Here is a 55,356-nt window from a genome sequence, read left to right as displayed (position 1 = left end):
GTGTGACCCGCATCATCTCCGGACGCGCCGGCTCCGTTCGCCTGGATGTGCCGGCGTCCGGCACGCGCCCGACGAGTGATCGTGTGCGCGAGTCGATCTTCTCCACGCTCGAGGCCGCGGATCTGGTATCGGGGGCGCGGGTTCTGGATCTGTACGCCGGCTCCGGGGCGCTGGGGCTCGAAGCGATCAGCCGCGGCGCGGCGAGCGTCGATCTGGTCGAGAAGGCACCACAGGCGGCCGCGATCATCTCCGCGAACGCGGCGCGGGTCCGCAAGGCGGTGGGATCGGGCGCCGAGATCAGGGTGCATCGACGCGCGGTGGATGCCTACCTCTCCGGGGCGCGCGACGCGTGGGACCTGGTGTTCATCGATCCGCCCTACGACCTGTCGGCGACCGACCTCGCGACCTGCCTCGATCGGGTCGGCGAACTGCTCGCCGACGGCGGTCGCGTCGTCGTCGAGCGGGCGTCGCGGTCGGATCCACCGCGTTGGCCGCACTCGCTCGCGCCCCGTCGGGAGAAGCGTTACGGAGACACCACGGTCTGGCATGCCGTTGTCGGCGAATCCGAGGATCAGCCCCGCCCGCGATCCCAGTCCTGATACGGATCCCAGCCACCGCGGCCGCGGGGCTCCTCGCCGTCGACGAGCACCCCGGGAGCCGCGCCTTGGCGGACGCGGCCGATGGCCGCGAACGACCCTGGGAGCCGGACGCCGGCGGGGAAGGTCGCGAGGAGCGCGTGGTCCTCACCTCCGGTGAGGGCCATGGGCACATCCCCTCCGAGCGCGGAGGAATCGATGTCGAGCGTCACCGCCGACGCGCGCGCCATCCGGGCGGCGTCCAGCAGCAGACCGTCCGAGACGTCCATCATGGCCGTCGCGCCCGCCTCCGCCGCGCGCCGTCCGTCAGCGATCGGCGGTCGGGGACGGAGCTGGGCGTCGAGATCCGCGCGTTCGTCACCTGTGAGATCCGCGGTACGCGGAGGGACGGGTCGTCCTTCGCCGTCGCGGAAGCGTTCGAAGAGCAGGGACAGGCCCCGCGCGGCGGGACCGAGACGGCCGCTCACGGCGAGCACATCGCCGGCGCGGGCGCCCGAGCGTGTGACGGGTTCGGTCCCCTCGAGCACACCCAGGGCGGTCACCGCGGCGGTCAGCGTGTCGGAGACGGCCAGGTCTCCGCCGTCCACCGCGCAGCCCGGCGCGAGCTCCGCGCACGCGGCCCGGAGCCCGTCGGCGATGGCGCCGACCTCCCCCAGCGTCGTCTCGGGCGGCATCGCCAGCGCGACCAGCAGGGATGTCGGACGCGCGCCCATGGCCGCGATGTCCGCGAGGTTCACGGCGGCCGCCTTCCACCCGAGCGAGAATCCGTCGGTCCAGGCCGTGCGGAAGTCGGGCCCGTGGACGAGGGTGTCGACGCTCGCCACGATCCGACCACCGGGCGCGGCGAGCACGGCGGCGTCGTCGCCGGGACCGAGCAGCGCGTCCGTCGGGCCGACCCTGTCCAGGATGTGGGCGAGGACCGTGCGCTCGTCGAGGTCGCCCACGCGGGCATCGGATCCGGTCATCCGCTCCAGGTTAGCCTGGGAGCGTGCGTGCATTCTCCCGGCTGCTGACGGCCTCCGCCCTCGTCGCGACCCTGGCCGCGTTGGCGGGGTGCGCCCCCACGATCGCGATGGAAGCGGCCCCGCAGTCCAATGATCCTGCATGCGCGGACGTGATGGTGCGCCTGCCCGATCAGGTGGACGGCGAACCGCGACGGTGGACCGACGCGCAGGCCACGGCCGCATGGGGCGAGCCGAGTGCGACGATCCTCTTCACCTGCGGGCTCGAGCCGATCGGACCGACGACGCTCCCCTGCCAGACGGTGGCGGGGGTGGACTGGGTCATCGACGAGTCCGACGCCCCGCGCTACCGGGTGACGACGTTCGGTCGGATGCCGGCGGTCGAGCTCTACCTCGACAACGAGCGCGTCTCGAGCGCGGAGGTGCTGGACCGCCTGTCCGCCCTGGTCTCCGTCCTTCCCACCGATGGATCACGCTGCCTCGAGCGCGGAGACACCCCCGACCTTGAGGGCTGATCAGGGCACGCGCTCGAGAGCCGTGTCGATGAGTTCGGAGATGAGTTCCGCGTAGCTCATCCCCGAGGCGATCCAGCACTTCGGGAACATCGAGATGGGCGTGAACCCGGGCATCGTGTTCAGCTCGTTCACCACGAGCTTCCCATCGGGTGTGGCGAAGAAGTCCACCCGCGCCAAACCCCGGCCGTCGACCGCCTCGAACGCGCGGACCCCGAGGCTCTGGACCGCATCGACCTCGGGTGCGCTCAGGTCCGCGGGGCAGACGACCTCGGCGCCGTCGCCGCCGAGGTACTTCCCCTCGAAGTCGTAGAACTCCCGTGTGGTCAGCACGATCTCGCCCGGCAGCGAAGCCCGCGGCGCTGCGCCGCCGCGTCCTTCGAGGATGGCGACCTCGACCTCACGGCCGACGATCGCGGTCTCGATCAGCACCTTGTCGTCCTCGGCGAAGGCGAGCTCGAGCGCCGCAGCCAGTTCGCCGGGTTCATGGACCTTCGACACGCCGACGCTCGACCCCGCGCGTGCCGGTTTGACGAAGACCGTGGCACCGAGGTCCGCGGCCTCCGCCCGGACGACGTCCGGCTCGCGACTCCACCGGCGACGCGTGACGGTCACCCACGGCGTCACGGGAACGCCCGCGGCCGCGAGCACGATCTTCATGAAGTGCTTGTCCATGCACAGCGCGGAGTCCAGGACGCCGCCACCGGCGTACGGCAGGCGAAGCGTGTCGAGGAATCCCTGGACCGTGCCGTCTTCGCCGTGGACGCCGTGGAGGATCGGGAGTACCACATCGACGCGTCCGAGCTCGGCCGTGGTGCCGTCGGCGTCACGCACCCGAAGGGTCTGGTCTCCCCCGCCTTCGGGCCAGAGGACGCGTGTGCCGTTGTCGATCACCTCGGGCAGCCGACCCGCACTCATGGCGAAGTGGTCCGGGTCGTCCACCTCCAGGACGAAGATCCCGTCACGGGTGATGCCCACCGGGATCACCCGATAGCGGTCACGATCGATCGCGCGCAGGACCCCGCCCGCCGTGGCGGAACTGATCGAATGCTCGCTGGAGCGACCTCCGAAGAGCACCACCACCGCCGGCCTGTCCATGCTGTGTCCTCTCCCCCTGCGGGGTGTCGTCATCGGTCGTCAGGTGCGGTGCGATGTCCCTCGGGTCCATCGTCCCGTCCAGCACCATCTTCACCTGCTCCACGATCGGCATCTGCACGCCCACTTCGCGGGCGAGCTGAAGAATCGGGGCGACCGACGCCAGGCCCTCGGCGGTCTGCTGCATCTGCTTCACCACGTCCTGGAAGGAGTAGCCCTGTCCGAGCAACCTCCCGGCCGTGTTGTTGCGGCTGAGGGGCGACTGGCACGTGGCGATGAGGTCACCGAGGCCCGCGAGGCCCTGGAGGGTGCCGGGCTGGGCGCCGTAGGCGACCGCGAAATCCGTCATCTCCACCAGTCCGCGCGTGATGATCGATGCCTTGGTGTTCTCGCCGTAGCCGACGCCGTCGACGATTCCGATGGCGACCGCGATGAGGTTCTTCAACACCCCGCCGAACTCGGTCCCGATCACGTCGGTGTTCACGAACGTCCGGAAGTACCGGTTGCGGCACCGTCGGGCGACGGCGTCGGCCGTGTCCTGGTCGGTCGAGGAGATGACGGCGGCGGTGGGCTGCTCGCGGGCGATCTCGAGAGCGAGGTTCGGACCCGAGGCGACGGCGATCCGCGCGGGATCGCAGTGCAGCTCCTGCTCGATCACCTGGCTCATCCGGAGCCCGGTCCTCTTCTCGACGCCCTTCATAAGCGAGACGACGGGCGCTTCGGTGCGGAGGAGGAGCGGGCGCAGGGCCTTCAGGTTCTGGCGAACGGCCTGGCTCGGGATCGAGAGGTACACCTGCTCGGCGCCCTCGAGCGCCTCGGAAAGATGGTGCGTCGCGGACATCTCCCGCGGCAGGTTGACCCCGGGCAGGTACTCCGTGTTGCGCTTGGCCTCTTGGATCTCCGCCGCGAGCTCCGGCCGCCGCGCCCACATCGTCACGTGTGCGCCGCCGTCGGCGAGGATCTTTCCGAACGTCGTGCCCCAGCTGCCCGCGCCGATGACGGTGACACGGGGGCGGGAGGAATCCTGTCTACGGGTCAAGGCGACCGGTCTCCTTCTGCCCATGCTGGCTGGGATCCCATCGGGCGGGTGGAGCCGTCTCGCCGCGGAGCCGCGAGAGAAGCGCGGAGATCTCCCCCATCACCTCGTCCGTGGCCGCGATCAACGTGCCCGGCTGGCTCAGTGTGGCACCGCGCGCGGCGAGGTCGATCGGATCACCGACGATCACCCGCACCCGACGGCGCGGAGGCCACATCCGGAACTTCCCGTAGCGGGGCATGACTTGCTGCACACCCCAGTGCGCCATCGGAACGACCGGGATGCCGCCGGCGAGAGCCAGCCGCGCGGCACCGGTCTTGCCGCGCATCGGCCACAGATCCGGCTCGCGCGTGAGCGTGCCTTCGGGGTACACGATCACCCCACGCCCGTGACGAACGAGGGTCTCGGCCGCCTCCAGCGTCTGACGCGCCGCCGACGCGGAGGAGGACCGCGCCACGGGCACCATGCCGGTGCTCCGGAGGATCCAGCCGAGGACGGGGACGCGGAAGAGGCTCTCCTTCGCCATGAACCGGGGGGCCCGGCCCATGCGCCACACCGCGAGGGCGACGGCGAGGGGGTCGACCTCGGAGTAGTGGTTCGGGGCGAGGACGTACGCACCGTTTCGAGGAAGCTTCTCGGCTCCCTCGATCTCGATCTTCATCAGCACGCTGATCAGCGGCACGGCGACCGCGGCGAGCGGCCAGAAGGCGCTCGGACGCGACTTCTCCGGCGACGCGCGATGCAGGGACCGAGCCATCATCAGCCGATGACGTCGTAGTCGGCGCCGAGCGCGTCCAGCTTGTCGAGGAGCTTCTCGTACCCCCGGCGCAGGATCCCGACGTTGCGCACCGTGGACTCCCCCTCGGCCGCGAGTGCGGCGATGAGATAGCTGTACCCGCCGCGGAGATCGGGGACGACCACGTCCGCACCGTGCAGCGGCGTGGGACCCGTGATGACCGCGGCCTGCTCGAGCGCGCGACGCGGGACGCGGCGATCGGGGCTCGCAAGGCCCTGGGGATGGACGACGATGTCGGCGCCCATCTGCACGAGCGCCTCGGTGAAACCGAGCCTGTTCTCGTAGACGGTCTCATGGACCACCGAAGTGCCCTCGGCCTGGGTGAGCGCGACGATCAGCGGCTGCTGCCAGTCGGTCATGAAGCCGGGGTGGACGTCGGTCTCGACCATCACGGGCTTCAAGGCCTCGTCGCGTCGGAAACGGATGCCGTCCTCGTGCACGTCGAACCACCCGCCCGCCTTGCGGAAGACGTTCAGGAACGTCAGCATCTCCTGCTGCCGCGCGCCTCCGACGAAGATGTCCCCGTCGGTGGCCAGGGCCGCGCACGCCCAGGACGCGGCCTCGTTGCGGTCGAAGATGCAGCGGTGATCGTATCCGCGGAGCTTCTCGACGCCCTCGATGAGGATCACGCGATTCGGCTCGTAGGAGATGATCGCGCCCATCTTCTGCAGGACGGCGATGAGATCCATGATCTCCGGCTCGATCGCGGCGTTGCGCAGCTCCGTCACGCCGCGGGCGCGGACGGCGGTGAGCAGGACCTGTTCCGTCGCCCCGACGCTCGGGTAGGGCAGTTCGATGTCCGCGCCGTGGAGGCCGTTGGGCGCCGTGATCCGGATGCCCTCGTAGCTCTTGTCCACGACGGCGCCGAAGGCGCGGAGCGCGTCCATGTGGAAGTTGATCGGACGGTCGCCGATGCGGCAGCCCCCGAGATCCGGGATGAGCGCCTCGCCGAGCAGGTGCAGCAGGGGTCCGCAGAAGAGGATCGGGATGCGGGATGCCCCGGCGTGCGCATCGATCTCCTCGAAGTGGGCCGAGACCGCCCCGCTCGGGTCGAGGCGGAGCGAGCCGGCCTCGTCACCGTCGCGCACGGTGACACCGTGCACTTCGAGGAGCGAGCGCACGACCTGCACGTCGCTGATGTCCGGCACATCGCGCAGGACACTGGCGGTCTCCCCGAGGAGCGCCGCCACCATCGCCTTGGTCGCGAGGTTCTTCGCGCCCTTCACCTCGACCCGACCGGTCAGCGGACGTCCGCCGCGGATCGCCAGGACTTCTCCGGCGGTCTCGCGGGGAGACAAGGTGGTCTCGGCATCGCCGACGAGTGACTTCATGCAGGGGACCTCACTATGTGTCTCGAGGATGGCTGGCCGCAGGACGCGCTTGTGGCGCGCTGTGCCCTATGGCGTGCTCTCGGCCGGAACCGGGAGCGTGCGGGGCCGCCATGCCTCGCGCCGAGCTTCGAAATCCGCGATCCGATCTGCGTTCCGCAGGGTGAGCCCGATGTCGTCGAGCCCTTCGAGAAGCCGCCACCTAGTGTAATCGTCGATGTCGAACGACACCTGGAGGGGGTCGATGCCGCGCTCCGCGTCGCCGTGGACGGTCGCGGTCCGGGCGCGGAGGTCGACCGTGACGGTCGTGCCCGGCCGGGCGTCGATCGCCGCCCAGATGGACTCGAGGTCGGCCTCGGAGACCACTCCGGTGACGAGGCCCTGCTTACCTGCGTTGCCGCGGAAGATGTCGGCGAACTTCGTGCTCAGCACGACGCGGAACCCGAAGTCCCGCAGCGCCCACACGGCGTGCTCACGGCTGGATCCCGTACCGAAGTCCGGTCCCGCGACGAGCACGGACGCACGGGCGAACTCAGGCCGATTCAGGACGAAGTCCGGATCCTGGCGCCAGTTCGCGAACAGCGCGTCGTCGAACCCGGTCTTCGTGACCCGCTTGAGGTACACAGCGGGGATGATCTGATCGGTGTCCACCGCCGAGCGGTGCAACGGGGCGGCGACACCGGTGTGCGTCTCGAAGGCATCCATGTCAGGCCTCGACCTTCTCACGTGCGGGCAGATCGGACGGGCTGGCGAGACGTCCGAGGACGGCGGTCGCGGCCGCGACCAGCGGAGACACCAGATGGGTGCGACCCCCCTTGCCCTGCCGGCCCTCGAAGTTCCGGTTGCTGGTCGACGCGCACCTCTCCCCCGGTGCCAGCTGATCGGGGTTCATCCCGAGGCACATCGAGCATCCGGCGAAGCGCCACTCCGCACCGAAGTCGAGGAACACCTTGTCGAGGCCCTCGGCCTCGGCTTCCAGTCGCACGCGGGCCGAACCGGGGACGACCATAACGCGCACGCCTTCCGCCTTGGTCCGCCCCTCGATCAGCGATGCGAACGCTCGGAGGTCCTCGATGCGGCTGTTCGTGCACGAGCCCATGAACACCGCGTCGACGGGGACGTCCTTCAGCCGGGTGCCGGGGACGAGATCCATGTACTCGAGCGCCCGCTCCGCTGCCGCGCGCTCGTTGGGATCGGCGAAGTCCTCGGGCGAGGGGACCACGTCGCTCAGCGACACGCCCTGGCCCGGGTTCGTCCCCCAGGTCACGAAAGGTTCGAGGGCGTTCGCATCGAGGAAGACCTCGGCGTCGTAGACGGCCCCCTCGTCGCTCGGGAGCGTGCGCCAGTAGGCGACCGCATCGTCCCAGTCCTGCCCGTGCGGGGCGTGAGGCTTGCCCTTGACGTAAGCGAAGGTGGTCTCATCGGGCGCGACCATTCCCGCGCGCGCACCGGCTTCGATGGACATGTTGCAGATCGTCATCCGGCCTTCCATCGACAGCGCACGGATGGCGGAGCCACGGAATTCCAGGACGTAGCCCTGACCGCCGTTGGTCCCGATCTTCGCAATCACGGCGAGGATGATGTCCTTCGCCGTCACACCGGGCTTGAGTTCGCCCTCGACCGTGATCGCCATGGTCTTGAAGGGCTTGAGGGGCAGAGTCTGGGTCGCCAGGACATGCTCGACCTCGCTGGTGCCGATGCCGAACGCCATCGCGCCGAAGGCGCCGTGAGTGGAGGTGTGGCTGTCACCGCAGACGACCGTGATGCCCGGCATCGTCAACCCCAACTGGGGCCCCACGACGTGGACGATCCCCTGCTCCTTGTCTCCGAGCGAATGGAGCCGGACGCCGAACTCCGCCGCGTTGCGTCGCAACGTCTCGATCTGGGTGCGACTGGTGAGGTCGGCGATCGGCTTGTCGATGTCCCACGTCGGCGTGTTGTGGTCCTCGGTCGCGATCGTGAGATCCAGCCGCCGCACCGGGCGCCCTTCCGCACGGAGTCCGTCGAACGCCTGCGGGCTGGTCACCTCGTGGACGAGGTGCAGGTCGATGTAGATGAGGTCGGGCTGGCCGTCCTCGCCCCTGACGACCAGGTGGTCGTCCCACACCTTCTCGGCGAGGGTGCGCGGGCGGGCGGGGATGCCGTCGGGATCGATCGTGCTCATGTCTGTGTGGTTCTCCTCGAGAGGGGGCGACGCCCCGAAGGGTCGGCCCGTGACGGACTCCGCGACGAGAAGGGCCTAGGACAAGGTCTCGTCGCGGCTGCGAAGGAGAAGACCCACGGCGCGCACCGGCCCAGGCTACCACCGCCACCCCGCCGACACCGTGCGCGCCACCGTGAGACGATTCGTCCGGGGCGGACACTCTGGTGTCGAGAGACGACGACCGCCGATGGGAGACGAGAGTGAAGGACGGCGATGGGACCGACGGACACGCGGGATGATGCGGCCCTCGTCGCCGCAGCATCCGAGGGCAGCGAACGGGCGTTCGGCGAACTGTTCCGCGCATACGCAAAACCCGTGTTCTGGATCGCGCACGGGTTGCTGGGCGATGCGGCCGACGCGGAGGACGTGACGCAGGAGACCTTCGTCGTGGCCTGGCGGAAGCTTCCGGGGCTCGAACTGGCGGGGGGATCGCTCCTCCCCTGGCTCGCGACGATCTGCCGGTTCCAGAGCGCGAACCGCATCCGCATCCAGCAGCGCGACCGCCGGCACCGTTCCGCGTTGATCGACGAGACCCTGCCGTCCACGGTCGATGTGGAGCAGCAGGTGATCACCGCGGGCCTCGCCACGCGGATCGCGGACGAGGTCGCCGGCCTGAGCGAGCTCGATCGCGAGGTGTTCCGACTGTGCGCGGCCGAGGGATACGCCTATCAGGCGGCCGCGGACGAGCTGGGGGTCGCGCACGGCGTGGTCAGGAACCGTCTCTCTCGTATCCGCACGAGACTGCGGACCGTGGTGAAGGAGAGCACGTGAACAGTTCTGAGATGGATGACGACGTCGTCCTCACCCCGATCGACGACGAGCGCCTCGCGCGCATCGAAGACGGGGTTTTCACCCGCATCGGCGAGGAGCGACGACGGGAGGGACGGCGACGAGCGCGACGCGGACGGATGTGGATGGCCGGCGGCGCGGCGGCTGCCGTCATCGCGGTGGCAGCGGTCATCGCTCCGAGCGTGGGCGATGTGGTCTCCGGCGGGAACGACGCCGCGGTGGGTCCCGCCTCCGCCGAGGTGTCCGACTCCGGGGCGGTCGCCCTCGATGCGGCGCCGCAGATGAGCACGGAGGCCGATCTGCGCGGCGGCGCGACGATGGCCGACGGTGCACAGGTCATCTCGTCTGCTTCGGCCACGCTGAGGGTGACCGATCCGGCCCCGGCCCTCGACGCGATCGGTTCCGCGGCGATCACCCGCGGCGGATACGTCGAGTCATCGCGGATCGGCGCGTGGGAACCCGTACAGCCGATCGACGTGATGCCCGGGGAATCCGGCGCCGCCGTTTACCCGGACACCTCGGGCGGGTGGATGAGCGTGCGCGTCCCGGCCGACGAGTTGCCTGCGCTGATCGAGGACCTCGCCGGGTTCGGCGAGGTGGTCGCGGCGTCGATCGATCGCACCGACGTCACGGCGCAGGTGGTCGATCTGGAGGCGCGTGTGGAAGCCGCCGAAGTGTCCGTGGAGCGCTTGACGCAGCTCCTCGCTCAGGCCGCCGACGTCACCGACCTCATCGCCGCCGAATCCGCGCTCGCCGAACGTCAGGCGACGCTGGAGTCGTACCAGCAGCAGCTCGAGATGCTCGACGATCAGGTCGCGATGGCGTCTCTGTGGGTGACCGTCGAGCCGCGCACACCCACGGTCACCGCCGATCCGGCGGGATTCACCGACGGTGTCGCAGCCGGATGGAACGGGCTGGTGGCGACCCTGAACGCGATCGTCATCGCCCTGGGCTTCCTGATGCCGTGGATCCTCGTGCTCGGCGCGGCCGGCGCGGTCGTCTGGCTCATCGTGCGGGTGCTCCGTCGACGTCGCGCGACCAGGACTGCCGTGTCGTCGGAGTCGACGACCGAGTGACGCCGCGCACGAACGAAGAAGCCCGGACCATTCGGTCCGGGCTTCTTCATGTTGGTGACCCCAGCGGGATTCGAACCCGCGTTACCGCCGTGAGAGGGCGGCGTACTAGGCCGCTATACGATGGGGCCGTTTTCGCAACCGTTCGAGTATGCCATGGCATTCGCGCGAGAGACAAATCGAGGCGGGAATCGATGCCGGGCTTGTCGTCGACGGGTCCGCCCAGTTGACTCGACGCATGCGAGTGACAAAGTTCGAACACGCCACACTGGTGCTCCGCGAGGCCGGAAAAGCCCTCGTGATCGATCCCGGATCGTTCACCTCTCCCCTGGACGATCTGGGTGATCTGGTCGGCGTCGTGATCACCCACGAGCACGCCGACCACTGGTCTGCGGAGCACCTCACGCGACTGCGCGACCGGTACCCGGATGTCCCGATCTACGGCCCGCCCGGCGTGGTCGCCGCCGCTGCGGGCTTCGACGTCGTGCCGGTGCATCCCGACGACCGGCTCGACCTCGCTCCGTTCGACCTCCGCTTCTTCGGAGGTCGCCACGCCGTCATCCACTCCTCGATCCCGGTCGTCGACAACGTCGGCGTCCTGGTCAACGAGCGCCTCTACTATCCGGGCGATTCGTACGCCGTTCCGCACGGTGTCTCCGTCGACCTGCTCGCCGCGCCGGTAGGGGCGCCCTGGCTGAAGATCGGTGAGGCGATCGACTTCGTCCTCGACGTCGCTCCCCGCCGTGCGTTCGCGACGCACGACATGACGCTGTCGGCGGCGGGCCTGGAGATGGGACGGGCGCGGTTGCGATGGGCGGTCGAGCAGGATGGCGGCTCATTCGCCGCCCTCGCCCCCGGAGACTCCCTCGACCTCTGACGCGCGGACGGCGAAAGGACGAGGACGGATGCCGCACGGCATCCGTCCTCGTCCTTTCGTGATGGTCCTACTCGGCGTCGAGGTCGGTCTCCAGCAGCGTGACGAGCTCGTCGAGCGCCTGCTCGGCACCCTCGCCCTCCGCTTTGAGGGTCACGACCGTGCCGTGAGCCGCCCCGAGTCCCATCAGCGACAGGATGCTCCCGGCGTTGAGGTCAGGGCCGCCCTCGACCGCGATGGTGACGGGAACCGGCTTGTCCTGCACGGCCTGGACGAAGAGCTTCGCCGGTCGAGCGTGCAACCCTGAGCTGCTGGCGATGGTGGCCTGGCGTTCTGCCATGATTTCTCCTTCGAGATGGGTGATGGTCGGGGGTCAGACGGCGACCGCGGCCTGCATGGGAGCCTCGGCCTGCAGGAGTTCTTTGCGGCCGACCCACTTCTTGAGGGCGACGACGACGAGGGCGGACACGACGGTACCGGCCACGAGCGCGATCAGGAAGCCCCAGAAGGGATTGATCGCGAACCAGACGAACAGACCACCATGCGGGGCCAGGGACTGGACGCCGAAGACCATGGTCAGCGCACCGGTGACCGCACCGCCGACCATGGACGCCGGGATGACCCGGAGCGGATCGGCAGCGGCGAACGGGATGGCTCCTTCGCTGATGAACGATGCTCCGAGCAGCCACGCGGCCTTGCCGTTCTCCCGTTCGACGGGGGTGAACAGGTCGCGTGCCAGCAGGGTCGACGCCAACGCCATCGCCAGCGGCGGCACCATTCCCGCGGCCATCACCGCGGCCATGATGAGGTACGGCGTGGGGTTCTCCGCGGAGCCCGCGGCGAGACCTGCCACGGCGAAGGCGTACGCGACCTTGTTGATCGGACCACCGAGGTCGAAGCACATCATGAGGCCGAGGATCACACCCACCAGAACGATGCCGGACGTGCCGGCAAGGTCGGTCAGCCACACGTTCAGCGCATCCATGAGGGTGGCGATGGGGCGCCCGAGGAAGAGGATCATGAGCCCCGACGCCACGATCGAGGCGACCAGCGGGATGATCACCACCGGCATGAGACCGCGCAACCAGCGCGGCACGTCGAGGCGCCCGATGGCGGCGGCGACGAAACCGGCGAGCAGACCGCCGATGATGCCGCCGATGAAGCCGGCGTCCATCAGGACGGCCACCGCACCGGCGACGAAACCCGGGGCGATGCCGGGGCGGTCCGCGATCGCGAAGGCGATGTAGCCCGCCAGCGCCGATACGAGGAACCCCATGGAGGTCGCGCCGATCATGAACATGACCGATCCGAGGTACTGTCCGAGCGGCCCGAACTGCGACGTGATGTCTTCCGTCGGGAGGTCCCAGAGCGAGTTCTGCGTGATGACGTTGGCGGCGTTCGCGGTGACCTCGTACCCGCCGAGGGCGAAGCCGAGCGCGATCAGCAGGCCGCCGCCGGCGACGAACGGGATCATGTAGCTCACGCCGGTGAGGAGGATCCGCTGGATGCGCGCGCCCCAGCCGATGTTCGCATCGGATGCCGACGCGGAGGTCGCGGCGGCCGCGGCGGCGTTCACCCGCGGCGCGGAGGGGTTCTTCGCGGCGGCGACGGCCTCGCCGATCAACGCGGCCGGCTGTTCGATACCGCGCTTGACCCCGGAGCGGACGACGGGCTTGCCCGCGAAGCGCTGGAGCTCGCGCACGTCCACATCGGTCGCGAAGATCACGGCGTCCGCGTCGTCGATCACGCTCTGCGGCAGCGCCTGGTAGCCGCTGGACCCCTGGGGCTCGACTGTCAGCGCCACGCCGGAGGACTTCCCCGACGCGGTGAGGGCGTCGGCTGCCATGAAGGTGTGGGCGATCCCTGTCGCACAGGAGGTCACGGCGACGATGCGGGCAGGACGACCATCGATCAGGAGGGATTCGTCCGCCGAGGGCGCGGCCTGCGAGGTCGGCGCAGCGACGGACGCGGCAGCGGCGTCGGCGGGAGCGCCCTCCTCGCCGATCGCCCGGCGGACGATCGCGACGACGTCTTCGTCGGTGGCCGCGGCCCTGAGGCCCGCGGTGAAGTCGTCCTGCATGAGGCTGCGGGCCAGCTTCGACAGGACCGCGAGGTGAGCCTCGGCGGCACCCGCGGGGGCGGCGATGAGGAACACGAGGTCTGCGGGCCCGTCGGCGGCCCCGAAATCGACGCCCGGCGCCAGCCGAGCGAAGGCCAGAGAGGCCTCCGACACGGCGGCGCTCTTGGCGTGCGGGATCGCGATTCCGCCGGGGAGGCCGGTCTCGTCCTTCTGCTCGCGCGCCCACGCGTCGGCGAAGAGGCCTTCCGCGTCGGTGGCGCGGCCCTGCGCGACGACGCGTTCGGCGAGAGCCCGGATGACGGCAGCTTTGTCGGCGCCGAGGTCGACGTCCAGGCTCACGAGGCCTGGAGTAATGGTCTGGGACACGGTGACCTCCAATGGTCGGATGTGGTGAAAGGGGTGTCAGCGAAGTGCGGTGACGAGGACATCGCCGCGCGGAAGATCCGTCGGGTGCGGCGCCTGCGTGCCGGGGAGCGCTGCCGCGGCGGCGCCGTAGAGGATCGAGGAGCGGAGCTTCTCGGCGGGCACGGCGCCGGCGTGATCCGCCAGGAGGTACCCCGCCAGGGAGCTGTCACCGGCGCCGACGGTGCTCACCACCTCGATGCGGGGCGGGCGGCCGAACCACTCACCTTCGGCGGTGACGAGGACCGCGCCTTCCCCGCCGAGGGTGATCAGCGCCGCGCCGATCTTCGCGGACGCGACGAGTCTGCGGGCCGCCTCGGCGACGCCGGCGACGAGGGTGTCGGACGGGGCCGCGGACCCGGTGAGATCCGCCAATTCCTCGTCGTTGGGCTTGATCAGATCGGGCCGGGCGCGGTCCACCACCGCGCTGAGCGCGGCCCCGGACGTGTCGACGGCGATCCGCGGCGCGCCGTCGCCGAGGGCTCGACGGACCGCCTCGATGACCCGCACGTAGAAGTCGTCCCCGGCTCCCGGAGGCAGGGACCCTGCCAGGACGAGCCACCGGGCTCCCCGTGACGCCTCCACGACCGCGGCGATGACCGCGTCCGCCTCCGACACCGACAGCGTCGCGCCGGGGAGGTTCAGCTTCGTCGTGATCCCCTCGGGATCGGTGATCGTGAGGTTCGCGCGGGCGCGGCCGGCGATCGGGACGCGCACGGCGTCGATCCCCGTGGCACGGAGGGCACCGTCGAACGGATCGTCATCGGCGAGCGGGAGCACGGCGCGCACGGCCACACCCGCCCCGGAGATCACCCGAGCGACGTTGATGCCCTTACCACCGGCATCCTCCCGCCCCGGGTGGGCCGGCTGTACCTCGCCCGGCCGAAGGGCTGCGTCCACCACGATCGTACGATCGAGGGACGGGTTCGCGGTCAGGGTGACGATCATGAGAGCCAGACCTCCACGTCGGCGGCGGCGAGGCCATCGGACAGCTCCGCGTCGAGCGGGGCATCGGTGACGAGGACATCGATGTCGGCGATGTCGGCGAAGGAGACCAGGGACTCGACCCCCATCTTGTCGGCGTCGGCGAGGACGATGACGCGGCGCGCGGCACGGACGATCGCGGCCTTGACCGCGGCCTCCGCAGGATCGGGGGTGCTCAAGCCGAATCCGGCCGTGATGCCGTTCGTGCCGACGAAGGCGAGATCGGGACGCAGCGACCGGAGGGCGTCGACCGTGGAGGGCCCGACCGCGGCGGCGGTGATGCCGCGCACCTGGCCACCCAGAACGGTCAGATCGATCCCCGGAACCGTGGACAGCGCGTGGGCGACGGGGACGGCGTGTGTCACGGCGTCGATGTGCGCCCCGGTGCCGGCGACGCGATCACCCATGAGACGGGCGACGGCGGCGGCGGTCGACCCGGCGTCGAACAGGACCGACCCGCGCCACCCACGCGTGATGACCTCGAGTGCGCGCCGCGCGATGGCCTCCTTCGCGCCGGAGTTGACGCCCGTCCGTTCCGCGATCGAAACCTCCGTGGTGCTGCCGCCCCGCGAGGGCACGGCTCCCCCGTGCACGCGCCGGAGGACGCCTTGTTCCTCCATGGCGTCGAGGTCGCGACGGATCGTCTCGGTCGTCACCCCCAGGTCGCGCGCCAGGTCGACCACGGACACGCGACCGCGATCGGTCAGGCTCCGGGTGATGTGAGCGTGTCGCTCCGTCGCGTACATGGTCCGTCCTCAGCGTCAAGGTGCCCTCACGCTACAACAGAAACCAAACCAAAACAAGAAGAAACAACAGAAACCCACACGGGCACGCCTAAGCAGAAAAGCAAGAAGCCCGGCTCTCCGCTGAGCGGATGCCGGGCTATCTGTCTTGCTGGGGTACCTGGACTCGAACCAAGAACAACTGAACCAGAATCAGCCGTGTTGCCAATTACACCATACCCCAAGGGGGTTCCGACCGAAGTCGTACCGAGGATCGAGTCTATCCCACGGCAGACCACCGGACAAACCGGCCGGCACCCGGGCGGGTCACCGGTTCACGAACTCGGTGAGGCGCCGCAGGGTCGCGTCCTTGCCGAGGAGCTCCAGCGATTCGAACAGCGGCGGAGAGATCCGTCGACCGCTGACGGCGACCCGCAACGGCCCGTACGCGATCCGCGGCTTCAATCCGAGTCCGTCGATCAGCGCCGACACGAGCACCTCCTGGATCGCGCTTGCGGAGAACTCGGACGCCGGAAGCTCCTCGAGGGCTGCCACGGAGGCGACGATCACCTCATCCGCGTTCGCGGTCAGCGAGGCGATCGCGTCGTCCTCGTACGACACGGAATCCGTGAAGAGGAAGCCGAGAAGGCCCGGGGCGTCACCCAGAAGGGGCAGCCGTTCCTGGATGAGGGGCGCGGCCGCACGCAGGAGTCGCGCCTGCTCCCCCGTCGGAGGCGCATCGACGACCCCCGCGCCCTGAAGGTACGGGATGATGCGTTCCGCGAAGACCTCGGGCGGCAGCATCCGGATATGGTCCCCGTTGATGGCCTCGGCCTTCTTCTGGTCGAAACGGGCGGGGTTCGGATTCACATCACGGATGTCGAAAGCTTCCGTGAGCTCCTCGAGGGAGAACACGTCCCGGTCCGGTGCGATGGACCACCCGAGAAGGGCGAGGTAGTTCAGCAGGCCTTCGGGGATGAAACCCCGCTCCCGTTGCAGGAAGAGATCGGCCTTCGGGTCGCGCTTGGAGAGCTTCTTGTTCCCGGTGTCGCCCAGAACGAGGGGCATATGGGCGAAGCGAGGAATGAAGGAGGTAACGCCCGCCTCGACGAGGGCTCGGTAGAGCGCGAGCTGACGCGCGGTGGACGGCATGAGATCCTCGCCGCGGATGACGTGGGTGATTCCCATCAGCGCGTCGTCGACGGGGTTGACGAAGGGATAGAGCGGGACACCGCCCGCTCGGACCAGGACGAAGTCCGGGAAGGATCCCGCCGGAAAGGTCACCTCACCGCGGATGAGATCGACGTAGGTGAGGTCTTCGTCCGGCACACGCAGGCGCCAGGCGGGCTGACGCCCCTCCGCGCGGTACGCGGCGCGCTGCTCCTCGGTCAGATCCCGGTCGACGTTGTCGTAGCCGAGCTGCTTCGCGCGGCCGTTGGCCTCGTTGCGCGCGTCGATCTCTTCCGCAGTCGAGTAGCTCTCGTACACCGCACCCGCATCCACGAGCTTCTGCAGCACCTCGCGGTAGATCTCGTGGCGCTGCGACTGACGATAGGGCGCGTGCGGCCCCCCGACCTCGACACCCTCATCCCAGTCGATGTTCAGCCAGCGCAGAGCTTCGAGGAGCTGCTGGTAGCTCTCCTCGCTGTCACGGGCGGCATCGGTGTCCTCGATCCGGAACACGAGCTTCCCACCGTGGTGGCGGGCGTAGGCCCAGTTGAAGAGCACGGTGCGGATCAGACCCACGTGCGGGAGGCCCGTCGGCGACGGGCAGAATCGCACACGGACATCGGCTCCGGTGGCGGTGGTGGTTCGGGGATCGGCTGAGGCAGACATCGCCTGCAATTCTAGGTGCCCGCTTCGGCCCGGCCCTTCACCGGTGCGACGCGGTCGGTGCGTACGAGCACCGCAAGGACCGCCGTCGCGATGACGGCCAGACCGACGACGAGCGCGAGCCCGCCGTAGCCGATCGCGGACAGGACGATCCCCGACCCGATCGCGCCGAGCGCCCCGACGAAGCTCATGGAGAAGTCGCTGATACCCTGGCGGCGCGTGCGCCGATCCTCCGTCGAGGCTTCGGTGAGGAGCGCCGCCCCGGCCACCGTCGCTGCGCTCCAGCCCAGGCCGAGCAGCACGAGGGCCACCGTCACCGCCGACGTGGACTCCGACCCGACGGAAGCGAGTACAAGCGAGGACGCGAGGATGCCCTGTCCGAGGAGGATCGTCCGCAGCCGCCCCCAACGGTCGGCCAGGATGCCGAAGAGCGGCGCCGCCGCGTACATCCCGGCGATGTGCAGACTCAGGGTCAGGCCCACGATCACGAGATCCGCGCCGTGATGGAGCAGGTGGACGGGCGTCATCGCCATGACCGAGACCATGACCACGTGCGAGGCGGCGACTGCGAAGATCGCGTATCGCGCGAGGCTCGGACGATCGGGACCCGCGATGGTGCGGCCGGACCCCCTCGTCGCGGCCGTGTCCAGCCGGATCGCGAGCACGAGCGGGTCGGGGCGGAGCGCGAAGAGGTAGAGCACGATCGCGAGCACCTGCGCCACGATGGTGAACACGTACGCGCCGGTGAGGGGCGGCATGCCGAGCGCCGCACCCACCGTCTCCCCCGGGCCCGCGAGGTTCGGTCCGAGCACCGCCCCCACCGTGGTCGCCCAGACGACCAGGGACAGATCGCGTCCTCGCGTGGCGTCGGTGGCGAGGTCGGCGGCGGCGAATCGCGACTGCAGGTTCGCCGCCTGGCCCGCTCCGATGAGGAGGAACGCCGCGAGGAGGAACGGAAAAGACCCGAATGACGCGGCGACGATAACGCCGACCACCCCGGCGAGGGCGCCGGCGGTACCCGTCGTCAAGGACACGCGTCGACCCGCTTGTCGCGCCAGGGCGGCGAGCGGGATGGCGACGGCGGCCGTCCCCAGCGTCACCGCCGCGGTGGCCAGGCCGGACAACGCGTCGTCGCCGGAGACGTCCGCGGCGAGGACGGCTCCGAGGGAGAGCGTGGCCCCGAAAGCCACACCGCCGAGCACCTGACCGGCGCCGAGCACCGCCACGGTGCGCCGTTGGATGCGGGCGCGCTCGGTGTCGGAAATCGGCGACGACGCGGTCACGCCGGTGACGACGCGCGCACGGTGTTGCGGAGGATGCCCAGTCCCTCGACATCCACTTCCACGGTGTCACCCGCGGCGAGCGGACCGACGCCCGCCGGGGTGCCGGTCAGGATGACGTCGCCGGGCAGAAGGGTGAACGCCGCGGAGGCGTACGCGATGACGTCGGCGAGCGGGAAGATCATGTCGCTGACCGGTCCGTTCTGACGTTCCTCACCGTTGACGCGCGTGCGGAGGCGTGCCGACCCGGTGGGGTCAAAATCCGTCTCGATCGCGGGCCCGAGCGGACAGAACGTGTCGAACCCCTTCGCCCGCGCCCACTGCCCGTCACTGCGCTGCAGATCGCGCGCGGTGACGTCGTTGGCAGCGGTGTATCCGAAGACGTAGTCGAGGGCGTCATCCGCCGACACGTTCTTGGCGATCCGCCCGATGACGGCCGCGACCTCGCCCTCGAAGTCCACCCGCTCGGACTGCGGGGGCAGGACGATGGCATCCCCCGGGCCGATGACCGAGGTGTTCGGCTTGAAGAACAGCAGCGGTTCGGCCGGAACGTCGTTCCCGAGCTCGCTGGCGTGGTCGCGGTAGTTGCGCCCGACACACACGACCTTCGAGCGGGGGATCACCGGGGCGAGGAGCGCCACATCCCCGAGCGGCACCCGCTCTCCCGTGGTGTCGAAACCCGCGAAGAGGGGATCGGCTGCGAGGACCACGAGCTCCCCGTCGTCGAGGATGCCGTAGCGGATGGCGTCGTTGTGGCTGAAGCGGACGATCTTCACGGCGACCTCACGCGTCCAGGCGGGTGAGCCAGCCGTGGACATCCTCGCGGCGTCCGTACTGGATGTCCGTCAGCTCCTCGCGGAGCGACAGCGCGAGGGATCCGCTCGGCTGCTCGTCGAGGAAATCGCGACCCTTCAGCATGCCGATGGGCGTGACGACGGCCGCCGTCCCGCAGGCGAACACCTCGACGATGTCGCCGGAGGCCACGCCGTCGCGCCACTCGGCGAGGGAGACCGCCCGGCCCTCGACGCGGTGGCCGCGGTCGCGCGCGAGCTGCAGGATCGAGTCACGGGTGATGCCTTCGAGGATCGACGGCGACTGCGGGGTCACCAGCGTGCCGTCCTTACGGACGAACACGACGTTCATGCCCCCGAGCTCCTCGACGTTGCCGTCCGCGTCGAGGAAGACGACCTGGTCGCACTCGTTCTCATACGCCTCGGACTGCGGGAGCAGGCTCGCGGCGTAGTTGCCGCCGGTCTTCGCCGCCCCCGTCCCGCCCTTGCCGGCGCGAGCGTAGTCCTCGCTCAGCCAGATCGAGACGGGCTGGACGCCGCCCTTGAAGTACGCGCCCGCGGGCGAGGCGATGACGTAATAGCCCACCTTGTGCGCCGGACGGACGCCCAGGAACGCCTCCTTGGCGAACATGAACGGCCGGAGGTACAGGCTCTGGTCGGGGCCGGACGGCACCCAGTCCCCGTCGACGGCGATCAGCTCGCGCAGCGACTGGATGAAGTACGGGACGGGGAGTTCGGGGAGCGCCAGCCGGCGGGCGGAACGCTGCAGACGCCGGCCGTTCTGGTCGGGGCGGAAGGTGTGGATCGAGCCGTCCGCGTGACGGTAGGCCTTGATGCCCTCGAAGATCTCCTGCCCGTAGTGGAGGACCGCCGCTGCCGGGTCGAGCGCCAGGGGGCCGTAGGGCTGCACGCGCGGACGGTGCCACCCTCCGGTGACCGACCAGCAGATGTCGATCATGTGGTCTGTGAAGCGCGTGCCGAAGCCGGGATTGGCCAGCACCTCCGCTCGCACCTCAGCAGAGGCGGCGTTGAGGTTGCGCGAGACGCTGAAGTCCAGCGGCGGCAGTCCGGTGTCGGTGTCGGTGTCGATGAGGGTCATTTCACGTCCTGGATGTCGGGTCGTCGGCGGCGTCGACTGTGCTCAGATTACGCCCCGAGGCGGGCGGCGATCGCGTCACCGACCTCGGAGGTGGACCGGGCTCCCCCGCTCCGCGCGGCGATGTCCGCCTCGACCGCCCGGGTGACGCGGGATGCGTCCTCGGCGAAGCCGAGGTGCTCCAGCAGGAGGGCGGTGGAGAGGATCGCCGCCGTGGGGTCGGCGATGCCCTGACCGGCGATGTCCGGCGCCGAGCCGTGGACGGGCTCGAACATCGACGGGAACGTGCCGTCGGGGTTGATGTTGCCCGAAGCGGCGAGGCCGATGCCACCGGTGACGGCGCCGGCCAGGTCCGTGAGGATGTCGCCGAAGAGGTTGTCGGTGACGATCACGTCGAAACGAGCAGGGTGGGTGACCAGGAAGATCGTGGCCGCATCGACGTGCAGGTAGTCTACGGCGACCTCGGGGAACTCCGCGCCCACCGTGTCGACGATCCTCTTCCAGATCCCGCCGGCGTGGACGAGGACATTGGTCTTGTGTACGAGCGTCAGGCGCTTGCGGCGGCGCTGCGCCTGCGCGAAGGCGAAGCGCACCACGCGCTCGACCCCGAACGCGGTGTTCACGGATGTCTCGTTCGCGACCTCGTGGGGCGTTCCCCTGCGGATCGTTCCGCCGTTCCCGACGTAGGGCCCCTCGGTACCCTCGCGGACGACGACGAAGTCGATCTCTCCGGGGTCCGCGAGGGGGCCGGGTACGCCCGGATACAACCGCGACGGACGCAGGTTCACGTAGTGGTCGAGCTCGAAACGCAGCTTCAGGAGCAGACCGCGTTCGATGTTCGCGTCCGTCAGGCGAGGGTCGCCCGGCACACCGCCCACCGCCCCGAGGAGGATCGCGTCGTGCGCCGCGATCGCCGAGAGGTCGGCGTCCGTCAGTGTGTCTCCGGTCGCGAGGTAGCGATCGGCGCCGAGGCGGAACGTCGTGCGCTCGAAGCGGACGTCGCTCCCCTCGACCACCGCCTCCAGCACCTTCACGGCTTCGGCGATGACTTCGGGTCCGATGCCGTCTCCGGGGATGACGGCGAGCTTCACGATGCGCGGCATCCCCCCAGATTACTGGCGTCGCCCCAGCGTCGCCGCGGCGATGACGCCGGCGATCACGACGAGGCCCGCGCCGATGAGTGCCGTGACCGTGACACCGGCGCTGAAGGCGGTGCCGGCGGCGTCGGTGAGCGCTGCAGCCAGCGACGGATCGGCGGTCGCCGCGACCTGCGAGGCACCGGCGAGGGTCTCGCGCGCCGCCGTCGCGGGCTCCCCCGTGATGCCGTCGGGGACGACGAGGTTCGCCCGGTAGAGGGCGGTGAGGATGCCACCCAGCACGGCTGTCCCCAGGACGGCTCCGAGTTCGTAGGCGGTCTCCGAGACCGCGCTCGCCGCCCCCGCCTTCGCGGGGGGCGCACTGGCCAGAACCAGCTCATTGGAGACCGTCTCGGCCGCACCGATCCCGATGCCGAGCGACACGAAGGCGACCACCAGCAGCAGGAGACTCCCGCCCTCCCCCATCCGGGAGACGGCGACATAACCGCCGACCGAGAACAGCAGGGCGATAGGCACCACGATCCGCGGCGCGACCCGGCGGGCGATCGGGACGACCAGGAGCCCGGCGGCGATCATCGCGGCGAGCCCCGGCACCAGCGCCACGCCGGCGTTCATCGGGCTCAGCCCGAGGATCAGCTGGAGGTACTGCGCCGCGAAGAAGAGGAAGCCGACGAGGCCGACCACGCTCAGCAGATTCACCAGGAGCGCGCCGCTGAACGTCGGGTTGCGGAAGAGCCGGACGTCGAGCATCGGCTGCGGGCGGCGCAGCTGCCGGCGGACGAACAGGACTCCGAAGCCCACCCCCACGGCGAAGAGGACCGGCGCGACGCTGGCGAGGCCGTAGACAGCGAGCTCCTTGATCCCGTAGACGATCGGCACCATGGTGGCCATCGACAGGACGATGCTGACGGCGTCGATACGCCCGGGCTTCGGGTCGCGGCTCTCGGGCACCAGGAGGGGTGCGAGGACGAGGAGCGGGATCAGCACCGGCACGGCCATGAGGAAGACCGAACCCCAACCGAAGTGCTCCAGGAGGATGCCGCCGACGATCGGACCGAGCGCGGCCCCCGCTGAGAACATCGACGCCCAGATCGCGATGGCGAAACGGCGCTGATCGCGATCGGTGAAGATGCTGCGCAGGAGGGAGAGGGTCGAGGGCATGAGCATCGCGCCGAAGACACCCATCGCGGCGCGAGCGACGATGAGGAGGCCTGCCGTAGGGGCGAACGCAGCCAGGGCCGAGACCGCGGCGAACCCGGTCGCCCCGATCATCAGCATCCGCCGTCGTCCGAACCGGTCTCCGAGCGTCCCCATCGTCACAAGCAGTCCCGCGAGGACCAACGGGTAGGCGTCGATGATCCACAGCTGCTGGGCGCTCGTGGGCGCGAGGTCGACGGCGATCGCCGGCAGGGCGAAACTCAGCACGGTGTTGTCGACCGACACGAGCAGCACCGGCAGCATGAGGACGATCAGCGCCGCCCAGCCGCGCCATCCGACCCGCTGGGTCTTCTCGGCCCGGATCGCAGCGGTGATCGTCTCGGTACTCATCGACACTCCAATTTCTATACCGTCCAGCCGGTATAGTATCAGGATGCCGGAGATCCCGTCGATACGATCGACAGCATGAGTCGTCCCCCGCTTGCGAAGGAACGTGTCCTCGACGCGTTCGAGGCGATCCTGGTCGACGACGGTGATCGTGCCGCGACGATGGACGCCACCGCGCGCGCCGCGGGCGTCTCCAAGGGAGGCCTGCTGTACCACTTCGCATCGAAGGAAGCGCTGGAAGGCGCGCTCCTCGAGCGTCTCCGCATCCTCGTCGCCGAGGATGTCGCCGCGATCGAGTCCGCGGAGGACGGTGCGATCGCCTACTTCCTGCGGTCCTCGATCATGCAGAACGACCCGTTGGACCGGGCGATCCTCGCGGCGTCGCGACTCGCGCAGGGCGGGAAGGACGCTGCGGGCGACGCCCTCCGCGCCATCCGCGACGAGTGGGCGCGCGTGTTGCGTCCGCATGCGCGCGACGAGACAGCCCTGAATCTCGTGATGCTCGTCAGCGACGGCCTCTACTTCAACAACGCGCTCGCCGGCGGGTCGATCCCCGGGCCGGTCCCCGAGGGACCGGAGCTCGATGCGCTCATCGCCCTCGTGGAGGAGGCCTCACGCGGCGGCCATGATGGCCCGTCGCCCGCGATCAGTCCTCGGTGATCTCGATCTGACGGAAGAGATCGGCCCCCGTGGCCTCGCGCATCTCGTCGAGGATCTCCTCCGGCACGGACGCGCCGACGGTGAGGACGGACAGCGCGCGACCGGATCCGTCCGGCTGCGCCACCTGGAGCGCCTCGATGTTGATGCCCGCCGCTCCCAGCTTCTGCCCGTAGATGGCGACGATTCCGGGACGATCCGCGTACCGCATCACCACGTGGTGGTGCGCGAGCGCGACCTCGATCTCGTAGTCGTTGATCCCGACCACCTTCGGAATCATGCGCGTACCCGCGAGGGTGCCGGACACCGTGAGGACCGAGCCGTCCGACAGCGTGCCGCGGAGGGTCGTGATGTTCCGGTACAGCGGGCTCTCGGATTCGACGATGAGGCGGGTCTCGATGCCACGCTGCTCGGCGAAGAGGGGCGCATTGACGTAGGACACGGTGTCGCTGACGACGTTGGTGAAGATGCCCTTGAGCGCCGCGAGACGGTAGACGCTCACGTCGTAGGCGGCGAGCTCGCCGCGCACCTCGATGTCCAGGCTGGTCAACGCCGCCGGAGAGAGCGCCGTGAAGAACTGACCGAGCTTCTCCACGAGAGCGATGCCGGGACGGACGAAGGGGTCGATGACGCCACCGGCGACGTTCACCGCATCGGGGACGAGATCGCCCTCGAGGGCGAGCTTCACCGACCGCGCGACCGACACGCCGGCCTTCTCCTGCGCCTCGTCCGTGCTCGCCCCCAGGTGCGGTGTCGCGACGACGTTGGGGAGGGCGACCAGGTGGGCGGCGACGGAGTCCGCCGACGGCGGCTCCGCGGTGAAGACATCCAGACCCGCCGCGGCGATCGTGCCGTCGGTGAGCGCGTCGAACAGCGCCTGCTCGTCGATCAGGCCGCCGCGGGCGACGTTGACGACCGCGGCGGTCGGCTTCATCATGGCCAGCTGCTCGGCGCCGATCATGCCGGTCGTCTCGGGGGTCTTGGGCATGTGCACGGTGATCACGTCGCTCTGACGGAGGACCTCGTCGAACGAGAGGAGCTCGATCTGCAGCTGCTGCGCGCGGACCGGAGTGACGTACGGGTCGTAGCCGACCACACGCACGCCGAAGGCGCGCAGACGCTCGGCGACGAGAGCGCCGATGCGGCCGAGCCCGAAGATCCCGACCGTCTTTTCGAACAGCTCGGTTCCCGTGAAGGAGCTGCGCTTCCACTGCCCCGCGGCGAGCGAGGCGTGGGCGGCGGGGATGTGACGGGCGATGCTGAGGATGTGGCCGACGGTGAGCTCGGCGGCGGAGATCACGTTGGACGTCGGCGCGTTGACGACCATGACGCCCGCCGTCGTGGCGGCCTTGATGTCGACGTTGTCGAGCCCGACACCGGCGCGGGCGACGACCTTCAGACCGGGCGCCGCGGCCAGAGCCTCGCCGTCGATCTTCGTCGCCGATCGCACCAAGACCGCCTGCGCAGCCGCGAGGGCGGAGAGGAGCGCGGGGCGATCGGTCCCGTCCACGTGGCGCACGTCGAAATCGGGCCCGAGGGCGTCGATCGTGGCGGGAGAGAGCTCTTCGGCGATGAGGACGACAGGCTTCGTCACAGGTGATTCCTTCGGGGCAGAGCGCGACGGCGCAGGGCGGTGCAGGATGCCGCGCCTGCAGCGGGCGCGCGGCGGGCCGCCAGCAAGCCTAGCGCGGGCTCGCGCTTCGCCCGCACGTGTGACGCATCAGTTGAGGAGCGACGAGGTGTTCAGCGACACGTAGGACAGGACGTTGAGCCAGAACACCGCGACCAGCGCGAGCCCGACCAGCATGATCAGCGCGAGCTCATGGGCGCGCCGGCGGAATCCGAGGGCGAACGCGACCGACCACACGAGGACCGGGAAGATCGCGGCGAAGAGCCAGACGAACCATCCGAGGGCGTTGAGGCTGAAGCCCGCCTCGCCGTAGAACGCCACGGTCTGGATCAGATTGCCCACCGCGCTCCACACGGCGTAGGCGAAGAAGAGCCCCGCGGCCGCGGCGATCGCGACGATGAGCCACAGGGGGGCGTGGGGCCGCGCCTGCGTCGGCGGTGCGGTTTCGGTCATCACACGGGTCCGATCGTGAGGAACGGCCAGGGAACGAGGATGAGCGCCCCCGCGAGCAGCCAGGCGAACCGCGCCCATCGGGGGGCGGTTCGGGTGAGGAGGAGCACCACGCCGAACCAGATCGCCGGCGCCGCGACGGCGAGAGCCGTGCTCACGACGAGCATCGCGTCGGGCGTGATGCGCTCCTGCAGCCGGAGTCCGCCGAGAAGCCAGCCGATGGCATAGAGCAGATACACCCCACCCAGGACACCGACGGCGACCAGCGCCGCGTTCCCCGTACCGCCGGCCGAAACCTCCCGGTCCGGGTCGGGCGAGGACGATGGGGGCGGTACCTCCGAGGGGTCCGTCGTCCCGCCGCTGCCGCGACCGACCGCCGTGTATCCGGGCGGAAGAGCCGGAGACTCCTCCGAGCCGACGTCCAGTGTGGGATCGTCGTCCCCCGACCAGCTCAGGGCGTCGTCGTCGGCTCTCGCGTTCACCCGCTCAGCCTAGCGCGGCGACGAAGAAGGCTCCCGCCCCTGGATGCGGGGGCGGGAGCCGGAGTCGCCGGACGTGTGCGCCGGACGTAAGGGAGGTCAGCGCGCGGCGCTGCCCTCGGTGTAGTCGGAGTCCTGCTGCTTCCAGGCGAAGAGCGCCCGGAGGTCCTTGCCGACCTCCTCGATCGGGTGCTGCGCCGCCTTCGCGCGAAGCTCCTGGAACTCCACCGCGCCGTTGTCCTGGTCGCCGATGAAACGCTCCGCGAATGCTCCCGACTGGATGTCGGCCAGGACCGCCTGCATGTTCTCCTTGACGCGGGGGTCGATGACGCGCGGTCCGGAGACGTAGTCGCCGTATTCGGCGGTGTCGGAGACGCTCCAGCGCTGCTTCGCGATGCCGCCCTCCCACATGAGGTCCACGATCAGCTTCAGCTCGTGCAGCACCTCGAAGTAAGCGATCTGCGGCTGGTAGCCCGCCTCGGTCAGGGTCTCGAAGCCGTACTGGACGAGCTGGGAGACACCACCGCAGAGGACGGCCTGCTCGCCGAACAGGTCGGTCTCGGTCTCCTCGGTGAAGGTGGTCTTGATGACGCCGGCGCGGGTGCCGCCGATCGCCTTGGCGTACGACTTCGCCAGGTCCCACGCGGTGCCCGAGGCGTCCTGCTCGACCGCGATGATGTCGGGGATGCCGCGACCGGCGACGTACTCGCGACGGACGGTGTGCCCGGGGGCCTTGGGGGCGACGAGGATCACGTCCACGCCCTCCGGCGCCTGGATGTACCCGAAGCGGATGTTGAAGCCGTGCGCGAAGGCGAGCGCCTTGCCCTCGGAGAGGTGGGGCTTGATCTCGTCGTTGTAGATCCCGCGCTGGTGCTGGTCCGGCGCCAGGATCATGATGAGGTCCGCCCATGCCGCGGCGTCCGAGACCGAGAGGACGCGGAAGCCGTCCTCCTCCGCCTTCGGCGCGGACTTCGAGCCGTCCTTGAGCGCGATGACGACCTCGACACCCGAGTCCCGGAGGTTCTGAGCGTGGGCGTGGCCCTGCGAGCCGTAGCCGACGATCGCGACCTTCTTGCTCTGGATCAGCGCCAGGTCGGCGTCGTCGTCGTAGAAGATTTCAGCCATCTTCGTGGTTCTCCTTGTATCGAGAGTTGGTCGTTCGATCGCGCCGCACCCGCCCAACGACCCTGGGGCGAGGCGGCGTGGGTCACCCGCGCAGGACGCGTTCGGTGATGCTTTTGCCGCCGCGGCCGATGGCCAGCAGCCCCGACTGGGCGAGCTCCTTGATGCCGAAGGGTTCGACCGCCCGCAGGAACGCGTCGATCTTCCCCTTGTCGCCCGTCACCTCGACCACGACCGCGTCGGGCGCGTAGTCCACGATGTGGGCGCGGAAGAGATTCACGACCTCGAGCACGTTGGACCGGTTCGCGTTGTCGGCACGCACCTTCACGAGCATGTGCTCGCGCTGGACGGATGCCGTGGCGTCGAGCTCGACGATCTTGATGACGTTCACGAGCTTGTTCAACTGCTTCGTCACCTGCTCGAGGGGCAACTGGTCGACGTCGACCACGACGGTGATCCGCGACAGTCCCGGCACCTCGGTCACACCGACCGCCAGTGACTCGATGTTGAAGCCGCGCCGGGCGAAAAGGCCCGCCACGCGGGTCAGCAGACCGGGCTTGTCCTCGACGAGGAGACTCAGAACGTGGCTGGGCATCTCAGTCCTCCTGCTCGCCGAAGGCGGGCGAGTGGTCGCGGGCGTACTGGACGTAGCTGTTGCTGACGCCCTGCGGCACCATCGGCCACACCATCGCGTCCGCACTCACCACGAAGTCGATGACGACGGGACGATCGTTGGTTTCCAGAGCCGTCTTGATCGCGGCATCCACGTCCTCCTCCTTCTCCACCCGGATCGCGAGGCACCCGTAGGCCTCGGCGAGAGTGACGAAATCGGGGATGCGGATCGAGCCGTGTCCGGTGTTGAGGTTCGTGTGCGAATAGCGACCGTCGTAGAAGAGGGTCTGCCACTGGCGCACCATGCCGAGGGAGGAGTTGTTGATGATCGCGACCTTGATCGGGATGTTGTTGATCGCGCAGGTGGCGAGCTCCTGATTGGTCATCTGGAAGCAGCCGTCGCCGTCGATCGCCCACACCGCGCGTTCCGGTTCGGCGACCTTCGCCCCCATCGCGGCGGGAACGGCGTAACCCATCGTTCCGGCTCCGCCGGAGTTCAGCCAGGCGTTCGGACGCTCGTACTTGATGAACTGGGCCGCCCACATCTGGTGCTGCCCCACGCCGGCGGCGTAGACGCCCTCGGGCCCGGTGAGCTCGCCGATCCGCTGGATCACGTACTGCGGTGCCAGGAGACCGTCGGAGGTGGGTGCGTATCCGAGGGGGAACTCCGATCGCAGTCCGTCCAGGAACGACCACCACTCCGAGATGTCCGGGCGTGCGCCGTCGATCGCACCGCGGAAGGCGGCGTCGAGATCGACGAGGACATCCTTGAGGTCACCGACGATCGGCACGTCGGCGGTGCGGATCTTGGAGATCTCCGCGGGGTCGATGTCGACGTGGATGACCTTCGCGTGGGGAGCGAACAGGGCGGCCTTCCCGGTGACGCGGTCATCGAACCGGGCGCCGAGGGTGATGAGCAGGTCCGCTTCCTGCAGGGCCAGGACCGCGGGTACGGTCCCGTGCATCCCGGGCATGCCGAGGTGCTGTTCGTGCGAGTCGGGGAACGCGCCCCGCGCCATCAGCGTGGTGACCACCGGAGCGCCGGTGGACTCGGCGAGGGACAGCAGCTCCTCGGAGGCCCGGGCGCGGATGATGCCGCCGCCGACGTAGAGGACCGGCTTCTTCGCCTCCGCGATGAGCTGCGCGGCGGCCTGGATCTGCTTGCCGTGCGCCTTGGTGACGGGGCGGTAGCCGGGCAGGTCGATCTTGGGCGGCCACACGAAGGGCGCCTCGGCCTGCTGGGCGTCCTTCGTGATGTCCACGAGCACCGGTCCGGGACGCCCTGTCGAGGCCACCTCGAACGCCGCGGCGATGGCGCCGGGGATGTCCTCCGCGTCCTTGACGAGGAAGGAGTGCTTGGTGATCGGCATCGTGATGCCGACGATGTCCGCCTCCTGGAAGGCATCCGTTCCCATCAACGTCGAGAAGACCTGTCCGGTGATGCACACGAGCGGAACGGAATCCATGTACGCATCGGCGATCGCAGTCACGAGATTCGTCGCACCGGGCCCGGAGGTCGCGATGGCGACCCCGATCTTGTTGGACGCCGCGGCGTATCCTTCCGCGGCGTGGCCGGCGCCCTGCTCGTGGCGCACGAGGATATGGCGGATCTCGGAGGTGTCCATCAGGGGGTCGTACACCGGCAGGATCGCGCCGCCCGGGAGACCGAACACGTCGGTCACACCGAGCAGTTCGAGCGAGCGGACGACCGCCTGTGCGCCGGTGAGCACGGGCGCGGACGCGGTGCGGGCGGGGGGCCGGGGAAGGGCCGTTGCTGTTTCGGCGGGCATGGTGATGATTCCTCGATACGAGATGGGTGGAGTGTGGGGCCGTCAGCCCGTGACCGCGCCCTCCGCAGCGGAGCGCACGAGACGGGAGTACTTGGCCAGGACGCCACGGGTATAGCGCGGGGGCAACGGCTCCCAGCCGTCGCGGCGGGAGTCGAGCTCTGCATCATCGACGAGTAGGTCGAGAGTGCGAGCAGCGATATCGACCCGTATCAGATCACCATCGCGCACGAAGGCGATGGGACCTGCGTCCACCGCTTCGGGTGCTATGTGGCCGATGCACAGGCCGGTTGTGCCGCCCGAGAATCTGCCGTCCGTCAAGAGTAGTACATCTTTTCCGAGGCCGGCGCCCTTGATGGCGGCGGTGATGGCGAGCATCTCGCGCATTCCCGGCCCACCCTTGGGGCCCTCGTAGCGGATCACGATCACGTCGCCCTTTGTGATCTCGCCCGCCTCGAGCGCATCCATCGCCGAGCGCTCGCGCTCGAACACCCGGGCCGGTCCCTCGAACACGGAGGCGTCGAAGCCGGCGGTCTTCACGACCGCGCCTTCGGGTGCGAGTGATCCATGCAGGATCGTGATGCCGCCCGTGGCGTGGATCGGATCGTCCAAGCGGTGGATGACCTCGCCGTCGATCGGCTCGGGGGCGAGATCCTTCAGGTTCTCGGCGAGGGTCTTGCCCGTCACCGTCAGCGCGTCGCCGTGCAGGAGACCCTCGTCCAGCATCGCCTTCATCACGACGGGGATGCCGCCGTGGCGGTCGACGTCGTTCATCACGAACTGACCGAACGGCTTCATGTCGGCGACGTGGGGCGTCTTGTCGCCGATCCGGTTGAAGTCGTGGAGGTCGAGGTCGACTTCGGCCTCCCGCGCGATGGCGAGCAGGTGGAGGACCGCGTTGGTCGAACCGCCCAACGCCATGACGAGCGCGATGGCGTTCTCGAACGCCTCCTTGGTGAGGATGTCCTTGGTGGTGATGCCCTGACGGAGGAGGTTCACCACCGCCTCGCCCGAGCGGTGCGCGTAGTAGTCACGTCGCCGATCCGCCGCCGGCGGTGCCGCCGAGCCCGGCAGGCTCAGCCCGAGCGCCTCACCCACGGAGGCCATCGTGTTCGCCGTGTACATGCCGCCGCAGGCGCCTTCACCGGGAACGATCGCGCATTCGATGCGCTTGAGGTCGGCTTCGCTCATCTTGCCTGCGAGGCATGCCCCCACACCCTCGAACGAGTCGATGATCGTGACGTCCTTCTCGGCCCCGTCCGAGAGCTTGACCCACCCCGGCATCGTGGATCCGGCGTACAGGAACACGCTGGCGAGACCGAGACGGGCGCTGGCCATCATCATCCCGGGGATCGATTTGTCGCATCCCGCGAGGAGGACGGTGCCGTCCAGCCGCTCCGCCATGATGACCGCTTCGACGGAGTCGGCGATGACCTCACGCGACACCAGCGAGAAGTGCATCCCCTCGTGACCCATCGAGATGCCGTCCGACACCGAGATCGTCCCGAACTGCAGCGGGTAGCCACCTCCCGAGTGGACACCCTCCTTGGCGCCCTGCGCGAGGCGATCGAGGCTGAGGTTGCACGGAGTGATCTCGTTCCAGCTGGACGCGATCCCGATCTGCGGCTTCTCCCAGTCGTCGTCGCCCATGCCGACGGCGCGAAGCATCCCGCGAGAGGTGGTGGCTTCGATGCCGTCGGTGACGACGCGGCTACGGGGCTTGATGTCGATGGGGTCCTGAGAGGGCATTCCCGAAGTCTATTGCGCGCGCGCAACCCGCTCCGTCGCGAGACGGACCAGGACGTCCGCGAGGGCGTCGATATCGGGCACCCGCAGCGTCGCCGCCGACTCGCGGTCACCGACGTGGATGCCGAGGTCATCGGCGGAGAGGCTGCGCAGGGCGTCTTCGTCGGTGACGTCGTCGCCGGCGAAGACGACCGCGTCCGCCCGCGTCCATGCGCGCAGTTCCGCAACCGCGCTGTCCTTGCCCTCGGAGCGGAAGGCGTACTCGACGATGTTGCGCCCCGTGCGGCGCCGCCAGTGGGGGGCCGCCTCGGCGATGAGGGCGTCCACCCGGCGCCGTGCGTCCTCTTCGGTCGCCGGGTCGGCGGAGCGGGTGTGGACCCCGAGACCGAAGGTCTTCGGCTCTATCCATACCCCTCGCATGCCCGTCGTCGCCGCTTCGGCGCGTCGTTGGAGCTCCTCGCGCAGCGCACCGGCCGCGTCGTCCTCGGGATGGGTGACGACTCCCCGCTCAGGGGTCCAGAACTCCGCTCCGTGAGACCCGGCGAGGAGGATCCTCGAGGAGTCTTCATGCTCCGCGATGATGCGCAGATCCCGCAGACTCCGTCCGGAGACCAGCGCGACGGTGGTTCCGGGCGCCTCCACCAGCCGTTCCACCGCGGCGCGCGCGCCGGCGCTCATCCGCGCCGTCATCGGCTCATCCACCAGCGGCGACAGCGTGCCGTCGAAATCGAGGGCGACGAGGAGGCGATCGACCGCGGTCACGGAGGTGAGGTCGACGGCGCTCATGATGCCTCCGGCGCGGTCGCGCCCTCGCGCTCCCGATCGCCGCCCGCGGCCGCGTGCCGGTGCTTCGCCGCCTCCAGCGCGGCGAGGAACGAGCGGGACCACTGCGCCACGTCGCTCTCGATCACCTTCTTGCGCAACGATCGCATCCGCCTCCCCTGCTCCGCCGGGGGCATCTCGATGGCCCGGATGATCTGATCCTTCATCCCGTCGATGTCGTGAGGGTTGATGAGGAGTGCACTCGGCAGCTCATCCGCCGCTCCGGCGAACTCGCTCAGGACGAGCACGCCGCGGTTGTCCGTGCGGGTGGCGACGTACTCTTTGGCGACGAGGTTCATCCCGTCGCGGAGCGCCGTGACGAGCATGACGTCGGCGGCCAGGAAGAGCGCCACCATCTCCTCCTTCGGATAGGCCTGATGGAGATAGCGGATGGCGGTGTGGTCGGTCGTGTCGAAATCGCCGTTGATGCGGCCGACGGTGAGTTCGATCTCGTCCCGCAGCTGCATGTAGGACTCGACCCGCTCCCTGCTGGGGCTCGCGACCTGGACGAGGGTGACGTCCTCGACCGTCAATCGGCCGTCCTGCAGGAGCTCGCCGAAGGCCTTCAAGCGGTGCCGGATGCCCTTGGTGTAGTCGAGCCTGTCCACGCCGAGGAGGATCCGCTTCGGATTGCCGAGCCCCTCCCGGATCTCGCGGGCCCGCCGCTGCACCTCGGGCCGGCGGGCCAGTTCGACGTACGACCCCGCATCGATGGAGATGGGGAACGCCTTGGCCACGGCGTTGCGGTACGAACCGTCCGCGAGCGGCACGGAGATCCCCGATGCCTTGGTCTGATACCGCAGCTGGCGACGGACGGCGCGGGCGAAGTTGCCCGCGTCGGCGACTCGCTGGAACCCGATGACGTCCGCCCCCAGGAGGCCCTCGAGCACCTGCCGACGCCAGGGCAGCTGCGAGTACAGGCCGTGGGCGGGGAACGGGATGTGATGGAAGTAGCCGATGACCAGATCGGGTCGGAGCTCGCGCAGCATCTTCGGCACGAGCTGCAGCTGATAGTCCTGCACCCACACCGTCGCCCCCTCGGCGGCCGCGTCCGCCGCCGCCTCCGCGAATCGCCGGTTCACGCGGACGTAGGCGTCCCACCACACGCGGCGGTAACGGGGCGCGGCGATGACGTCGTGATAGAGCGGCCAGAACGTGTCGTTCGACATCCCCTCGTAGTACTGCTCGACGTCCTGCGCCGACAGACGGACGGGAACGAGGAGCGTGCCGTCGAATTCGAACGGCTCCAGGTCGAGGTCGGGCTTTCCCGCCCACCCGACCCAGGCGCCCTCCGTGGAGCGCATGACCGGCTCGAGCGCGGTGACGAGCCCTCCGGGTGAACGGCGCCACCCGCCATCCCCCTCGGCACCGGCGACGCGGTCGACGGGAAGACGGTTGGCGACGACGACGAACTCGGCCTGGGTCACACGGGCTCCTGACACTCGAGCGGACGGAGATGTCAGGCTATCGCCCGTCGCGCGACAGCCCGGACCCTTGACGCCTCGCACCAGCCCTGTCAAGGGCGTCGGGCCGATACTTGCGCACGCTAGCGTGTCGACATGCGCAAGTACCTCTTCGGCACCGGCATCATCACCGCGATCACCGGCGGGATGACCCTGCTCCGCTCGTTGCGCAGCGACGAGCCGTTCACCTGGCGCACCGCCCTGGCGTGGCTCAGCTGGGGCATCAGCCTCGCCCTGGCCATCGGCACCATCGTCGACACCCGCCGAGCGTCCCGCGGGAAGATCGTGCCGGACGACTCCCCGGTCAGCGGCAAGGCGCAGAAGCTGTTCGAGAAGCGCCGCCGCTGACGTCTCACAGGCTCACCGGGTCAGGATCAGGGCGTCGCCCTGGCCGCCACCTCCGCACAGCGCGACAGCGGCCGTCCCGCCGTCTCGGCGGACGAGCTCGTGCACCGCGTGGACGACCAGACGGTTGCCTGACGCGCCGATGGGGTGACCCAGGGCGATCCCTCCCCCCTGCGGGTTCACGCGATCGTCGTCGATCCCGAGGTCGTCTTGCGACTTCGCCACGACTGCGGCGAACGCCTCATTGATCTCCACGATGTCCAGGTCCGCCGCCGTCATCCCCTGGCGACCGAGAGCTTGAGTGATTGCACGGGCGGGTTGGGCGTGCAGGGAATTGTCCGGACCCGCGACCTGCCCCGCCGCGCCGACCGCCGCGAGGATCGGCCAGCCCTCTGCGTCCGCGTGCGCCCGGGTGGTGAGGACCACGGCCGACGCGCCGTCGGAGATCTGCGATGCGTTCCCCGCGGTGATGGTGCCGTCCGCCGCGAAAGCCGGGCGCAGTCGAGCAAGCGTGTCCACACTCGTGTCGGCGCGGATGCCTTCGTCGGCACGGATCACGAGCGGGTCACTTTTTCGCCGAGGGATCTCGACGGCGATCATCTCGGCGTCGAAGAGCCCCGCCGCCGTCGCCGCGGCCGCGCGCTCATGCGAGCGTGCCGCGATCTCGTCCTGACGAGCCCGCGTGATCCCGAGCGGCAGGTTGTGCCGCTCGGTCGACGCGCCCATGCTCTCCCGGTCGAACGCGTCGGTGAGCCCGTCGAAGGCCATGTGGTCCAAGACCTCCACGGACCCGTACGACCAGCCCTGGCGCGAGCCCGTGAGCAGGTGCGGAGCCTGGGACATCGACTCCATGCCGGCGGCGACGACGACCCGCGCGTCACCGAGCCGGATCATGCGCGCGGCGTCGATGACGGCCGTGAGACCGGAGAGGCAGACCTTGTTGACAGATGCGGCGGGCACGTCCCACCCGATCCCCGCGGCGATCGCCGCCTGGCGCGCGGGGTTCTGACCCGCGCCGGCGGGCAGCACCTGCCCGACCAGGACCGCATCGACGATCTCGGGACCCAACCCCGCCTTCCCCAGCGCCCCGCGGATCGCGGCGCTGCCGAGCGCCGTCGAGCTGAGTGAGGAGAGCGCCCCCTTCAGACGCCCCTGCGGGGTCCGGGCGGCGGCGACGATGACGACGTCTCGACTGTTCATGACTGCTGTTCTCCTTCGACGACGGCGACGGTCAGTTCGGGTTCGGTGGCGGCACGCACATCTTCGACGCTCACGCCGGCCGCAAGCTCGACGAGCACGAGACCCGTCTCGGTCACATCGATCACGGCGAGGTCGGTGATGATCCGATCGACGACGCCGCGGCCGGTGAGAGGCAGGGAGCATTCGCGGACGATCTTCGGGGTCCCGTCCTTCGCGACGTGTTCCATGAGGACGATCACCTTGGCGGCCCCGTGCACGAGATCCATCGCTCCGCCCGGCCCCTTGACCATCTTCCCCGGGATCATCCAGTTGGCGAGGTCGCCGGACGCCGACACCTGCATGGCGCCGAGGATCGCCGCATCGATCTTGCCGCCGCGGATCATTCCGAAGCTCATCGCCGAATCGAAGAACGCCGAGCCGGGGAGGACCGTGACCGTCTCCTTGCCCGCGTTGATCAAATCGGGGTCCACCGCGTCCTCCCCCGGGTAGGGACCGACGCCGAGGATGCCGTTCTCGGACTGCAGGACCACCGTCACCCCGTCGGGGACGTAGTTCGGCACGAGGGTGGGCAGCCCGATGCCGAGGTTGACGTACGAGCCGTCGCCCAGTTCCCGGGCGGCACGGGCAGCCATCTCCTGACGCGTGAGTGCCATGCTCAGTTCCTCTCTCCGTCGGCGGCGACGGTGCGCCTCTCGATGCGCTTCTCGATCGCCGGCCCCACCTCGACGATCCGGTGGACGTACACGCCGGGGAGGTGCACGGTGTCGGGGTCGATCTCCCCCGGCTCCACCAGTTCCTCGACCTGCACGATGCACATGCGCCCGGCCATCGCGGCGAGCGGATTGAAGTTCCGCGCGGCCTTCCGGAAGACGAGGTTGCCGTGACGGTCTCCGCGCAGGGCGTGGACCAGCGCGTAGTCCGTCACGATCGCCTCCTCCAGCACGTACTCACGAGAGATCCCGTCGGGGGCGAAGGAGCGGACGTCCTTCGCCGGAGAGGCGACGGCCACGCCGCCCGCGCCGTCGTAGCGGCGGGGCAGTCCGCCCTCGGCGACCTGGGTGCCGACCCCGGTCTGGGTGTAGAAGGCGGCGATCCCCGATCCCCCGGCCCGGAGCTTCTCCGCGAGGGTGCCCTGGGGCGTCAGCTCCAGCTCGAGCTCCCCGGACAGGAACTGACGCTCGAACTCCTTGTTCTCCCCGACGTAGGACGACGTCATCTTCCGGATGCGGCGATCCTTCAGCAGGATGCCGAGACCCCAATCGTCGACACCGCAGTTGTTCGAGACGATCGCGAGCTCGCGCACTCCGCGCTCGTGCACCGCTTCGATGAGGGACATCGGGTTGCCGGACAAGCCGAATCCGCCGACCGCAAGGGACGCGCCGTCGGGGATGTCGGCGACAGCGGACGCTGCCGATTCCCACGTCTTGTCGATCACGCGAGGAGCTCCTTCGATCAGAAAGGGACGCCGCGCCGGCGCCTCCTCGTCCATCGTCGTCCGCGAAGGGCCGCACGGCGACCGGACGCTTGCGATGTGGACGTCTGGTCGTCTAGCGTCCACGATGTGGACATTCCTCGCGCGATCCCCGGTGCGCAGGCGATCGCGCGCGCGGCCCTCCTTCTTCGTCTGGTGTCCGCGGCGGGGATGGAAGGGCTCACGGTCTCCGCACTCGCGCGGCAGTCGGCCCTCACCCGTCCGACGACGCACCGACTCCTCTCGGCGCTGCGGAAGGAGGGACTCGTCGATCAGGACGAAGCCCGCGGCACGTGGACCCCCGGCCCCGAGCTCTACCTCATGGGCGCCGCGGCCGCCGCGCGGTACGACGTGACCGCGGTGGCCCGCGACATCGTGCGATCCCTCGCCGTCCGCACCGAGGAGAGTGCGTTCCTGTCAGTCCGACGCGGTGACGAGACGGTGTGCCTGCTCCGAGAGGAGGGCAGCTTCCCCATCCGCTCCTTCGTGCTGTCGGAAGGGATTCGCTTCCCCCTCGGCGTCGCCTCCGCGGGGCTCGCCATCCTCTCCTTCCTGCCGGCTCACGATATGGACGACTATCTCGACCGGCATCCGGAGCTGCCTGACCGCTGGGGCACTGCCCATGCGCCGCGCGATGTCCGCCGGCGCGTTCGCGAGACCCAGCTGCGCGGATACGCCGTGAACCCGGGCCTCATCGTGGAAGGAAGCTTCGGCCTCGGAGCGGCGGTGTTCAACCGGGACGGCCAGCCGCAGTGGGCACTGAGTCTGACCGGCGTCCAGTTCCGCTTCGGTCCGGACCGTCTTCCCGACCTCGGCCGGACCCTCCTCGCGCACGCTCATCAGCTGACCACCCGGATCGCCGCAGCGCGGTCATGACGGGGCCGCGGTCTACCGTTCGGAGGCCCGCGTGATCGCCTGGGCGGCGACGGATCCCACGACGCGTGCGCCGGCGGGCGCCATGATGATCGTGTAGTGATTGACGCCGAGGACCGCGGTGTGCGCGATCCCCGGGTAGTGCGCCAGAAGACGGCTGAGGTACCCGGGAGCGTAGAGCCCCGGGGGCTCGTCCCGATACCCGCGCGGAGCCGTCAACAGGGTGGTCGGATGGCGGAGGGCGGCGAGAGCGGCGGGCACAGCCTCCCCCATGTTGCTGTCCAACGTGTCCTCGATCATCACGCGATAGCTCGTCACCGGGCGGAGAGCCCCGTGACCGTCATCGACGAGGTCGTATCGGAGGTAGCGCTCGAGCTCCTCCGACCAGTGGCCGCAGAACGCGGGATGCCCGCGCCAGAACTCCAGATACTCCTCATCGTCGGCGAAGCGCATCGACAGACGCGCCGCCGTGGGCCCGAGGAGACCGGAGACGAGGGCATCCGGATCGGCGTCCCGGGGCAGATCCAGCGGGAGACCGCCGTCGATGAGCACGAGACGCGACACCCGGCCCGCGTGCCGGTGGGCGAGCACGACGGCGACGAAGGCGCCCATCGAGTGGGCGATCACCGGTACCCGGTCGATGCCCAACGCGTCCAGGACGAGCGCGAGGTCGTCCGCGTGCACCGCCATCCCCGCGCGTCCGTCGATGTGCTCGCTGCGACCGCGGCCGCGCAGGTCCGGAGCGACGAGCCGGACACCCGGGAGCTGGGAGACGACGAACGACCATGCGAGGTGAGACGCGGTGATCCCGTGGACGAGGAGCGCCGTGGGTGCGTCGACGAGGTCATCGACCGGGTCCCACACCGCGACGGTGAGCGTGCCGCCGGGGACGGCGACCTCGACCGTGCGATGACGGTGGGTCCGAGTGTCGTGGATGCTCACCGAAGCAACCGTACCCGCCTGGAGACGGCACGAGGGCCTCGCCGCAGCGAAGCCCTCGTGCCGTTCCCGTGTGTGGTGCACCCCCAGGGACTTGAACCCTGAACCCACTGATTAAGAGTCAGTTGCTCTGCCGATTGAGCTAGAGGTGCGTGGATCCGAGCGGAAAACCGACGTCTCGAACCGAGGGTCAACACTAGCATCACGATCCCGTCACGCGGAAATCGACCACCGACTCCGCAGGTATCCTGAAGCGGTGACGTCTGCTCCCCCGCCCCCCTCCTTCGACGCGGAGTTCTCCGGGGACCTGACCGCCGATCTCGCGTTCGCGCTCGCGCTGGCGGATGCCGCGGACGCGGTGTCGATGACGCGGTTCGATGCTCCCGACCTCGAGGTGAGCACGAAAGCCGACAGCAGCCATGTCACGGAGGCCGACCTCGCCACCGAGCGCGCGTTGCGGGAGCGGATCGAAGCCGAGAGGCCCGATGACGGGATCTTCGGCGAGGAGTACGGCACGACGGGCTCGGGCGAGCGCCGATGGATCATCGATCCCATCGACGGTACGGCGAACTACCTCAAGGGCATCCCGATGTGGGCGACGCTCATCGCCCTCGCCGTGGACGGCGTCCCCCGGGTCGGTGTGGTGAGTCAGCCCGCGCTCGGGCGACGCTGGTGGGGCGCCACGGGCCTCGGCGCCTGGACCCGTTCGGCGGACGGGCGTGAGCGCGCCCTGCGCGTGTCGGCCGTGGACGACATCGCGACCTCGAGCGTCAGCTTCCAGAGCATCGGGCAGTGGCGCGATGCCGGTCGGGAGGCGGAGCTCGACCGCCTCACGCGAGCGGTGTGGCGTGACCGCGGGTACGGTGACGCGTGGCCGTTCATGCTCCTGGCCGAGGGCCGCCTCGAACTCGTCGCCGAGTTCGGGGTCAAGGAGTACGACATCGCCGCACACGTCCCGATCATCCGGGAAGCAGGTGGACGGGTGACCTCGTTCGACGGCGAGGACGATCTCGTCGCCCGCTCCGTCCTCGCCACCAACGGCATCCTCCACGCATCATTCCTCGACCTGCTCCACAGACCCTGACCGCTTCCGACCATCCCGCCGGAGACTCCCCCATGATCCCGCCCCGCGTCCGCTGGACCGCCGCGCTCCTCGCTCTTCCCCTCGCCCTGGCCGCCACGTCGTGCGCGCCCCAGGAGCCGGAGCCATCGGCACAGCCGACACCGTCCGCGACGGCTCCGGTCATCGCCGAGCCCGAACCGGAGCAGTCCGTGGAACCGGGAGCCGACGCAGAGGTCGAGCCCACCTGCGAGACGATCATCGCCGCCTCCATCGTCACCGAGTTCGAGCGGATCGGCTGGACCTCGCGTGAGGAACCCTTCTACGTGGGCTCGACGGAGCTCGAAGACGGACTCCGTTGCATGTGGGCGGACTTCGACGCCCCCGCCAGCGACAACCTGCAGATCTTCGGCTGGTCGCCCATCGACGAGCAGGCCACCAGATCCACGCAGACCGAGCTGGTGGGACAGGGCTGGATCCGGGAGGAGGCGGCCGAAGGCGTCTACGTCACCGAGAACCCCGAGACGATCATCGCCCCGGACGAGAACGGCTACGGCATCACCTACCTGTTCGGGGACGGCTGGGTCACCGTCGCGGACACGAAGCAGGGGCTCGTCCTCATCGAATGGCCCCCTCCGGCATCCTGAGCTGCCGCGACGGGCGTCGCGCATCGCCTATGCTCGGTCTCCATGGCCGCCGGCGCGACGATGTACTCCTTCCAGGTAACCCTGGCCGACGTCGATCGCGGAGTCTACGAGGATCTGGCGCTGCGCGTGGCGCGGCATCCCTCCGAGACCGACGCGTTCATGCTCACCCGCCTGCTGGCCTACTGCCTCGAATACACCGACGGCATCGCCTTCAGCGACGGGATCTCCGCCACGGGTGAGCCGGCGGTGTACGCCAAGGACGCGACCGGGGCCCTCGTGACCTGGGTCGAGGTCGGAGCCCCCGACGCCGCCCGTCTGCACGACGGATCCCTGCGATCACCGCGGGTCGCGGTCTACACCCATCGGGATGCCGCCAAGGTCGCCGCCCCCTGGTCGGGCAAGCGCATCCATCGGAGCGAAGAGATCTCGCTCCACAGTTTCGACCCCGGATTCATCGACCGGGCGACGGAGGCACTCGAGCGACGCACCGTCGTCTCGGTCTCCCGCGTCGAAGACACCCTGTACCTCGAACTGAACGGATGGCAGGGCCAGAGCGTGCTGCACGCCCAGCGCGTGTCCTGATCCTCGGATCAGAACCGCAGCAGGACCTTCCCCGCGCGGCCCGCCCGCGCGTTGGCGCGGACAGCGTCGGCGATCTCCGCGGCGGGGAAGATCTCCTCCACGGGCAGCGACACCTCACCCGAAGAGATCCGGGACACGAGTTCGCCCATCAGCCGCGTCCTCGTGGCGGTGTCCATGTCCTTGCTGACCCGGCTGCCCCAGAAGCCGCGCACCGTGAGCTGTCGGAAGATGAGGTCACCGGTGGGGAGGGACAGATTCGGCTCACCCATGGACCCGAAGACCACGAGGGTCCCGGCGTCGCTGAGAAGCGCGACCAGGTCCCCCGCCGCCTGACCGCCGACCGAATCCACCGCGGCGCGCACCGTCGCACCGCCGATGATCTCAGCCGCGCGTTCCCGCCAATCGGCGGAATCCGTGGCGACGACATCCGTGATTCCGACCGCGGCCAGCTCTTCCACGGCGGCGGAGCGCCGGACGAGGCCGAGGACGCGGATGCCGCGGGCCGCCGCGAAGGGGACGACCTGTCGTCCGACCGCACCATTGGCGGCGTTCTGGACGATCCATTCGCCCTCCTCGGCCTCGAGGGAGTCGATGAGACTGAGCGCGCTGAACGGCATCGAGATCCACTGCGCGGCGGTCTCGTCGGACACGTCGTCCGGCACGGGGACGAGCGCTGCGGCACGGGCGATGAACGACTCCGCCCAGACGCCGAACGCCCCCGCGGAGGACACCCGCTGGCCGACGCGAAGCCCGTGGACGTCGGGACCGACGGCGTCGATCACCCCGACCGCCTCCGTCCCCGATGGCGCCGGCAGTTCCGGACGGTACCCGTAGGTGCCGCGGACGGTCCACAGATCATGGTTGTGGATCGCCGCCAGCGCGGTGCGGATCCGGACCTCTCCGGGTCCCGGCTCGTCGGCCTCCTGCTCCACCAGGGTCAGGACGTCGGCGGGATCTCCGAAGGTGTGGTGCATGAGTGCTCGCATGCCGGGCACAGCGCGTGCGGAGTCCCCCGTATTCCCGCCCCTGCGCGGAGGACGACGATAGGGTCGGATCCACGGCGACGCGGCAGGAGACGACATGGAGCGGTTCGACACGATCATCGTCGGCGCAGGGGTCTCCGGCCTGGCGGCCGCACGGCTTCTCCGCGGCGCAGGCCGGCGCACCGTCGTCCTCGAAGCGCGGGACCGGATCGGCGGGCGGGTCCACACCGATCGCACCGATGGGTGGGTGACCGACCTCGGCGCGTCGTGGATCCACGGAATCGCAGACTCGCCTGTCGCGGCGGCGGCGACCGCCTTCGGCATGCCGATGCGGGAGTTCACGGTCGGGGGCTACCAGCCCGACAGCCGTCCGATCGCCTACTGCGGCCCGGACGGTGCGCGTCTGAGCGCCGAGGACACCCGGCGGCATATCGCCGACATCCACCGCGTCGATGCGGATCTCGTCGACATCATCGCCCGATCCGGACCGCGCGCGTCCTATCGCGACGTCACCGAACGGGCCCTCGCCGCTCAGGGGTGGGACGCCGAACGGACTCAGCGGGTCCGTGAGTACTTCGAGCACCGGAGCGAGGAGCAGTACGGCACCCGGAGCGAGGACCTCGCCGCGCACGGGCTCGATGACGACGCCATCGACGGCGACGAGGTGGTCTTCCCCGAGGGGTACGACGTCCTCGCACAGCGACTCGCCGACGCACTCGACATCCGACTCGAGGAGGTCGTCCGCCAGGTGAACTGGAACGGCGACGGGGTCACCGTCGCGACGGACGCCGGCGAATGGCACGCTCGTTCGGCCGTCGTGACCGTCCCGATCGGCGTCCTCGCGGCGGGTGAGCTGACGATCTCACCCCCGCTCCCCGAGCCCGTCGCCGGAGCGCTTTCGCGTCTGCGGATGAACGCGTTCGAGAAGGTCTTCCTCCGCTTCCCCGTCCGGTTCTGGGATACGAACGTCTACGCTCTTCGCGCCCAGGGCCCGGGCGCGCAGTGGTGGCACTCCTGGTACGACCTCACCGACCTCCACGGCGAGCCGACGCTCCTCACCTTCGCGGCAGGGCCGGCCGGGTTCGGCATCCGCGACCTCTCCGACAGCGAAGTCTGCGCCGCGGCGGCGGAACCCCTCCGACGCCTGTACCCGGACGGCTATGTCGATCCGACCCATGCGCGGGTCACGCGATGGTGGGAGGACCGGTTCGCGCGGGGCTCTTACGCCTACATGCGGGTGGGGTCGACCACCGCCGATCACGACGATCTCGCGACGCCCGTCGGCGGGGTGCTTCACCTGGCCGGCGAGGCGACCTGGACGGAGGACCCCGCGACGGTCACCGCCGCGCTGTGCTCCGGGCACCGGGCGGCGGAGCGTGTGCTCGGGCGCGCTGTCCCGATCGAGTCGCTGTGGGCGTAGCACCGGAGACCTCCTCCGATCTGCCCCCTCCCCCGCGCGTCGTGAGTCTGGAGCTCCTCCTCGACGCGGCGTCCGAAGCCGCCGTGCGCGACGACTGGGAACGGCTGCGAGAGGGCGGCCACTCGTCCCTCGCGGCATCGACCGCCGTGGCGAACCGCCCCCACATCACCGCCGTCGTCAGAACGGATCTCCCGGTCCCGGAGCTGTCGCCGCTCGCCGGCATCCTGCCGTTGGAGATACGGATGCTCGCACCCATCGTGTTCTCGCACTCCGATGAGGCCCGTCGCGGAATTCTCGTTCGACCCATCCGCCTGACGCCAGAACTCGATGCGCTGCACCGGAGGCTCCACGCGATCTGCGGACCAGGCGAGGACATGCCGCACACGGCGCCGGGCGCGTGGACGCCGCACGTCACCCTCGCGCGCCGCCTCATCCTCTCCCAGACGCCGCTGGCGATCGCCCTCCTCTCGCCGCCACGCGATGCGACGATCGTGGGGGTGCGACGATGGGATGCCGCCCGGCGCGAATCGCGCGTGCTCTGGACCGCGTGAGTGGACTCGCGCACACCGAGCGGAAAAGGTCCAAGGTCAGGAAAGCGGCTCATGTACTCACCCGCCAGGACACCGAACGCCGGCGAGCTCGCAGATCGGCCTCGTCCTCGGAGCGTGGCAGCACGAGGGCGGCCCCCTGCATCTGCATCCCGGCGATCTCGGCTGGTATTCGCTCCGAGGATCCGTTGGGACGGCCGCATCGATCCGTGTGTGGTCCGAGAACGAGGCGATTGTCGCGATCGCGCTCCTCGACGGGCCTGATCTGCTGCGGTTCGCCGTCGACCCGGAACGATGCGAGGATCAGACCCTGGCCGCCCGCATCACGACCGACGTCGCCGATCCGTCGGCGAATGTCTTGGGTGCCGGGAGCGCGACGATCGAAGCGCGCGGCGCCGGCGCGCTCACCGCGGAGCTCGCCGGGAGCGGATGGCTGCCCGACGAGACCTGGACACCCCTGCGGTGCGATCCCAGCGCACCAGTCGAATCCCCCGATCCACGCATCGAGCTGGTCGAGCCGCACCGCACGCGCGAGTGGGTGTCCGTCCACTGGTCCGCGTTCCGCGGAACCCCTGCACCCGGCGGACGACTCCGCGCACTGGCCGACGGGTGGTCGGAGGTCGCGCGGGGGCCGTTCCTCGACGCTGCCCGCATCCTCTTGCTGTGTGATGAGCAGGGCCGCCCCGTCGCCGTGTCCGCCGTATGGTCCGCCGGCGACGGCCGCCCGGGACTCATCGAGCCCCTGGGAGTGCCCCAGGACCACCGGGGTCGGGGACACGGCGCGATCATGACCCGGGCGGCAGCCGCACACCTGCGGGACAAGGGCGCGTGCAGCGCCACGGTCGCGGCGGAGAGCACGAACGTCACCGCGGTGGCCACGTACCGCGCAGCGGGATTCCACGCCGGCACCGACGTCCACGACTGGCGTCGGGTGGGCGAGGCGCCCACAGGCTGATCACCTCCTCCACGCAACGAGAAAAGCCCCTCGATCCGCACTCTCGTAGGGATCGAGGGGCTTCCTCGTTTGTGACAGCGGTCGTGGAGATGGGGGGAATCGAACCCCCGTCCATCGCTTTTGAACTGCGTCTTCTCCGGGCGCAGTCTGTGAAGACGTTCTACTCGGCCCCGACCTTTAGCACAGACACACAAGTCGACGGGCCCAGCCTGGAAAGAGTCCCGCGTGACGTCCAGACACCATCACGCAGCAAGATCCCTAGATGACGCCAGTACCCGTGACGGGATCACTCACGGACTGACGGACTCGGGCTCGCTGCTTAGGCAGCGAGGGCGAAGTCGGACTGCTTCTTTTCGGCAGTTATTGTTTTCGCAGGGAGCGTTGACGAGATAACCCTGCATCCTCGGCCCGCTTCCCGCAGCGTCACGAGCGATGTCGAAACCGATCATCCCCGAGCGCCGTTCGGCAAGGAACCGCTGTCACCCTGTTGAGTTGTCTTCGGGTGCGAACACCCGAGCACAACAGGATACACCTTCGGACGCGGGCACCGACCCGCGATCACGCGAACTCGAGCTCGCCCCGGACGATGGAGTCGCCCGAATGAGCGGGGTCGTCGTCGTCCTCCTCTTGGGAGATGTCGACGAGGACGTACTCGTCGATGTCGATACCGGTGGGAACGGCGAACTCGCCGTCACGACCTTCAAGGACGCCGAGGCTGACGATGGCGGAAGCATCCGCCGTGATCAGCCAGACCTCGCGGTAGCCGTCATCCGGCACCGAGGCGTCCAATTCCACCCGGATCCGGGTCTTTCCGTCCGCGGTCTCCACCACCTGCGCCGATCCCGCCGCTCCCTGGTGCTCGGGGAACGCATTCAGCGTCGCCGATGCCAGCTCGACCACCTGGACGGGTCGGACGAGCGACCACACACCGACGACGGCGAGGACGAGGACGGCGCTGGCGGCGAGGGCGAACAGCACGCGGAAGGCGCGACGCCGAGGAGGCGTCGTAGCCGCGCCCGCGGGCGCGGCCATTGAGGATGAGTCGGGAATCGTCGTCGCCGGGGCGGAGCCGACCCTCCTCACCTCATCGAGGATGTTGCCCCAGACGCGTTCCGGGGGCGACTCGAGTTCACCGAGACTCACGGTCGAGCGTCCGATGGCGATCGTGTGCTCGAGCTCCGCCAGCTCGAGGGCGCACTCGTCGCACCCTACGAGATGGGCTCGCTCCTCCGCTCGGGGATCCTCGCCGAATGCGAGCGCGGCGACCCGATCGGGGTCAAGATGCGACATGACCCACCTCCAGTCGTCGTCGCAGGCGCGTGAGACTCCTGCGGATGTGGCTTTTCACGGTTCCCAAGGGCATGTCGAGGCGAGAGGCGATCTGGTCGTGCGTCAGATCATCGTAGAAGGCGAGACGCACCACACGTTGCGCGTCGGGTTCGAGCCGATCCAATTCGTCGGCGAGCAGGAGCGAGTCGCCGAGGTCTATCTCCCGCCCGATCAGTTCGTCCGGGTGGGCCGTCCGCTGGAGCTGGTCCTGCAGCGCGCGGACCTTCGCCCTCGCCTCATGGGTGTCGGCGATGCGCCGCTTGGCGATGGCCACCAGCCACGTGGAGAGCTTGGCTTTGGTCGAGTCATAGGACGCCCGCGATGTCCAGGCGGAGACGAACGTCTTCTGCGTGACATCCTCCGCGTCACCTCGATCGCCGAGTGATCGCAGGGCGAGAGTGAACACGATCGACGACCACCTGCGATAAATGGCTTCGAGCGCGCGCTCGTCGCCCTGCCGGAACCGCTCATGCAGCTCCTGCTCGTCGATCTCGTCCACGGGGGTGCCTTCCCTCAACACTGTGCTGCTCATGGCACCGGCGTCATTCCACGGGCGTGGCGACTGCGACCACATTATCCGCGTAGCGGCCCGTCTCCTGGTCGAACGGACCACCGCAGGTGATGAGGACAAGCGAATCGCTTCCCGAGCGAGCGAACAAGTTGTTGACGGGGAGGTCCGCCTTGGGGTAGTAAGTCACGCTCTCCACCACGTATCGATGGACGGTGCCCGCTTCGTCGGTCACCTCGATCTGCTCCCCGGCGGGGAGGTCGCGGAGGCGGCTGAAGGGGCCGATGGGAAAGCCCGGGAAATCGACGTGCGCGGTGATGACGGTGTTGCCGTCGGGGCTCGACGGGTCGGCTCCGAACCGGTACCACCCGCCGATGGCGGGGTCGTCGGGGATCTCCATGAAACCTCCCTCCTCCACACCGACGGCGACCACCGGGATGTCGACGCCGATGGCCGCGACGGCCACTCGGACCGGAGGTACGGGCTGACGTACCGCTGTCGGAGTGGCCGCCGCGATCGGCACATCCGCGACGGGCGTGGGGGGCGCCGAGGCGGTCTGTGCCGGCGTGGGCGGGGCGGTCGCGGCATCCGTGGGGGCGGAACCGCACCCCGCCAGGGCGAGGGAGACCGCCGCGGCGGCCAGCGTCGCGACGATCCCCCTCATGCTCATGACCCGATTCAGCGGCCGGCGCGCGCGCGGGCGACGACGACGACGGAACCGGCGGCGACGGCAGCGATCAGCAGCCCACCGATGAGGAACATGGTCTGACGCTGCTGGTCCTGCTGCGCGAGCAGACCCGCGGTACCGGAGTTCACGCCCTCGGGGCCCGAGTGCAGGCCGTCGATCGTCTGGACGGCGAGCGCGAGGTTCTCGTCCTCGAGGCTGCCCCAGGCGTAGACGATGGTCAGGACGCCTTCCTGGATCTCGACGTCGGCCGGCCCGATCACGGGGTCGGTGGTGCCGGTCGCGGCAACGGATGCCGAGACGGTGCCCGCGGCGAGGTTCAGAGTCGCCTCGTCGGGGTTGGAGAGGTTCTCGATGACCGGCGAGCCGCCCGCGAGGATGTCGACGGCGGGGGCCGCGGCGTCGTGACGAACCGTGAGTCGACCCTCACCCGCGGCGGTCTGGGAGGTGTCGTTGACGTAGGGCGTCACCGTCGGCTCACCGTCGGCGGTCAGGTGGGCGACAGCGGTGTAGTTGACACCCGCGTCGAGGGTCAGGTCGACCGGTCCGAGGATCGGCTCGCTGTCGTCCGCCGCGTCCGGCGCGGTGATCGCGACCGAGTACGTGGCGGCCGGAAGCTCCAGCGGACCGGCGAGGTCACCGGGCTGGAAGTCGTCGAGGGTCAGATCTCCGTTGACGTACACGTCCACGGGAGTGTCGGGAATGCCGTGCAGCACAGAGAGCTGAGCCGATTCGGCCGAGTCCGCGTAGGCGGGGGCGACGAGCCCGAGGGCCGCGACGGCTCCCGCTGCGACACCGAGAGCGATGGTCTTTCGCACGATGGTCCTCCTTGATCGGGGGCGGCGCCTGACCGCCCGTTGATGAGTGTTTCTCCGCGTGGCCCGTATTCGGATGCAGGTGAATGAGACTTTTTCCAGGACGCTCCCCTCTCCCACGAATCGTTCGGCGTACTCTCGGGGCATGAGCGAGGTCATCATCAGCGTCCGCGGTGAACACGACGTGCGCGTCGCGCCCGAAGAAGCGGTTGTGCACATCTCCGTGCGGACGGAGGGTGCCGTGCGTTCCGAGGTCGTCGCCCGGAACGCGGCACTGACCGATCCGCTCCGCGCCGATCTCGACCGACGGCTGTCCGCGGGGACGGTGCTCCGGTGGGCATCCGACCGAGCGTCCGTGTGGTCCGAGCGCCCGTGGCACCCGGAGGGAGTACGTCTGGATCCGGTCCATCACGCGACCGTCGACATCACCGCGGCCTTCGCGGATTTCGACGCGCTGTCCCGGTGGGTCACGGATGTGGCGGATGTCGATGGCGTACAGCTCGTCGGTATCCAGTGGCTCCTCCGAGCAGAGACCCGCGCGCGTCTCGAAGAGGAAGCCGCGATGACCGCCGTCGGGGTCGCCGTCGCGCGCGCCCGCGCCTACGCGGGGGCTCTCGGGCTCTCCGCCGTCGAGGCCGAACACATCGCCGACGTCGGGCTGCTCGCCGAATCGGGCGATCGGACGGAACGCCGTTCCGCTCCGCTGATGGCCGCGGCGGCCTTTCGCGACGGAAACACGCCCTCGGTGCAGCTACGCCCGGAAGAACTCGTCATCTTCGCCGCGATCGAGGCGCGCTTCCGCGCACACTGACCACGGCGGCGGGTGGGTCAATCTCCCAGCCGGTTCTTCGTGCGCATGGCGCGCTCGGCCTCACGCTTGTCTTGACGCTCGCGAAGGGTCTGGCGCTTGTCCCAGTCCTTCTTCCCCTTCGCCACGGCGATCTCGACCTTGGCCCGACCGTCCAGGAAATACAGCTTCAAGGGGACGAGCGTGTACCCGCCGGCACTGATCGCGTGCGAGAGCTTCACGATCTCCTCCTTGTGCAGGAGAAGCTTGCGGGTGCGTTTGGACGAATGGTTCGTCCAGTGCCCCTGCGAGTACTCGGGGATGTGCACGGCATCGAGATACGCCTGCCCGCCGTCGATGTACGCGTAGCCGTCCGAGAGGTTGGCGCGCCCCTGGCGCAACGACTTCACCTCGGTCCCGGTGAGCACGAGGCCCGCCTCGTACGTCTTCTCGATCGCGTACTCGTGGCGCGCGCGACGATTGGTCGCGATGACCTTCTCCCCGCGTTCCCTGGGCATGGTGACTCTCCTCGATCGATCCGCTCCGTCGACGTTCGGGCGGCTTTCCTGCCGAACGGCAGCCTTTCACCCTACCCGAAAGTCCGGAGGGGTTCGGCACGGCGCCGGTACATCTCAGGCACGCAGCCAGCGTCGGATGGCGAAGCCCGCGGAGACGGCCGCGAGAACGACCCCGATGGCCACCAGCACCGGCACGACGAGCCACGCCTCGCCCATACCGACCCACGTCGTGACGAACTCGACACGACCCCGGAGGTACTGTTCGACGCCGAAGTGGACGCCGGCGAGGACCGCGGCGCTGGCCAGAACAGATCCGATGAGGGCGGCGAACACCCCCTCGAGGATGAAGGGTGTCTGGATGAAGCGGTTCGAGGCGCCCACGAGCCGCATGATGCCCAGCTCGCGGCGCCGCGCGTACGCGGAGAGCCGGATCGTGGTGGAGATCAGCAACACCGCGGCGATCAGCATCAGGACGGCGATTCCGACGGCGATGTAGGTCGCGACCGTCAGGGCCGAGAACAGCGGGTCGAGGTATTGGAGCTGATCCTGCACCTCCTCGACGCCCGCCATCCCGGTGAAGGCCTCGCTGATGACGTCCGACTCGTCCTGGTCGACGAGGTTGATCCAGAAGGTCTCGTTCAGCTGGTCCGCGGTGATGACGCTCGCATAGTCCTCCCCGACGAGGGCGATGACGTTGTCGTACGCCTCCTCCCGCGTCTCGAAACGCACCTCGCGGATGAGGGGCGCCAGCGCCGGTCCCTCCAGCTGCGCCTCGACGGCGTCCAGCTGCTCCTGGGTGGCGACGCCGTCCGTGCAGGTCGGCGTCTGCACCGCGGTGCACATGTATACCGCGACCTGCGCCCGATCCACCCAGAACGCACGCATCTGACCGATCTGCATCTGCATCAGGATGGCCGCTCCGACGAAGGTGAGCGAGACGAACGTCACCAGCACGATGGAGATCACCATCGAGGCATTCCGGCGGAGTCCGTTGACAGCCTCGGCGAGGACCAGTCCCCCCCTCATGAGGTCGGTCCCACTTCTTCGTGACCACGATCGCCGCCGAGCCCCAGGCGATCGGCGACGCCGAGCTCGGCGACATCCACCTCCGCGATGTCGGCGACCGGGATCGGATTCGTGCGCGGCGCGGGCGATGCGTCCGCGGAGTCGGCGCCGGGGGCGACTCCGGCCTCCGCGAGGGATTCCGCCGCGGCCTCTCGTGCAGCCTCGAGTGCATCGTGGGCTTCCGCCTCGCGCGCCGGATCGGCTGCGGCACTCGCCGCCGACACGGCGGCATCCACCGCTTCGGGTTCCACCGTTCCGGTCTCGACGATCTCACGATGCAGTTCGAGGACCGCGGTCAGCGCCGCGACCGCCGCAGCCCCGCGCTCGGGCTGGGGGGCGAGGCTCGGGAGGCCCGAGGTGTCGCCGTACCCGCCGTGTCGTTCGTCGCGCACCATCACGCCGTCGCGGAGCTCGATGACCCGTCGCTGCATCTGATCGACGAAGCCCGCCTCGTGCGTGGCCATGACCACAGTCGTCCCGCCGTCGTTGATGCGGGCGAGGAGCTGCATGATGTCCACGGAGGTTCCGGGGTCCAGGTTGCCTGTCGGCTCGTCGGCGAGGAGCACCTGAGGTCGGTTCACCAGCGCCCGCGCGATGGCCACGCGCTGCTGCTCACCGCCGGAGAGTTCGTGGGGGAATCGCTTCTCCTTGCCGGCGAGACCGACGAGGGCGAGGACCTCCGGGACGGCTTGCTGGATGAACGCACGCGAGGACCCGATCACCTGGAGCGTGAACGCGACGTTCTGGAAGACGGTCTTCGTCGGCAGGAGCCGGAAATCCTGGAACACCGCCCCCACGTGGCGACGGAAATACGGGACTTTCCGATGTGGCAGGGTGCGCAGATCACGCCCGAGGACGACCACGCGCCCCTCGCTCGGGATGTCTTCGCGCAGGATCAGCCGCAGACACGAGGACTTCCCCGAACCGGAAGCACCGACGAGGAAGACGAACTCCCCACGGAGGACTTCGAAGTCCACTTTCTCCAGGGCGGGCCTCGCGGTTCCGCGGTAGCGCTTGGTGACGTTCTCGAACCGGATCATGACCTGATGAGCCTAAGCGCGCCGAACTGATCGCCCGGTCACGACACGGGCGTGCCCGGGTTTCGTCGACCGGGTCAGTCGTCGGTCTTGCGCTTGCGCCAACGGATGCCGGCGGAGATGAAACCATCCAGATCGCCGTCGAGGACCACGGCGGGGTTCCCCACCTCGTGCCCCGTGCGGAGGTCCTTCACCAGCTGCTGGCCGTACAGGAAGTAGGACCGCATCTGGTCGCCCCAGCTCGCCGTCATCGTTCCGGCGAGCTCCTTCTTCTTGGCCGCTTCTTCTTCGCGCTGGAGCAGCATGAGGCGCGTCTGGAGCACCCGCATGGCGGCCGCGCGGTTCTGGATCTGCGACTTCTCGTTCTGCATGGACACCACGATGCCGGTCGGAAGGTGGGTGATGCGCACAGCGGAGTCCGTCGTGTTGACGGACTGCCCACCCGGGCCGGAGGAACGGAAGACGTCGACACGGATGTCGCCCTCGGGGACCTCCACCTCCTGCGCCTCCTCCATGACGGGGATGACCTCGACGGCCGCAAAGCTCGTCTGCCGCTTGTCGGCGCCGCCGAAGGGGCTGATGCGGGCCAGGCGATGCGTCCCGGCTTCGACGGAGAGGGTCCCGTAGGCGTAGGGCGCGTCGATCTCGAACGTGGCCGACTTGATCCCGGCACCCTCGGCGTAGGACGTGTCCATGACCTTGACCGGGTACTTGTGACGCTCGGCCCACCGAAGGTACATGCGCATGAGCATCTCGGCGAAGTCGGTGGCGTCGTCGCCGCCGGCCCCGGATCGGATCGTCACGACCGCCGAGCGCGCGTCGTACTCGCCGTCGAGGAGGGTCTGGACCTCCAGCTGGCCGATGAGATCCTCGAGCTCGGCGAGCTCGCGGCGCGCCTCCTCGGCGGAGTCCTCATCCTCCATCTCGTTGGCGAGCTCGATCAGCACGTCGAGATCGTCGAGACGCCGCTCGATCTCGGTGATGCGCTTGAGTTCCGCCTGACGGTGGCTGAGCGCGCTGGTGACCTTCTGCGCGGCGTCCACGTCGTCCCAGAGGTCGGGTGCCCCGGCCGCGTCGCTGAGGCGCGCGATCTCGGCGGTGAGTGCGTCGACGTCGACCACGGCGCGGATGTCGCCGAAGGTGGAGCGCAGCGCCTGGATGTCGTCGGAGAGGTCGAGTTCGAGCATGACAGTCCAGCGTAACGTGGATGCCCGTGACCGATGGCCCCGATTCCGTACGCGCTCGCGAGGTCCTCTGGGGTTTCGGACCGATGGTCTATGCCCCGACGGTCCTGTTCGCGCTCGGGGAGGGCGCCGTCCTGCCCCTGATTCCGGTGATCGCGTCGCGTCTGGGCGCGGATGTCCCGACCGCCGCGCTCGTGGCCTCGGCCCTGGTCGTCGGACAGCTGTGCGGCAACCTGCCCGCAGGTTGGGCTGTCGCGCGCTTCGGCGAGCGGGTCACCATGGCCGTTGGGGGCGTCATCGCCCTGGGCGGCGTGGCCGTTCTCGCTCTCGCCCCGTCTCTGGGACTCGTCGCCCTCGCCGTGCTCGTGGTCGGGATGTGCGCCGCGGCATTCGGTCTCGCCCGGCATTCGTTCATGACCACGCGTGTTCCTCCGGCGTTCCGCGCCCGCGCATTGTCGCTCCTCGGTGGCAGCTTCCGCTTCGGGATGTTCGTGGGCCCCTTCGTCGCCGCTGCGCTGCTGGCGCTGTTCGGCACCGATGCGTCGGCGATCTGGTTCTTCGCCGTCTGTCTGGTCGCCACCGTCATCCTCGTGATCTTCGGTCCCGACCCGGAGGCGCGGTTCGCGCCTCGAACCGCGCCTCCGGGTCCCTCCTCCTGGCAGCCCGATGTCGCGGACGACAGCGGAGAGCCCGTCTCGGGGTCGATCCCCGTCGTGGACAGGGCCGGGGTCTTCCGGACCATGTGGCGCCACCGCGGCGTCCTCGGACGCCTGGGCCTGGCCGCCGCATCCCTGTCGGCCGTGCGATCCGCCCGCCAGGTCGTGCTCCCGCTGTGGGGCGTCTGGATCGGACTCGACGCTCAGACGATCGCCCTGATCGTCGGAATCTCCGGCGCCATCGACTTCGCCCTCTTCTATGCGAGCGGCCAGGTGATGGACCGATTCGGTCGGCTGTGGGCGGCGCTCCCCGCGATGGTGCTCATGAGCGCCGGGTTCCTGGCCCTGGCATTGACGAGCGGCAGCGATCAGCAGTCGATGTGGTTCGCGATGTTCGCCGCCGTGCTCGGTGTCGGCAACGGGTTGTCCAGCGGCATCCTTCTCACCCTCGGAGCGGATGCCGCCCCGAAGGACGATCCGGCCCCGTTCCTCGGATCGTGGCGGACGCTCACCGACGCGGGCGGTGCCGCCGCGCCGCTGGCCGTGTCCGCGATCGCATCCGTGAGCAGCCTGGCGATCGCGACCGGGGCGATGGGCCTCGTCGGTCTCCTCGGCGCCGCCGCCTTCCTCCGATGGGTACCGCGGACGCGGCGATGACGCCCACCGTGTTCTGCCGCAGTCGATTGCACGGACGCCGGTGCACCCGCCCCGAGGGCCACCTCGGTCTGCACCGGCACCGCGCGATCCTCTGGAGCGGCGTCCACGCCGATCCGGCGCGCTGTCCGGGTGCCGGCGCACCGGCTGAAGCCGCGGTACCGCTCCTCGACGGCTGGCCTCACGGACGGGCGCTCTGCCCCCGGTGCCTCCGTTTCCTCCCGCTCGCCGACGGCGCGGTGATCGACCACGCGACGGGCGGCGACGATGCGCGCGAGCGCGCGCGTGTCGCGGAGTGGTTCAACGCCCACGGGTGGTGACCGGATACTGCCTCGACCGCCATCGGATCATCGCAGAGCCGTGCGGCTGGTCGCGGTGGACTCCAGCACGAACCCGTCCGGCACGAACAGCGCGCCGACGAGGGGCCGCCACGACGCCCGGACCGTGACTCTGGCCGACACGCCGTCCGGGGTGCCCGCGTCCACCACGGCGGCGTCCGTGCCGAGCGTCTCCACGAACAGCACCGCCTCCCGCTGCACCGCCGCCGCGGTCAGGAGGGCGACCGGCCGGCCGTCCCTCACGTCGAGGACGAAGGCGTCGGCCGCCGCCAGCGCGGCGGCATCGGCCGCGGCATCCACCCGCTTCTGGGCGAGGGAGAGCCCCGTCGCCTCCACGCACACCAGCACCAGCGCGATCGCCAGGAGGGCGTAGCCGAGCGTCAGCAGAAGCACACTGCCCCGTTCATCGTCGCCCAGGACCGCTCCCGCAGGCTGTCTCACGATTCCCCCCAGAAGCGCGAGACCTTCTGCGCCGACATCGCCTCGACGGGTATCGCGGTCGCCCGGTCCAGTCCCCAGACCGCAGGCATGAAGGGAAGCGCGACCCGCGTGTCGATCCGGACCACCACGGTCGAGCCCGCCGCAGGGCACGTCGCGCCGGCGGGCCGGCAGCTGATCGCCACCGCCGTCCCCGCCGGGTCCAGCCGATACTCGCGATTCACGGTCGCGAGGATGTCGTCCGCGCGTTGCTGCGCCTCACCCGGACCGGAGGCCGTCGCGATCGCCCGCGCGATGTGGCGCGCCCCCGCCTCGGCCCCGAGGGCAGCGGACTGCAGTGCCCCGAGAGCGACGACGAGGTAGACGATGGGGACGAGCAGTACGAGTCCGACGACGATGAACTCCAGCGAGGCGGATCCGCGCTCCGCCTCCGCCACCGCCCGCGTCTCGGCCCTCG

Annotated in this window: 58 protein-coding genes, 3 tRNA genes and 1 other RNA gene; 17 read left to right on the top strand and 45 right to left on the bottom strand. The window is 69.6% G+C overall.

The window, feature by feature from the left end:
* The first annotated feature begins 2 nt into the window (after positions 1 to 2).
* On the top strand, positions 3 to 599 hold the full coding sequence (gene rsmD, locus AB0O93_RS15010; RefSeq protein WP_363344681.1) for a 16S rRNA (guanine(966)-N(2))-methyltransferase RsmD: 597 nt from the start codon (positions 3 to 5) through the stop codon (positions 597 to 599).
* On the opposite strand, the gene thiL is transcribed toward rsmD, so the two are convergent.
* Entirely contained in the window at positions 572 to 1,561 is a 990-nt protein-coding gene (gene thiL, locus AB0O93_RS15005; protein WP_363344679.1) for a thiamine-phosphate kinase, read from the bottom strand. The two genes, rsmD and thiL, sit on opposite strands and share 28 nt — an antisense overlap.
* A 23-nt stretch (positions 1,562 to 1,584) precedes the next feature.
* Between thiL and AB0O93_RS15000 the strand changes: the two genes are divergently transcribed.
* On the top strand, positions 1,585 to 2,073 hold the full coding sequence (locus tag AB0O93_RS15000) for a DUF3515 family protein (RefSeq protein WP_363344677.1): 489 nt from the start codon (positions 1,585 to 1,587) through the stop codon (positions 2,071 to 2,073).
* Here the strand turns inward: AB0O93_RS15000 and AB0O93_RS14995 are convergent, their stop codons facing one another.
* The 6 genes from AB0O93_RS14995 to leuC all read right to left on the bottom strand — a co-directional run bounded on the left by AB0O93_RS14995 (position 2,074) and on the right by leuC (position 8,489).
* Entirely contained in the window at positions 2,074 to 3,168 is a 1,095-nt protein-coding gene (locus AB0O93_RS14995) for a D-alanine--D-alanine ligase family protein (protein WP_363344675.1), read from the bottom strand.
* Positions 3,068 to 4,228, bottom strand: coding sequence for an NAD(P)H-dependent glycerol-3-phosphate dehydrogenase (locus AB0O93_RS14990; RefSeq protein ID WP_363344673.1), 1,161 nt, complete (start codon positions 4,226 to 4,228; stop codon positions 3,068 to 3,070). The genes AB0O93_RS14995 and AB0O93_RS14990 overlap by 101 nt, the downstream gene beginning before the upstream one ends.
* Positions 4,194 to 4,961 carry a lysophospholipid acyltransferase family protein gene (locus tag AB0O93_RS14985; RefSeq protein WP_363344671.1) on the bottom strand — a complete coding sequence of 256 codons (768 nt, stop codon included), beginning with the start codon at positions 4,959 to 4,961 and terminating at the stop codon, positions 4,194 to 4,196. Before AB0O93_RS14985 ends, AB0O93_RS14990 begins: the two co-directional genes overlap by 35 nt.
* Positions 4,961 to 6,328: a UDP-N-acetylglucosamine 1-carboxyvinyltransferase gene (gene murA, locus AB0O93_RS14980; RefSeq protein ID WP_363344669.1), complete on the bottom strand. Its 1,368-nt coding sequence runs from the start codon at positions 6,326 to 6,328 to the stop codon at positions 4,961 to 4,963. The genes AB0O93_RS14985 and murA overlap by 1 nt, the downstream gene beginning before the upstream one ends.
* Positions 6,329 to 6,394: 66 nt before the next feature.
* Positions 6,395 to 7,030 (bottom strand): 3-isopropylmalate dehydratase small subunit, encoded by a 636-nt coding sequence (gene leuD, locus AB0O93_RS14975; RefSeq protein WP_363344667.1) that lies wholly within the window; start codon positions 7,028 to 7,030, stop codon positions 6,395 to 6,397.
* Position 7,031: 1 nt separating this feature from the next.
* On the bottom strand, positions 7,032 to 8,489 hold the full coding sequence (gene leuC, locus AB0O93_RS14970) for a 3-isopropylmalate dehydratase large subunit (protein ID WP_363344665.1): 1,458 nt from the start codon (positions 8,487 to 8,489) through the stop codon (positions 7,032 to 7,034).
* A 252-nt stretch (positions 8,490 to 8,741) separates the two neighbouring features.
* Here leuC and AB0O93_RS14965 point away from each other — a divergent pair, with 252 nt between their 5' ends.
* Both AB0O93_RS14965 and AB0O93_RS14960 read left to right on the top strand, forming a co-directional pair.
* On the top strand, positions 8,742 to 9,299 hold the full coding sequence (locus AB0O93_RS14965) for an RNA polymerase sigma factor (protein WP_363344663.1): 558 nt from the start codon (positions 8,742 to 8,744) through the stop codon (positions 9,297 to 9,299).
* Positions 9,296 to 10,393 (top strand): DUF4349 domain-containing protein, encoded by a 1,098-nt coding sequence (locus AB0O93_RS14960; protein ID WP_363344661.1) that lies wholly within the window; start codon positions 9,296 to 9,298, stop codon positions 10,391 to 10,393. The genes AB0O93_RS14965 and AB0O93_RS14960 overlap by 4 nt, the downstream gene beginning before the upstream one ends.
* Positions 10,394 to 10,445: 52 nt before the next feature.
* Here AB0O93_RS14960 and AB0O93_RS14955 read toward each other — a convergent pair.
* Positions 10,446 to 10,521, bottom strand: a tRNA-Glu gene (locus AB0O93_RS14955).
* Between the two features lie 107 nt (positions 10,522 to 10,628).
* Between AB0O93_RS14955 and AB0O93_RS14950 the strand changes: the two genes are divergently transcribed.
* Entirely contained in the window at positions 10,629 to 11,267 is a 639-nt protein-coding gene (locus AB0O93_RS14950; protein WP_363344659.1) for an MBL fold metallo-hydrolase, read from the top strand.
* A gap of 67 nt (positions 11,268 to 11,334) precedes the next feature.
* Here AB0O93_RS14950 and AB0O93_RS14945 read toward each other — a convergent pair whose 3' ends face one another.
* The 11 genes from AB0O93_RS14945 to AB0O93_RS14895 form a co-directional block, all read right to left on the bottom strand.
* On the bottom strand, positions 11,335 to 11,604 hold the full coding sequence (locus AB0O93_RS14945; protein ID WP_363344657.1) for an HPr family phosphocarrier protein: 270 nt from the start codon (positions 11,602 to 11,604) through the stop codon (positions 11,335 to 11,337).
* Positions 11,605 to 11,637: 33 nt separating this feature from the next.
* The gene (locus AB0O93_RS14940) at positions 11,638 to 13,710 is read right to left on the bottom strand and encodes a fructose-specific PTS transporter subunit EIIC (protein WP_363344655.1); all 2,073 of its coding nucleotides are present in this window, start codon (positions 13,708 to 13,710) and stop codon (positions 11,638 to 11,640) included.
* 36 nt (positions 13,711 to 13,746) lie between these two features.
* Positions 13,747 to 14,694 (bottom strand): 1-phosphofructokinase, encoded by a 948-nt coding sequence (locus AB0O93_RS14935; RefSeq protein WP_363344653.1) that lies wholly within the window; start codon positions 14,692 to 14,694, stop codon positions 13,747 to 13,749.
* Positions 14,691 to 15,476, bottom strand: a complete 786-nt coding sequence (locus AB0O93_RS14930; protein ID WP_363344651.1) for a DeoR/GlpR family DNA-binding transcription regulator — start codon at positions 15,474 to 15,476, stop codon at positions 14,691 to 14,693. The genes AB0O93_RS14935 and AB0O93_RS14930 overlap by 4 nt, the downstream gene beginning before the upstream one ends.
* Before the next feature lie 148 nt (positions 15,477 to 15,624).
* A tRNA-Gln gene (locus AB0O93_RS14925) sits at positions 15,625 to 15,696 on the bottom strand.
* Positions 15,697 to 15,779: 83 nt separating this feature from the next.
* On the bottom strand, positions 15,780 to 17,288 hold the full coding sequence (gltX, locus tag AB0O93_RS14920; RefSeq protein WP_363344649.1) for a glutamate--tRNA ligase: 1,509 nt from the start codon (positions 17,286 to 17,288) through the stop codon (positions 15,780 to 15,782).
* 11 nt (positions 17,289 to 17,299) lie between these two features.
* Complete coding sequence (locus tag AB0O93_RS14915; RefSeq protein WP_363344647.1) at positions 17,300 to 18,568, bottom strand: MFS transporter; 1,269 nt, start codon at positions 18,566 to 18,568, stop codon at positions 17,300 to 17,302.
* Complete coding sequence (locus tag AB0O93_RS14910; RefSeq protein ID WP_363344762.1) at positions 18,565 to 19,341, bottom strand: fumarylacetoacetate hydrolase family protein; 777 nt, start codon at positions 19,339 to 19,341, stop codon at positions 18,565 to 18,567. Before AB0O93_RS14910 ends, AB0O93_RS14915 begins: the two co-directional genes overlap by 4 nt.
* 7 nt (positions 19,342 to 19,348) lie before the next feature.
* Positions 19,349 to 20,455 carry a branched-chain amino acid aminotransferase gene (locus AB0O93_RS14905; RefSeq protein WP_363344645.1) on the bottom strand — a complete coding sequence of 369 codons (1,107 nt, stop codon included), beginning with the start codon at positions 20,453 to 20,455 and terminating at the stop codon, positions 19,349 to 19,351.
* Between the two features lie 47 nt (positions 20,456 to 20,502).
* Positions 20,503 to 21,555: a 3-isopropylmalate dehydrogenase gene (locus AB0O93_RS14900; RefSeq protein WP_363344643.1), complete on the bottom strand. Its 1,053-nt coding sequence runs from the start codon at positions 21,553 to 21,555 to the stop codon at positions 20,503 to 20,505.
* A 9-nt stretch (positions 21,556 to 21,564) separates the two neighbouring features.
* Positions 21,565 to 23,097, bottom strand: coding sequence for an MFS transporter (locus AB0O93_RS14895; RefSeq protein WP_363344641.1), 1,533 nt, complete (start codon positions 23,095 to 23,097; stop codon positions 21,565 to 21,567).
* A 75-nt stretch (positions 23,098 to 23,172) separates the two neighbouring features.
* Between AB0O93_RS14895 and AB0O93_RS14890 the strand changes: the two genes are divergently transcribed.
* Positions 23,173 to 23,754 carry a TetR/AcrR family transcriptional regulator gene (locus AB0O93_RS14890; RefSeq protein ID WP_363344639.1) on the top strand — a complete coding sequence of 194 codons (582 nt, stop codon included), beginning with the start codon at positions 23,173 to 23,175 and terminating at the stop codon, positions 23,752 to 23,754.
* On the opposite strand, the gene serA is transcribed toward AB0O93_RS14890, so the two are convergent.
* The 9 genes from serA to AB0O93_RS14845 form a co-directional block, all read right to left on the bottom strand.
* Positions 23,741 to 25,345, bottom strand: coding sequence for a phosphoglycerate dehydrogenase (serA, locus tag AB0O93_RS14885; protein ID WP_363344637.1), 1,605 nt, complete (start codon positions 25,343 to 25,345; stop codon positions 23,741 to 23,743). The genes AB0O93_RS14890 and serA overlap by 14 nt on opposite strands.
* A gap of 126 nt (positions 25,346 to 25,471) precedes the next feature.
* The gene (locus AB0O93_RS14880; RefSeq protein ID WP_363344635.1) at positions 25,472 to 25,834 is read right to left on the bottom strand and encodes a bacitracin resistance protein; all 363 of its coding nucleotides are present in this window, start codon (positions 25,832 to 25,834) and stop codon (positions 25,472 to 25,474) included.
* Entirely contained in the window at positions 25,834 to 26,313 is a 480-nt protein-coding gene (locus tag AB0O93_RS14875) for a DNA polymerase III subunit gamma/tau (protein ID WP_363344633.1), read from the bottom strand. The genes AB0O93_RS14880 and AB0O93_RS14875 overlap by 1 nt, the downstream gene beginning before the upstream one ends.
* A gap of 96 nt (positions 26,314 to 26,409) precedes the next feature.
* Positions 26,410 to 27,435 (bottom strand): ketol-acid reductoisomerase, encoded by a 1,026-nt coding sequence (ilvC, locus tag AB0O93_RS14870; RefSeq protein ID WP_363344631.1) that lies wholly within the window; start codon positions 27,433 to 27,435, stop codon positions 26,410 to 26,412.
* Between the two features lie 82 nt (positions 27,436 to 27,517).
* Entirely contained in the window at positions 27,518 to 28,027 is a 510-nt protein-coding gene (gene ilvN / locus AB0O93_RS14865; RefSeq protein ID WP_301132929.1) for an acetolactate synthase small subunit, read from the bottom strand.
* A gap of 1 nt (position 28,028) precedes the next feature.
* Positions 28,029 to 29,834 (bottom strand): acetolactate synthase large subunit, encoded by a 1,806-nt coding sequence (locus tag AB0O93_RS14860; protein WP_363344629.1) that lies wholly within the window; start codon positions 29,832 to 29,834, stop codon positions 28,029 to 28,031.
* Positions 29,835 to 29,876: 42 nt separating this feature from the next.
* Positions 29,877 to 31,580, bottom strand: a complete 1,704-nt coding sequence (gene ilvD / locus AB0O93_RS14855; protein ID WP_363344627.1) for a dihydroxy-acid dehydratase — start codon at positions 31,578 to 31,580, stop codon at positions 29,877 to 29,879.
* Positions 31,581 to 31,589: 9 nt separating this feature from the next.
* Positions 31,590 to 32,363 carry a trehalose-phosphatase gene (gene otsB, locus AB0O93_RS14850; protein ID WP_363344625.1) on the bottom strand — a complete coding sequence of 258 codons (774 nt, stop codon included), beginning with the start codon at positions 32,361 to 32,363 and terminating at the stop codon, positions 31,590 to 31,592.
* The gene (locus tag AB0O93_RS14845; protein WP_363344623.1) at positions 32,360 to 33,826 is read right to left on the bottom strand and encodes a trehalose-6-phosphate synthase; all 1,467 of its coding nucleotides are present in this window, start codon (positions 33,824 to 33,826) and stop codon (positions 32,360 to 32,362) included. Before AB0O93_RS14845 ends, otsB begins: the two co-directional genes overlap by 4 nt.
* A gap of 132 nt (positions 33,827 to 33,958) precedes the next feature.
* Here AB0O93_RS14845 and AB0O93_RS14840 point away from each other — a divergent pair, with 132 nt between their 5' ends.
* Positions 33,959 to 34,210: a hypothetical protein gene (locus tag AB0O93_RS14840; protein ID WP_363344621.1), complete on the top strand. Its 252-nt coding sequence runs from the start codon at positions 33,959 to 33,961 to the stop codon at positions 34,208 to 34,210.
* Positions 34,211 to 34,222: 12 nt separating this feature from the next.
* On the opposite strand, the gene AB0O93_RS14835 is transcribed toward AB0O93_RS14840, so the two are convergent.
* From AB0O93_RS14835 to AB0O93_RS14825, 3 genes are read right to left on the bottom strand one after another with little or no spacing between them, the layout of a single operon-like run.
* Positions 34,223 to 35,407, bottom strand: coding sequence for an acetyl-CoA C-acetyltransferase (locus AB0O93_RS14835; protein WP_363344619.1), 1,185 nt, complete (start codon positions 35,405 to 35,407; stop codon positions 34,223 to 34,225).
* On the bottom strand, positions 35,404 to 36,060 hold the full coding sequence (locus AB0O93_RS14830) for a CoA transferase subunit B (protein WP_363344617.1): 657 nt from the start codon (positions 36,058 to 36,060) through the stop codon (positions 35,404 to 35,406). The genes AB0O93_RS14835 and AB0O93_RS14830 overlap by 4 nt, the downstream gene beginning before the upstream one ends.
* Positions 36,061 to 36,062: 2 nt before the next feature.
* On the bottom strand, positions 36,063 to 36,842 hold the full coding sequence (locus tag AB0O93_RS14825; protein ID WP_363344615.1) for a CoA transferase subunit A: 780 nt from the start codon (positions 36,840 to 36,842) through the stop codon (positions 36,063 to 36,065).
* A 126-nt stretch (positions 36,843 to 36,968) separates the two neighbouring features.
* On the opposite strand from AB0O93_RS14825, the gene AB0O93_RS14820 reads away from it, so the two are divergent.
* The gene (locus AB0O93_RS14820; protein WP_363344613.1) at positions 36,969 to 37,754 is read left to right on the top strand and encodes an IclR family transcriptional regulator; all 786 of its coding nucleotides are present in this window, start codon (positions 36,969 to 36,971) and stop codon (positions 37,752 to 37,754) included.
* A gap of 12 nt (positions 37,755 to 37,766) precedes the next feature.
* Here AB0O93_RS14820 and AB0O93_RS14815 read toward each other — a convergent pair whose 3' ends face one another.
* Together AB0O93_RS14815 and AB0O93_RS14810 are read right to left on the bottom strand one after the other, a co-directional pair.
* Positions 37,767 to 38,693, bottom strand: a complete 927-nt coding sequence (locus AB0O93_RS14815) for an alpha/beta hydrolase (RefSeq protein ID WP_363344611.1) — start codon at positions 38,691 to 38,693, stop codon at positions 37,767 to 37,769.
* A gap of 73 nt (positions 38,694 to 38,766) precedes the next feature.
* Positions 38,767 to 38,842 (bottom strand) — tRNA-Lys (locus AB0O93_RS14810).
* Between the two features lie 104 nt (positions 38,843 to 38,946).
* Between AB0O93_RS14810 and AB0O93_RS14805 the strand changes: the two genes are divergently transcribed.
* From AB0O93_RS14805 to AB0O93_RS14795, 3 genes are read left to right on the top strand one after another with little or no spacing between them, the layout of a single operon-like run.
* Positions 38,947 to 39,774: an inositol monophosphatase family protein gene (locus AB0O93_RS14805; RefSeq protein WP_363344609.1), complete on the top strand. Its 828-nt coding sequence runs from the start codon at positions 38,947 to 38,949 to the stop codon at positions 39,772 to 39,774.
* Between the two features lie 32 nt (positions 39,775 to 39,806).
* Positions 39,807 to 40,397, top strand: coding sequence for a hypothetical protein (locus AB0O93_RS14800; protein ID WP_363344607.1), 591 nt, complete (start codon positions 39,807 to 39,809; stop codon positions 40,395 to 40,397).
* A 42-nt stretch (positions 40,398 to 40,439) separates the two neighbouring features.
* The gene (locus AB0O93_RS14795; RefSeq protein ID WP_363344605.1) at positions 40,440 to 40,979 is read left to right on the top strand and encodes a YaeQ family protein; all 540 of its coding nucleotides are present in this window, start codon (positions 40,440 to 40,442) and stop codon (positions 40,977 to 40,979) included.
* 8 nt (positions 40,980 to 40,987) lie between these two features.
* Here AB0O93_RS14795 and AB0O93_RS14790 read toward each other — a convergent pair whose 3' ends face one another.
* Positions 40,988 to 41,965, bottom strand: a complete 978-nt coding sequence (locus AB0O93_RS14790) for a zinc-binding dehydrogenase (protein ID WP_363344760.1) — start codon at positions 41,963 to 41,965, stop codon at positions 40,988 to 40,990.
* Between the two features lie 94 nt (positions 41,966 to 42,059).
* Between AB0O93_RS14790 and AB0O93_RS14785 the strand changes: the two genes are divergently transcribed.
* The 3 genes from AB0O93_RS14785 to AB0O93_RS14775 all read left to right on the top strand — a co-directional run bounded on the left by AB0O93_RS14785 (position 42,060) and on the right by AB0O93_RS14775 (position 44,885).
* Entirely contained in the window at positions 42,060 to 43,382 is a 1,323-nt protein-coding gene (locus AB0O93_RS14785; protein WP_363344603.1) for an NAD(P)/FAD-dependent oxidoreductase, read from the top strand.
* 41 nt (positions 43,383 to 43,423) lie between these two features.
* The gene (locus AB0O93_RS14780; protein ID WP_363344601.1) at positions 43,424 to 43,933 is read left to right on the top strand and encodes a 2'-5' RNA ligase family protein; all 510 of its coding nucleotides are present in this window, start codon (positions 43,424 to 43,426) and stop codon (positions 43,931 to 43,933) included.
* A 208-nt stretch (positions 43,934 to 44,141) separates the two neighbouring features.
* Positions 44,142 to 44,885, top strand: a complete 744-nt coding sequence (locus AB0O93_RS14775) for a GNAT family N-acetyltransferase (RefSeq protein WP_363344599.1) — start codon at positions 44,142 to 44,144, stop codon at positions 44,883 to 44,885.
* Between the two features lie 81 nt (positions 44,886 to 44,966).
* On the opposite strand, the gene ssrA is transcribed toward AB0O93_RS14775, so the two are convergent.
* The 5 genes from ssrA to AB0O93_RS14750 form a co-directional block, all read right to left on the bottom strand.
* Positions 44,967 to 45,338, bottom strand: a transfer-messenger RNA (tmRNA) gene (gene ssrA / locus AB0O93_RS14770).
* A 105-nt stretch (positions 45,339 to 45,443) separates the two neighbouring features.
* Entirely contained in the window at positions 45,444 to 46,175 is a 732-nt protein-coding gene (locus tag AB0O93_RS14765) for an anti-sigma factor (RefSeq protein WP_363344597.1), read from the bottom strand.
* Positions 46,162 to 46,713, bottom strand: a complete 552-nt coding sequence (locus AB0O93_RS14760; protein ID WP_363344595.1) for a sigma-70 family RNA polymerase sigma factor — start codon at positions 46,711 to 46,713, stop codon at positions 46,162 to 46,164. Before AB0O93_RS14760 ends, AB0O93_RS14765 begins: the two co-directional genes overlap by 14 nt.
* 43 nt (positions 46,714 to 46,756) lie before the next feature.
* Complete coding sequence (locus AB0O93_RS14755) at positions 46,757 to 47,392, bottom strand: sortase (protein ID WP_363344593.1); 636 nt, start codon at positions 47,390 to 47,392, stop codon at positions 46,757 to 46,759.
* An 8-nt stretch (positions 47,393 to 47,400) separates the two neighbouring features.
* Positions 47,401 to 48,225, bottom strand: a complete 825-nt coding sequence (locus tag AB0O93_RS14750; RefSeq protein ID WP_363344591.1) for a DUF4397 domain-containing protein — start codon at positions 48,223 to 48,225, stop codon at positions 47,401 to 47,403.
* A 142-nt stretch (positions 48,226 to 48,367) separates the two neighbouring features.
* On the opposite strand from AB0O93_RS14750, the gene AB0O93_RS14745 reads away from it, so the two are divergent.
* Positions 48,368 to 49,033, top strand: a complete 666-nt coding sequence (locus tag AB0O93_RS14745) for an SIMPL domain-containing protein (RefSeq protein ID WP_363344589.1) — start codon at positions 48,368 to 48,370, stop codon at positions 49,031 to 49,033.
* A gap of 17 nt (positions 49,034 to 49,050) precedes the next feature.
* Here the strand turns inward: AB0O93_RS14745 and smpB are convergent, their stop codons facing one another.
* From smpB to prfB, 4 genes are all read right to left on the bottom strand, one after another.
* A complete protein-coding gene (smpB, locus tag AB0O93_RS14740; RefSeq protein ID WP_053548390.1) occupies positions 49,051 to 49,527 on the bottom strand; it encodes an SsrA-binding protein SmpB in 477 nt (158 codons plus the stop codon).
* A gap of 114 nt (positions 49,528 to 49,641) precedes the next feature.
* Positions 49,642 to 50,553 carry a permease-like cell division protein FtsX gene (ftsX, locus tag AB0O93_RS14735; RefSeq protein ID WP_363344587.1) on the bottom strand — a complete coding sequence of 304 codons (912 nt, stop codon included), beginning with the start codon at positions 50,551 to 50,553 and terminating at the stop codon, positions 49,642 to 49,644.
* Entirely contained in the window at positions 50,550 to 51,632 is a 1,083-nt protein-coding gene (gene ftsE, locus AB0O93_RS14730) for a cell division ATP-binding protein FtsE (RefSeq protein ID WP_363344585.1), read from the bottom strand. Before ftsE ends, ftsX begins: the two co-directional genes overlap by 4 nt.
* A gap of 74 nt (positions 51,633 to 51,706) precedes the next feature.
* Positions 51,707 to 52,816, bottom strand: coding sequence for a peptide chain release factor 2 (prfB, locus tag AB0O93_RS14725; RefSeq protein WP_053548393.1), 1,110 nt, complete (start codon positions 52,814 to 52,816; stop codon positions 51,707 to 51,709).
* Between the two features lie 20 nt (positions 52,817 to 52,836).
* Here prfB and AB0O93_RS14720 point away from each other — a divergent pair, with 20 nt between their 5' ends.
* Positions 52,837 to 54,126: an MFS transporter gene (locus AB0O93_RS14720; RefSeq protein WP_363344583.1), complete on the top strand. Its 1,290-nt coding sequence runs from the start codon at positions 52,837 to 52,839 to the stop codon at positions 54,124 to 54,126.
* Positions 54,102 to 54,443: a hypothetical protein gene (locus AB0O93_RS14715; RefSeq protein ID WP_363344581.1), complete on the top strand. Its 342-nt coding sequence runs from the start codon at positions 54,102 to 54,104 to the stop codon at positions 54,441 to 54,443. The genes AB0O93_RS14720 and AB0O93_RS14715 overlap by 25 nt, the downstream gene beginning before the upstream one ends.
* A gap of 27 nt (positions 54,444 to 54,470) precedes the next feature.
* Here the strand turns inward: AB0O93_RS14715 and AB0O93_RS14710 are convergent, their stop codons facing one another.
* A complete protein-coding gene (locus AB0O93_RS14710) occupies positions 54,471 to 54,902 on the bottom strand; it encodes a pilus assembly protein TadG-related protein (protein WP_363344579.1) in 432 nt (143 codons plus the stop codon).
* Positions 54,899 to 55,336 carry a TadE family protein gene (locus AB0O93_RS14705; RefSeq protein ID WP_363344577.1) on the bottom strand — a complete coding sequence of 146 codons (438 nt, stop codon included), beginning with the start codon at positions 55,334 to 55,336 and terminating at the stop codon, positions 54,899 to 54,901. Before AB0O93_RS14705 ends, AB0O93_RS14710 begins: the two co-directional genes overlap by 4 nt.
* Positions 55,337 to 55,356: the final 20 nt, after the last annotated feature.

Origin of the sequence: Microbacterium sp. NPDC077184 (assembly GCF_040687055.1) — a bacterium.
In the GTDB taxonomy this organism is placed as follows: Bacteria; Actinomycetota; Actinomycetes; order Actinomycetales; family Microbacteriaceae; genus Microbacterium.
The sequence above is the reverse complement of the archived record's forward strand: the minus strand, read 5'-3'. Positions and strand labels throughout refer to the sequence as shown.

Coding starts and splice junctions, on each gene's coding strand:
- AB0O93_RS14785 (WP_363344603.1), top strand. CDS start 42,060: ATGGAGCGGTTCGACACGATCATCGTCGGCGCAGGGGTCTCCGGCCTG.
- AB0O93_RS14895 (WP_363344641.1), bottom strand. CDS start 23,097: ATGAGTACCGAGACGATCACCGCTGCGATCCGGGCCGAGAAGACCCAG.
- AB0O93_RS14840 (WP_363344621.1), top strand. CDS start 33,959: ATGCGCAAGTACCTCTTCGGCACCGGCATCATCACCGCGATCACCGGC.
- otsB (WP_363344625.1), bottom strand. CDS start 32,363: ATGAGCGCCGTCGACCTCACCTCCGTGACCGCGGTCGATCGCCTCCTC.
- AB0O93_RS14755 (WP_363344593.1), bottom strand. CDS start 47,392: ATGAGCATGAGGGGGATCGTCGCGACGCTGGCCGCCGCGGCGGTCTCC.
- smpB (WP_053548390.1), bottom strand. CDS start 49,527: ATGCCCAGGGAACGCGGGGAGAAGGTCATCGCGACCAATCGTCGCGCG.
- murA (WP_363344669.1), bottom strand. CDS start 6,328: ATGAAGTCACTCGTCGGCGATGCCGAGACCACCTTGTCTCCCCGCGAG.
- AB0O93_RS14860 (WP_363344629.1), bottom strand. CDS start 29,834: ATGCCCGCCGAAACAGCAACGGCCCTTCCCCGGCCCCCCGCCCGCACC.
- AB0O93_RS14990 (WP_363344673.1), bottom strand. CDS start 4,228: ATGGGCAGAAGGAGACCGGTCGCCTTGACCCGTAGACAGGATTCCTCC.
- AB0O93_RS14745 (WP_363344589.1), top strand. CDS start 48,368: ATGAGCGAGGTCATCATCAGCGTCCGCGGTGAACACGACGTGCGCGTC.
- AB0O93_RS14900 (WP_363344643.1), bottom strand. CDS start 21,555: ATGCCGCGCATCGTGAAGCTCGCCGTCATCCCCGGAGACGGCATCGGA.
- AB0O93_RS14800 (WP_363344607.1), top strand. CDS start 39,807: ATGATCCCGCCCCGCGTCCGCTGGACCGCCGCGCTCCTCGCTCTTCCC.
- ilvN (WP_301132929.1), bottom strand. CDS start 28,027: ATGCCCAGCCACGTTCTGAGTCTCCTCGTCGAGGACAAGCCCGGTCTG.
- AB0O93_RS14965 (WP_363344663.1), top strand. CDS start 8,742: ATGGGACCGACGGACACGCGGGATGATGCGGCCCTCGTCGCCGCAGCA.
- AB0O93_RS14930 (WP_363344651.1), bottom strand. CDS start 15,476: ATGTACGCGACGGAGCGACACGCTCACATCACCCGGAGCCTGACCGAT.
- AB0O93_RS14905 (WP_363344645.1), bottom strand. CDS start 20,455: ATGACCCTCATCGACACCGACACCGACACCGGACTGCCGCCGCTGGAC.
- AB0O93_RS14880 (WP_363344635.1), bottom strand. CDS start 25,834: ATGACCGAAACCGCACCGCCGACGCAGGCGCGGCCCCACGCCCCCCTG.
- leuD (WP_363344667.1), bottom strand. CDS start 7,030: ATGGATGCCTTCGAGACGCACACCGGTGTCGCCGCCCCGTTGCACCGC.
- ftsE (WP_363344585.1), bottom strand. CDS start 51,632: ATGATCCGGTTCGAGAACGTCACCAAGCGCTACCGCGGAACCGCGAGG.
- thiL (WP_363344679.1), bottom strand. CDS start 1,561: ATGACCGGATCCGATGCCCGCGTGGGCGACCTCGACGAGCGCACGGTC.
- AB0O93_RS14950 (WP_363344659.1), top strand. CDS start 10,629: ATGCGAGTGACAAAGTTCGAACACGCCACACTGGTGCTCCGCGAGGCC.
- AB0O93_RS14715 (WP_363344581.1), top strand. CDS start 54,102: ATGGGTACCGCGGACGCGGCGATGACGCCCACCGTGTTCTGCCGCAGT.
- AB0O93_RS14945 (WP_363344657.1), bottom strand. CDS start 11,604: ATGGCAGAACGCCAGGCCACCATCGCCAGCAGCTCAGGGTTGCACGCT.
- ilvD (WP_363344627.1), bottom strand. CDS start 31,580: ATGCCCTCTCAGGACCCCATCGACATCAAGCCCCGTAGCCGCGTCGTC.
- gltX (WP_363344649.1), bottom strand. CDS start 17,288: ATGTCTGCCTCAGCCGATCCCCGAACCACCACCGCCACCGGAGCCGAT.
- ilvC (WP_363344631.1), bottom strand. CDS start 27,435: ATGGCTGAAATCTTCTACGACGACGACGCCGACCTGGCGCTGATCCAG.
- AB0O93_RS14795 (WP_363344605.1), top strand. CDS start 40,440: ATGGCCGCCGGCGCGACGATGTACTCCTTCCAGGTAACCCTGGCCGAC.
- AB0O93_RS14985 (WP_363344671.1), bottom strand. CDS start 4,961: ATGATGGCTCGGTCCCTGCATCGCGCGTCGCCGGAGAAGTCGCGTCCG.
- AB0O93_RS14935 (WP_363344653.1), bottom strand. CDS start 14,694: ATGATCGTCACCCTGACCGCGAACCCGTCCCTCGATCGTACGATCGTG.
- AB0O93_RS14890 (WP_363344639.1), top strand. CDS start 23,173: ATGAGTCGTCCCCCGCTTGCGAAGGAACGTGTCCTCGACGCGTTCGAG.
- AB0O93_RS14830 (WP_363344617.1), bottom strand. CDS start 36,060: ATGGCACTCACGCGTCAGGAGATGGCTGCCCGTGCCGCCCGGGAACTG.
- prfB (WP_053548393.1), bottom strand. CDS start 52,816: ATGCTCGAACTCGACCTCTCCGACGACATCCAGGCGCTGCGCTCCACC.
- AB0O93_RS14995 (WP_363344675.1), bottom strand. CDS start 3,168: ATGGACAGGCCGGCGGTGGTGGTGCTCTTCGGAGGTCGCTCCAGCGAG.
- AB0O93_RS14790 (WP_363344760.1), bottom strand. CDS start 41,965: ATGCGAGCACTCATGCACCACACCTTCGGAGATCCCGCCGACGTCCTG.
- ftsX (WP_363344587.1), bottom strand. CDS start 50,553: ATGAGGGGGGGACTGGTCCTCGCCGAGGCTGTCAACGGACTCCGCCGG.
- AB0O93_RS14720 (WP_363344583.1), top strand. CDS start 52,837: ATGCCCGTGACCGATGGCCCCGATTCCGTACGCGCTCGCGAGGTCCTC.
- leuC (WP_363344665.1), bottom strand. CDS start 8,489: ATGAGCACGATCGATCCCGACGGCATCCCCGCCCGCCCGCGCACCCTC.
- AB0O93_RS14835 (WP_363344619.1), bottom strand. CDS start 35,407: ATGAACAGTCGAGACGTCGTCATCGTCGCCGCCGCCCGGACCCCGCAG.
- AB0O93_RS14765 (WP_363344597.1), bottom strand. CDS start 46,175: ATGTCGCATCTTGACCCCGATCGGGTCGCCGCGCTCGCATTCGGCGAG.